General features: G+C 72.7%; 54 protein-coding genes (2 of these 54 running past the window's edge). 26 read left to right on the top strand and 28 right to left on the bottom strand.

What is annotated here, in order from left to right:
• The 6 genes from ACZ4FV_RS14370 to ACZ4FV_RS14345 form a co-directional block, all read left to right on the top strand.
• A protein-coding gene (locus tag ACZ4FV_RS14370; RefSeq protein ID WP_465322712.1) for a DEAD/DEAH box helicase crosses the window boundary here: on the top strand, positions 1-2241 show its 3' portion. 423 nt of this gene lie to the left of the window's left edge; only the last 2241 of its 2664 coding nucleotides appear in the window; its start codon lies off the left edge, out of view; its stop codon occupies positions 2239-2241.
• Positions 2238-3080 (top strand): SWIM zinc finger family protein, encoded by an 843-nt coding sequence (locus ACZ4FV_RS14365; protein WP_402230190.1) that lies wholly within the window; start codon positions 2238-2240, stop codon positions 3078-3080. The genes ACZ4FV_RS14370 and ACZ4FV_RS14365 overlap by 4 nt, the downstream gene beginning before the upstream one ends.
• 62 nt (positions 3081-3142) lie before the next feature.
• Complete coding sequence (locus tag ACZ4FV_RS14360) at positions 3143-3319, top strand: acyltransferase domain-containing protein (RefSeq protein WP_395868105.1); 177 nt, start codon at positions 3143-3145, stop codon at positions 3317-3319.
• A 34-nt stretch (positions 3320-3353) separates the two neighbouring features.
• Positions 3354-3587 carry a hypothetical protein gene (locus ACZ4FV_RS14355; protein ID WP_465322711.1) on the top strand — a complete coding sequence of 78 codons (234 nt, stop codon included), beginning with the start codon at positions 3354-3356 and terminating at the stop codon, positions 3585-3587.
• 45 nt (positions 3588-3632) lie between these two features.
• Positions 3633-4337, top strand: coding sequence for an HAD family hydrolase (locus ACZ4FV_RS14350; RefSeq protein WP_395868109.1), 705 nt, complete (start codon positions 3633-3635; stop codon positions 4335-4337).
• Complete coding sequence (locus ACZ4FV_RS14345; protein WP_395868111.1) at positions 4337-4777, top strand: NUDIX domain-containing protein; 441 nt, start codon at positions 4337-4339, stop codon at positions 4775-4777. The genes ACZ4FV_RS14350 and ACZ4FV_RS14345 overlap by 1 nt, the downstream gene beginning before the upstream one ends.
• Positions 4778-4908: 131 nt before the next feature.
• On the opposite strand, the gene ACZ4FV_RS14340 is transcribed toward ACZ4FV_RS14345, so the two are convergent.
• Positions 4909-5835 carry a galactosyltransferase-related protein gene (locus tag ACZ4FV_RS14340; RefSeq protein ID WP_465322710.1) on the bottom strand — a complete coding sequence of 309 codons (927 nt, stop codon included), beginning with the start codon at positions 5833-5835 and terminating at the stop codon, positions 4909-4911.
• Between the two features lie 371 nt (positions 5836-6206).
• Positions 6207-6785: a TetR/AcrR family transcriptional regulator gene (locus tag ACZ4FV_RS14335; protein WP_402230180.1), complete on the bottom strand. Its 579-nt coding sequence runs from the start codon at positions 6783-6785 to the stop codon at positions 6207-6209.
• Positions 6786-6980: 195 nt separating this feature from the next.
• Here ACZ4FV_RS14335 and ACZ4FV_RS14330 point away from each other — a divergent pair, with 195 nt between their 5' ends.
• Positions 6981-7877 carry an SCO6745 family protein gene (locus tag ACZ4FV_RS14330; protein WP_395868117.1) on the top strand — a complete coding sequence of 299 codons (897 nt, stop codon included), beginning with the start codon at positions 6981-6983 and terminating at the stop codon, positions 7875-7877.
• 697 nt (positions 7878-8574) lie between these two features.
• Here ACZ4FV_RS14330 and ACZ4FV_RS14325 read toward each other — a convergent pair.
• A complete protein-coding gene (locus ACZ4FV_RS14325) occupies positions 8575-9144 on the bottom strand; it encodes an urease subunit beta (RefSeq protein WP_465322709.1) in 570 nt (189 codons plus the stop codon).
• Positions 9145-9157: 13 nt separating this feature from the next.
• Positions 9158-9937 (bottom strand): sirohydrochlorin chelatase, encoded by a 780-nt coding sequence (locus tag ACZ4FV_RS14320; RefSeq protein WP_402230175.1) that lies wholly within the window; start codon positions 9935-9937, stop codon positions 9158-9160.
• Between the two features lie 405 nt (positions 9938-10342).
• On the opposite strand from ACZ4FV_RS14320, the gene ACZ4FV_RS14315 reads away from it, so the two are divergent.
• The gene (locus ACZ4FV_RS14315) at positions 10343-10771 is read left to right on the top strand and encodes a type II toxin-antitoxin system PemK/MazF family toxin (protein WP_395868123.1); all 429 of its coding nucleotides are present in this window, start codon (positions 10343-10345) and stop codon (positions 10769-10771) included.
• A 100-nt stretch (positions 10772-10871) separates the two neighbouring features.
• Here the strand turns inward: ACZ4FV_RS14315 and ACZ4FV_RS14310 are convergent, their stop codons facing one another.
• The 8 genes from ACZ4FV_RS14310 to ACZ4FV_RS14275 form a co-directional block, all read right to left on the bottom strand.
• Positions 10872-11222, bottom strand: coding sequence for a cation:proton antiporter (locus tag ACZ4FV_RS14310; protein ID WP_395868125.1), 351 nt, complete (start codon positions 11220-11222; stop codon positions 10872-10874).
• A 1-nt stretch (position 11223) separates the two neighbouring features.
• Positions 11224-11487, bottom strand: coding sequence for an MrpF/PhaF family protein (locus ACZ4FV_RS14305; protein ID WP_395868127.1), 264 nt, complete (start codon positions 11485-11487; stop codon positions 11224-11226).
• Positions 11484-12053, bottom strand: a complete 570-nt coding sequence (locus tag ACZ4FV_RS14300) for a Na+/H+ antiporter subunit E (protein ID WP_402230170.1) — start codon at positions 12051-12053, stop codon at positions 11484-11486. The genes ACZ4FV_RS14305 and ACZ4FV_RS14300 overlap by 4 nt, the downstream gene beginning before the upstream one ends.
• Positions 12050-13621: a Na+/H+ antiporter subunit D gene (locus ACZ4FV_RS14295; protein ID WP_465322708.1), complete on the bottom strand. Its 1572-nt coding sequence runs from the start codon at positions 13619-13621 to the stop codon at positions 12050-12052. The genes ACZ4FV_RS14300 and ACZ4FV_RS14295 overlap by 4 nt, the downstream gene beginning before the upstream one ends.
• Positions 13618-14412 carry a Na(+)/H(+) antiporter subunit C gene (locus ACZ4FV_RS14290; RefSeq protein ID WP_402230168.1) on the bottom strand — a complete coding sequence of 265 codons (795 nt, stop codon included), beginning with the start codon at positions 14410-14412 and terminating at the stop codon, positions 13618-13620. Before ACZ4FV_RS14290 ends, ACZ4FV_RS14295 begins: the two co-directional genes overlap by 4 nt.
• On the bottom strand, positions 14409-17285 hold the full coding sequence (locus tag ACZ4FV_RS14285) for a Na+/H+ antiporter subunit A (protein ID WP_402230166.1): 2877 nt from the start codon (positions 17283-17285) through the stop codon (positions 14409-14411). The genes ACZ4FV_RS14290 and ACZ4FV_RS14285 overlap by 4 nt, the downstream gene beginning before the upstream one ends.
• Positions 17286-17566: 281 nt before the next feature.
• Positions 17567-17923 carry an arsenate reductase family protein gene (locus tag ACZ4FV_RS14280; RefSeq protein WP_395868132.1) on the bottom strand — a complete coding sequence of 119 codons (357 nt, stop codon included), beginning with the start codon at positions 17921-17923 and terminating at the stop codon, positions 17567-17569.
• A gap of 494 nt (positions 17924-18417) precedes the next feature.
• Positions 18418-21735, bottom strand: a complete 3318-nt coding sequence (locus tag ACZ4FV_RS14275) for an AfsR/SARP family transcriptional regulator (RefSeq protein ID WP_465322707.1) — start codon at positions 21733-21735, stop codon at positions 18418-18420.
• 184 nt (positions 21736-21919) lie between these two features.
• On the opposite strand from ACZ4FV_RS14275, the gene ACZ4FV_RS14270 reads away from it, so the two are divergent.
• Positions 21920-23005 (top strand): NADP-dependent oxidoreductase, encoded by a 1086-nt coding sequence (locus tag ACZ4FV_RS14270; RefSeq protein ID WP_395868136.1) that lies wholly within the window; start codon positions 21920-21922, stop codon positions 23003-23005.
• Between the two features lie 48 nt (positions 23006-23053).
• On the top strand, positions 23054-23644 hold the full coding sequence (locus ACZ4FV_RS14265) for an NAD(P)H oxidoreductase (RefSeq protein WP_395868137.1): 591 nt from the start codon (positions 23054-23056) through the stop codon (positions 23642-23644).
• A 245-nt stretch (positions 23645-23889) separates the two neighbouring features.
• Here the strand turns inward: ACZ4FV_RS14265 and ACZ4FV_RS14260 are convergent, their stop codons facing one another.
• The 5 genes from ACZ4FV_RS14260 to ACZ4FV_RS14240 form a co-directional block, all read right to left on the bottom strand.
• On the bottom strand, positions 23890-26415 hold the full coding sequence (locus ACZ4FV_RS14260; RefSeq protein WP_465322706.1) for an FtsX-like permease family protein: 2526 nt from the start codon (positions 26413-26415) through the stop codon (positions 23890-23892).
• 14 nt (positions 26416-26429) lie between these two features.
• Positions 26430-27179, bottom strand: a complete 750-nt coding sequence (locus ACZ4FV_RS14255) for an ABC transporter ATP-binding protein (RefSeq protein ID WP_465322705.1) — start codon at positions 27177-27179, stop codon at positions 26430-26432.
• A gap of 256 nt (positions 27180-27435) precedes the next feature.
• On the bottom strand, positions 27436-28077 hold the full coding sequence (locus tag ACZ4FV_RS14250) for an ArsR/SmtB family transcription factor (RefSeq protein WP_402230153.1): 642 nt from the start codon (positions 28075-28077) through the stop codon (positions 27436-27438).
• A gap of 110 nt (positions 28078-28187) precedes the next feature.
• Positions 28188-28715, bottom strand: a complete 528-nt coding sequence (locus ACZ4FV_RS14245) for a DUF1697 domain-containing protein (RefSeq protein WP_465322704.1) — start codon at positions 28713-28715, stop codon at positions 28188-28190.
• 197 nt (positions 28716-28912) lie between these two features.
• On the bottom strand, positions 28913-29479 hold the full coding sequence (locus ACZ4FV_RS14240; RefSeq protein WP_395868163.1) for a TetR/AcrR family transcriptional regulator: 567 nt from the start codon (positions 29477-29479) through the stop codon (positions 28913-28915).
• Positions 29480-29590: 111 nt separating this feature from the next.
• Between ACZ4FV_RS14240 and ACZ4FV_RS14235 the strand changes: the two genes are divergently transcribed.
• Together ACZ4FV_RS14235 and ACZ4FV_RS14230 are read left to right on the top strand one after the other, a co-directional pair.
• The gene (locus ACZ4FV_RS14235) at positions 29591-30085 is read left to right on the top strand and encodes an FBP domain-containing protein (protein ID WP_395868165.1); all 495 of its coding nucleotides are present in this window, start codon (positions 29591-29593) and stop codon (positions 30083-30085) included.
• Positions 30086-30210: 125 nt separating this feature from the next.
• Positions 30211-31050: an NAD(P)H-binding protein gene (locus ACZ4FV_RS14230; RefSeq protein WP_395868167.1), complete on the top strand. Its 840-nt coding sequence runs from the start codon at positions 30211-30213 to the stop codon at positions 31048-31050.
• Between the two features lie 144 nt (positions 31051-31194).
• On the opposite strand, the gene ACZ4FV_RS14225 is transcribed toward ACZ4FV_RS14230, so the two are convergent.
• A complete protein-coding gene (locus ACZ4FV_RS14225) occupies positions 31195-32346 on the bottom strand; it encodes a serine hydrolase domain-containing protein (RefSeq protein WP_465322703.1) in 1152 nt (383 codons plus the stop codon).
• 174 nt (positions 32347-32520) lie between these two features.
• On the opposite strand from ACZ4FV_RS14225, the gene ACZ4FV_RS14220 reads away from it, so the two are divergent.
• The 4 genes from ACZ4FV_RS14220 to ACZ4FV_RS14205 all read left to right on the top strand — a co-directional run bounded on the left by ACZ4FV_RS14220 (position 32521) and on the right by ACZ4FV_RS14205 (position 36092).
• Positions 32521-33222, top strand: a complete 702-nt coding sequence (locus tag ACZ4FV_RS14220) for a PadR family transcriptional regulator (RefSeq protein WP_465322702.1) — start codon at positions 32521-32523, stop codon at positions 33220-33222.
• A gap of 367 nt (positions 33223-33589) precedes the next feature.
• Positions 33590-34696 carry an ATP-binding cassette domain-containing protein gene (locus ACZ4FV_RS14215; RefSeq protein ID WP_465322701.1) on the top strand — a complete coding sequence of 369 codons (1107 nt, stop codon included), beginning with the start codon at positions 33590-33592 and terminating at the stop codon, positions 34694-34696.
• On the top strand, positions 34693-35511 hold the full coding sequence (locus ACZ4FV_RS14210) for an ABC transporter permease (protein WP_465322700.1): 819 nt from the start codon (positions 34693-34695) through the stop codon (positions 35509-35511). The genes ACZ4FV_RS14215 and ACZ4FV_RS14210 overlap by 4 nt, the downstream gene beginning before the upstream one ends.
• 179 nt (positions 35512-35690) lie before the next feature.
• On the top strand, positions 35691-36092 hold the full coding sequence (locus tag ACZ4FV_RS14205) for a VOC family protein (RefSeq protein WP_395868175.1): 402 nt from the start codon (positions 35691-35693) through the stop codon (positions 36090-36092).
• 25 nt (positions 36093-36117) lie between these two features.
• Here ACZ4FV_RS14205 and ACZ4FV_RS14200 read toward each other — a convergent pair whose 3' ends face one another.
• From ACZ4FV_RS14200 to ACZ4FV_RS14185, 4 genes are all read right to left on the bottom strand, one after another.
• Complete coding sequence (locus tag ACZ4FV_RS14200) at positions 36118-36936, bottom strand: glutamate racemase (RefSeq protein ID WP_395868177.1); 819 nt, start codon at positions 36934-36936, stop codon at positions 36118-36120.
• Positions 36937-37103: 167 nt separating this feature from the next.
• A complete protein-coding gene (locus ACZ4FV_RS14195) occupies positions 37104-37880 on the bottom strand; it encodes an SIR2 family NAD-dependent protein deacylase (RefSeq protein WP_465322699.1) in 777 nt (258 codons plus the stop codon).
• 235 nt (positions 37881-38115) lie between these two features.
• A complete protein-coding gene (locus ACZ4FV_RS14190; RefSeq protein WP_402230136.1) occupies positions 38116-39993 on the bottom strand; it encodes a vWA domain-containing protein in 1878 nt (625 codons plus the stop codon).
• A 12-nt stretch (positions 39994-40005) separates the two neighbouring features.
• Entirely contained in the window at positions 40006-41067 is a 1062-nt protein-coding gene (locus tag ACZ4FV_RS14185) for an ATP-binding protein (protein WP_465322698.1), read from the bottom strand.
• A 300-nt stretch (positions 41068-41367) separates the two neighbouring features.
• Here ACZ4FV_RS14185 and ACZ4FV_RS14180 point away from each other — a divergent pair, with 300 nt between their 5' ends.
• Entirely contained in the window at positions 41368-42174 is an 807-nt protein-coding gene (locus tag ACZ4FV_RS14180; RefSeq protein ID WP_395868185.1) for an arylamine N-acetyltransferase, read from the top strand.
• 39 nt (positions 42175-42213) lie between these two features.
• Here the strand turns inward: ACZ4FV_RS14180 and ACZ4FV_RS14175 are convergent, their stop codons facing one another.
• Together ACZ4FV_RS14175 and ACZ4FV_RS14170 are read right to left on the bottom strand one after the other, a co-directional pair.
• Positions 42214-43110, bottom strand: coding sequence for an RNA polymerase sigma-70 factor (locus tag ACZ4FV_RS14175; protein ID WP_465322697.1), 897 nt, complete (start codon positions 43108-43110; stop codon positions 42214-42216).
• A gap of 173 nt (positions 43111-43283) precedes the next feature.
• Complete coding sequence (locus tag ACZ4FV_RS14170; RefSeq protein ID WP_402230131.1) at positions 43284-44489, bottom strand: NAD(P)/FAD-dependent oxidoreductase; 1206 nt, start codon at positions 44487-44489, stop codon at positions 43284-43286.
• 251 nt (positions 44490-44740) lie between these two features.
• Here ACZ4FV_RS14170 and ACZ4FV_RS14165 point away from each other — a divergent pair, with 251 nt between their 5' ends.
• Both ACZ4FV_RS14165 and ACZ4FV_RS14160 read left to right on the top strand, forming a co-directional pair.
• Positions 44741-45346 (top strand): hypothetical protein, encoded by a 606-nt coding sequence (locus ACZ4FV_RS14165; protein WP_395868190.1) that lies wholly within the window; start codon positions 44741-44743, stop codon positions 45344-45346.
• Positions 45333-45653 (top strand): winged helix-turn-helix domain-containing protein, encoded by a 321-nt coding sequence (locus ACZ4FV_RS14160; RefSeq protein WP_395868192.1) that lies wholly within the window; start codon positions 45333-45335, stop codon positions 45651-45653. Before ACZ4FV_RS14165 ends, ACZ4FV_RS14160 begins: the two co-directional genes overlap by 14 nt.
• A 138-nt stretch (positions 45654-45791) precedes the next feature.
• On the opposite strand, the gene ACZ4FV_RS14155 is transcribed toward ACZ4FV_RS14160, so the two are convergent.
• Both ACZ4FV_RS14155 and ACZ4FV_RS14150 read right to left on the bottom strand, forming a co-directional pair.
• Positions 45792-46169 (bottom strand): DUF952 domain-containing protein, encoded by a 378-nt coding sequence (locus ACZ4FV_RS14155; RefSeq protein ID WP_402230128.1) that lies wholly within the window; start codon positions 46167-46169, stop codon positions 45792-45794.
• Positions 46170-46268: 99 nt separating this feature from the next.
• Complete coding sequence (locus ACZ4FV_RS14150) at positions 46269-46697, bottom strand: DUF4440 domain-containing protein (protein WP_395868195.1); 429 nt, start codon at positions 46695-46697, stop codon at positions 46269-46271.
• 228 nt (positions 46698-46925) lie between these two features.
• Here ACZ4FV_RS14150 and ACZ4FV_RS14145 point away from each other — a divergent pair, with 228 nt between their 5' ends.
• Complete coding sequence (locus ACZ4FV_RS14145) at positions 46926-47813, top strand: class I SAM-dependent methyltransferase (RefSeq protein ID WP_402230126.1); 888 nt, start codon at positions 46926-46928, stop codon at positions 47811-47813.
• A 165-nt stretch (positions 47814-47978) separates the two neighbouring features.
• Here the strand turns inward: ACZ4FV_RS14145 and ACZ4FV_RS14140 are convergent, their stop codons facing one another.
• Positions 47979-49628, bottom strand: coding sequence for an MFS transporter (locus ACZ4FV_RS14140; RefSeq protein ID WP_465322696.1), 1650 nt, complete (start codon positions 49626-49628; stop codon positions 47979-47981).
• A gap of 213 nt (positions 49629-49841) precedes the next feature.
• On the opposite strand from ACZ4FV_RS14140, the gene ACZ4FV_RS14135 reads away from it, so the two are divergent.
• On the top strand, positions 49842-50840 hold the full coding sequence (locus tag ACZ4FV_RS14135; RefSeq protein ID WP_395868201.1) for a TetR/AcrR family transcriptional regulator C-terminal domain-containing protein: 999 nt from the start codon (positions 49842-49844) through the stop codon (positions 50838-50840).
• Positions 50841-50877: 37 nt separating this feature from the next.
• Here ACZ4FV_RS14135 and ACZ4FV_RS14130 read toward each other — a convergent pair whose 3' ends face one another.
• Complete coding sequence (locus tag ACZ4FV_RS14130) at positions 50878-51306, bottom strand: response regulator (protein WP_395868203.1); 429 nt, start codon at positions 51304-51306, stop codon at positions 50878-50880.
• Positions 51307-51478: 172 nt separating this feature from the next.
• Here ACZ4FV_RS14130 and ACZ4FV_RS14125 point away from each other — a divergent pair, with 172 nt between their 5' ends.
• The 5 genes from ACZ4FV_RS14125 to ACZ4FV_RS14105 all read left to right on the top strand — a co-directional run.
• A complete protein-coding gene (locus ACZ4FV_RS14125) occupies positions 51479-52135 on the top strand; it encodes a class I SAM-dependent methyltransferase (protein WP_395868205.1) in 657 nt (218 codons plus the stop codon).
• An 86-nt stretch (positions 52136-52221) separates the two neighbouring features.
• Complete coding sequence (locus tag ACZ4FV_RS14120) at positions 52222-52998, top strand: SGNH/GDSL hydrolase family protein (RefSeq protein WP_395868207.1); 777 nt, start codon at positions 52222-52224, stop codon at positions 52996-52998.
• Positions 52999-53136: 138 nt separating this feature from the next.
• Positions 53137-53982: a siderophore-interacting protein gene (locus ACZ4FV_RS14115; RefSeq protein WP_395868209.1), complete on the top strand. Its 846-nt coding sequence runs from the start codon at positions 53137-53139 to the stop codon at positions 53980-53982.
• A gap of 190 nt (positions 53983-54172) precedes the next feature.
• Positions 54173-55624 (top strand): M1 family metallopeptidase, encoded by a 1452-nt coding sequence (locus ACZ4FV_RS14110; RefSeq protein WP_402230122.1) that lies wholly within the window; start codon positions 54173-54175, stop codon positions 55622-55624.
• Positions 55625-55788: 164 nt separating this feature from the next.
• On the top strand, positions 55789-56233 hold the beginning of the coding sequence (locus tag ACZ4FV_RS14105; protein WP_395868212.1) for an MFS transporter. Its footprint extends 815 nt past the window's final position; the window shows 445 of its 1260 coding nt (coding positions 1-445); its start codon is at positions 55789-55791; its stop codon lies off the right edge, out of view.

The raw sequence follows: 56233 nt of genomic DNA, 5'->3' as shown, positions 1-56233 counted from the left end.
TCCGCGTTCGCCGCCGCCGCTCCGCGCCGGTTGCCCGAGTTGCGCCCGTGGTCGGACCGGGTCGCCGCCGGGATCGACACCGGCGTGCGGATCTCGCTGCGGCTGGAGACGTACGACGTCGAACACGCGCCGTTCCGGGCCGTGGTCCAGGTGCACTCGCTCGCCGACCCGACCGCGGTGATCGACGCGGACACCCTGTGGACCGGCACCGACCCGCGCTTCGGCGAACGCGCCCGGCTGGACGTACTGCTCGCGCTGCGCCGGGCCGCCCGGGTGTGGCCCGCCCTGGAACCACTGCTGAACGCCGGCGTGCCGGACCGCGTGGTGGTCGGCGACGACGACCTCGGCGCGCTGCTCGGCGCCGCGACCGCCCGGCTGGCCGCCGCCGGTGTCGAGGTGCACTGGCCGCGCGATCTCGTCCGCGACCTCACCGCCAAGGCCGTGGTCGGCGCCCGCGACCGGGCGCCCGGTGATCTGCGCGCCTTCCTCGGCGGCGACACCCCGCTCGGCTTCGACTGGCAACTCGCGCTCGGTGAGCACCCGTTGACCGCAGCCGAGATGGACGCGCTGGCCGAATCGCACCGACCCGTGGTCCGTCTGCGCGATCAGTGGGTGCTGGTCGACCCCGCCCTGGCCGCCAAGGCCCGCAACCGCTCGATCAAACCGCTCACCCCGATCGAGGCGCTGAACGCGGCCCTGACCGGCGGCACCGAGGTGGCCGGCAAGCGGATCGAGGTGGGCACCTCGGCGTGGCTGGACGACCTGCGCGCGCGGATCGCCGATCCGGACGCCGGCGGCGAGCCGATCGCCGCGCCCGAGGCGCTTGCCGCGACCCTGCGCGACTACCAACTGCGCGGCCTGCGCTGGCTGGATCGCATGACCTCGCTGGGCCTGGGCGGCTGCCTGGCCGACGACATGGGCCTGGGCAAGACCGTCACCCTGATCGCGCTGCACCTGCACCGCCGGACCGTGTGCAGCGACCCGGCCGAGGCCGCGCCGACCCTCGTGGTCTGCCCGGCCTCGCTGCTCGGCAACTGGGAGCGGGAGATCGAGCGCTTCGCGCCGGGTACCCCGGTGCGCCGCTTCCACGGCGCCACCCGCACCCTCGACGACCTCGGCGACGGCTTCGTGCTCACCACGTACGGCACGATGCGCCTGGATCGCGCCCGCCTGGCCGCCGTGCCGTGGGACCTGGTGGTCGCGGACGAGGCTCAGCACGTCAAGAACCACAGCTCCGGCACCGCCAAGGCGCTGCGCGCGATTCCGGCCCGGGCCAGGGTCGCGCTCACCGGCACCCCGGTGGAGAACCGGCTGTCCGAGCTGTGGGCCATCCTCGACTGGACCACCCCGGGCCTGCTCGGCAACCTCGCCGCGTTCCGCCGCCGTTGGGTCAAGCCGGTGGAGGCCGATCGGGACGGCCCCACGGCGGAGCGACTGGGCCGGCTGATCGCGCCGTTCCTGCTCCGCCGCCGCAAGTCCGATCCGGGCATCGCCCCGGAGCTGCCCGCCAAGACCGAGACCGATCAGCCCGTGTCGCTCACCCGCGAGCAGGCCGGGCTGTACGAGGCGGCGGTGCGCGAGGCGATGGCCGAGCTGCGGGACAGCAAGGGCATGGCCCGGCGCGGGCGGATCGTCGGCCTGCTCACCGGGCTCAAGCAGATCTGCAACCACCCCGCGCAGTACCTCAAGGAGAGCGCACCCCGCCTGGACGGTCGCTCCGGCAAGCTCGAACTGCTCGACGAACTCCTGGACACCATCCTCGCCGAGGACGGCGCGGTCCTGGTCTTCACCCAGTACGTCACCATGGCCAGACTGCTCGCCCGCCACCTCGACGCCCGGGGCATCGGCAACCAGCTTCTGCACGGCGGCACTTCGCCCGCCCGCCGGGACACCCTGGTCGCCCGCTTCCAGGACGGCGAGGTGCCCGTCTTCCTGCTCTCGCTCAAGGCGGCCGGCACCGGGCTCAACCTCACCCGCGCCGACCATGTCGTGCACTACGACCGCTGGTGGAACCCGGCCGTCGAGGAACAGGCCACCGACCGCGCGTACCGGATCGGCCAGACCCGGCCGGTCCAGGTGCACCGGTTCATCGCCGAGGGCACCATCGAGGACCGGATCGCCGAGATGTTGCGCGACAAGCGCGCGCTGGCCGAGTCGGTGCTCACCGGCGGCGAGGCGGCGCTGACCGAACTCTCCGACACCGAACTCGCGGACCTGGTCGAGCTGAGGAGCGCCCGATGACCGATGAGCGCCCGATGAGCGCCGAACCCGCCCGCGTCTTCCCCGCGTTCACCGCCCGCCGGTCGCGCGGCGCCAAGGGGCAGACCTGGTGGGGCCGCGCCTGGACCAACGCCCTGGAGGACTCGGCGCTTTCCGAGGAGCCGATGCGCAGGGGCCGGGCCTGCGCCAACTCGGGCCGGGTCGGCCCGATCACCGTCGGCCCGGGCCGGATCGCCGCGACCGTGCACGACGCGGACGGCACGCCGTACGAGACCGTGGTGCGGGTCGAACGGTTCACCGACGCGCAATGGGATCGCTTCCTCGACCAGGTGGCCGCCAAGGCCGGGCACCTGGCCGCGCTCGTGGAGCGGGACATGCCGCGCGATCTGGTGAGCGCCGCCGAGGACGCGGACGTCGTGCTGCTCCCCGGCATCGGCGATCTGGATCCGGAATGCGACTGTCCCGACTGGGAGTTGCCCTGCACGCACGCCGCCGCGTTGAGCTACCAGACGGCCTGGCTGCTGGACGCGGACCCGTTCGTGCTGCTGTTGATCCGCGGGCGGGGCGAACGCGTGTTCCTGGACCGGTTGCGCGAGCGGGACACGATCACCCGCGTTCGTGCCCCGGCGGCCGGGGTGCCCGGGGCCGGAACGACCGGGCCCGGGCTGCCCGGGTCCGGGGTGACCGCCCGGGAGGCGTACCGGCCGGCCGACCCGTTGCCCGCCGATCCGCCGCCGGTCCCGGACCCGGTCGCGCCGGCGCGCATCACGCCGCCGCCCGGGATCCCGGCGGGTGCGCTGGAGTCGCTCGTCGCCGAAGCCGCGCGCCGCGCCCGCGAGCTGCTCGCGGAGCAGTACTAGGGCGTGTCTTCAATCCCCCGTCGGGCTCCGCGTGTGAGCGCAGCGAGGAGCCCGACGGGCGGATGCCGTGCATCGGCGTGCCGGAGAAGCGCCCGCATCGTGGTTCGGTCTCCCTCGCCCGGCTGTGGCAGGACCACGGCGTGCGGCCGGCCGCCGTCCTGGGCCACTCCCCGGGGGAGATCGCCGCGGCATGTGTCGCCGGCGCGCTGACCTGGTGCGCTGGGGCACACGAAGAGTGAGATAGCCAAGCTGCTCTGCATCACGGTCAGCACGGTGGAGCAACACCTGACGCGGATGCACCGCAAGGTCGGGGTCAACGACCGGGCACAGTTGGCGTCGGCGCTGTTCACCGGTCCGCACAGGCAGGCGATCGGCGTGTGGCGCACAAGCGGCCGGCGCCCGGCCGGGCTGCCTCGTCGGGCTGCCCGGGTCGGGCGCCGGGCGTTGCGGGGCGGCGGCACGGCGTCGGTCGGAAAACACGATGATCATGCTGGGGGCCGGCTCTAGGATGATCGCCGCAGTGTCGCCGAGCGGACAGAGACGAATCGAACCATGCGCACACCGACGGGCCTCTCGCGTCAGGTCCTGATCTTCGACGCCGACGACACGTTGTGGGAGAACAACGTCCTGTTCGAGCGGGTCATCGAGGACTGGCTGGACTGGCTGGACCACCCCACCCTGGACCGGACCGAGATCCGCGCGATTCTCAACGACATCGAGGCCGCGAACGCGATCACGCACGGGTACGGGAGCAAGATGTTCCTGCGCAGCCTGGGCGAGGCGCTGGAGCGGCTGCACGCGCGGCCGGCCACCGCCGCGGAATTGCGGCACATCGAGCAACTCGCCGTCGCGCTGGTGGAGAACCGGGTGGAACTGGTCCCCGGGGTCGTCGAGACGCTCACCACCCTCGGCGCGCGCCACGACCTGATGCTGCTGACCAAGGGCGACACCGAGGAGCAGCAGCGCAAGATCGACGCGTCCGCGCTGGCCCACCACTTCAACAGCGTGCACATCGTGCCGGAGAAGGGTGTCGACGCCTACCTGGACCTCACCCGCACGCACGGGCTCGTGCCGGAGACGACCTGGATGATCGGAAATTCCCCCAAGTCCGACATTCTGCCCGCTCGGGGCGCGGGTCTGGGCGCGGTGTTCATCCCGAACGCGCATACCTGGGTCCTGGAGCAGAGCGAGCTGGATCCGAACGACAGCCGGGTGTTGACGCTGACCGCGTTCCCGCAGTTGCTGGAGCACTTCTGATGGCGGCGGACCGGCCCGCCGGCCCGTCCGTGTCCTGTGTCTTCGTGTGCCACGACGGCGCCGGGAGGGTGTTGTTGGCCCGCCGGTCGGCCGCGGCCCGGGACGAGGCGGGCACGTGGGACACCGGCGCGGGCGCGCTGGAGTGGGGCGAGACCTTCGAGCGCGCGGTGGCCAGAGAGGTACGCGAGGAGTACGCGACCGAGGCGTTGTCGATCGAGACCATCGGGGTGCGCAACGTGCTGCGCGGGGAGCCGGTGGAGACGCACTGGGTCGCGGTGGTGTTCGCGGTCGCGGTCGACCCGGAGCGGGTCGCGATCGGCGAGCCGCACAAGTTCGACGCGCTGGAGTGGTTCGCGCCCGACGCGCTGCCCACGCCGCTGCACTCGCAGTGCGCGGCGGGCCTCGGCCTGTTCCACGACTGGCTGAACCGGCCCCGGTAGCGCGACCGGGTCCGGTGGCCCGACCGGAACCCGGGAGCCCGGCGGGGCCGGTAGACCGACCGGGCGGTGGCCGAGGCCGCGCCGGCCGATCGTGCGGGCCGATCGGTCGCCCGCGCCCCGGCCGGCGAGGCTCAATGGCCGTACGGCGCGCCGCCCGGGTCCGCGTGCGCGGCCAGGTCCTGTTCGATCATCGCCTCCGGCCCCGCTGCGGTCCGCGCGGCCAACAGCCGCTCGTTGGCCGCCTGTTGCTCGCTCCCGTCGTAGGGCGTGCGGTGCTCGAAGTGCAGGCAGCTCCAGGACCGGTCGAGTTGCCGGCCCCGCCGCAACCGGGTGCGCGCGGCGACCTTCGCGAGCAGGTCGTCGTCCTCGCTGCCCCAGCCCACATAGCGCGGGCAATAGCCGCCGACGAGGTCGAACGTACGGCGGTCCACCAGCATCGCCCCCCACTGATACGGCGCGCGCCACAACCGGCTTCGGGGCCCGTACGGCGCCCGCGCCCGCGGCGGGGGCAACACGCGCGGGATCGCCTGCACATCCTCGGGCGCGCCGGGCGGTGGCGGATCCCACACCATGCGCTCGTCCGGGAAGCCGCGCAGCACACCGTCCGGATCCTCCCGTACGAAGCAGAACGGATCCCGGCCCACCGGGACCATGTCCACCGCGGCCCACCCGGACGGCAGTTCGGCGGCGCCGACGAGCCGGTACATCCACGGCTGGGCCAACGCCCCGCCGGCCGCCAACTCCAGCGCCCGCGCCACGAAGTCCCGCCCGAGCGGGGCCACGTCGGCGTCCGTCAGGTACAACACGGGTGCCCTGGCCCATTCCGCCGCCACGTTGCGCAGCAGCCCGGCGGCCAGGTTCGTGGCCGGGGCCCGGACCACTCGCACCCGCCGGCACGCGTCCAGGTCCGGCGGCACGGCCGGCGCCGGTTCCCCGGCCGTCGCCAGCACGACCTCGCAGCGCACGCTCTGCGCCAGCCAGGCCGCCGCGACCGACGCGAACACCGCGCGCGCCTCGTGGTCGCCGTACAGCGGAACCACCACGCTCACTTCCGGCATGCTCGGCCTCCCGTCACCGGGTCGCACCGCGCACCCTCGCGCTCGATGCCCGCGGTGGCGCGGTGAACCGCGGCTGGGCCTCGGTCGGCACCACGTGTGCGGGGCTCACGTGCGCGGGACGCCCGGTCGCGAACCACACCATCCACCGGGACGTGCCGTCGAAGCGCGGGAAGCCCCCGGCCCGACGAGGCGCGTTTCTCCAGAAGGTCGAGCGGGTCGTGCTCGACCCGACTGTCAGGTGTACCGGGCCCCCGACATCACGGTCAAGAGTCCTTCGGTCACACATGGTGCACACCGGCGCCCGGAATCATCGCTTCCGGGCGGCCGAGGCGGACGCCCGAGTCCGCCGGAGCGCGCGGCGCGGGTGTCCGTCACCCCTCGACGGGCCCGGCGAACAACATGCCGGCCATGGCCCGGAACGTGGCACCCGGGTCGGCGGCGGCGGGGATCCCCCCGGACAGGTGCAGGGCGGCGTATCCGTGCGCCAGCGACCACGCGGCGAGTACCGCCTGATCCGGATCGCCCCGGCGCTCGGCCGGCACGCCCGCGACCCCGCCGCGCAGCGACGCGCCGGCCCGGGCGCGCTGGCGCAGCAGTTCGGGATCGGTGCCGTCGATCGCGTGCGGGCGGTTCATCACCTCGAAGTGCGCGGGGTGCGCGAGCGCGAACAACACGTAGCACACGCCCAGTTCGCGCAGCGCGTCCAGGTCGCCGGGAACCACCTCGGCGAGCGCGTCGGCAAGCAGTCCGTAGCCCTCGGCCGCGATCGCGGTGAGCAGCCCGGTCTTGTCGCCGAAGTGGTGCGCGGGGGCGGCGTGCGACACGCCCGCGCGGCGGGCCAGGTCGCGCAGGCTGATCGCGCCGATCCCGTCCGAGGCCACCACGTCCAGCGCGGCGGCGAGCACGGCGCGGCGCAGATCGCCGTGGTGGTAAGGGCGTCCGGTGGTCATGGATCGATGCTACTCGGGATCTAGGCATTGACAAGTCTGGGCCAGAAGAGCAATCTTGTCATCGACAAGTTCGGGGTCCGGCTCGGTGATCCGACCGATGACCGCACCCGGCGGCGAAGTCCCGGGAAGACACGCCCCGGAAGACGCGTCTCGGAAAGCACATCCGCAAGACAAGTCCCAGGAAGAGGAACCGACATGAGCGCGACGAACGAAACCCTGAACCCCGGACTGGTCCGCCGGATGTGGCAGACCCTGGAGCCGTTGCACGCGCTGAACTACTACTCACCGGAGATGTTCAAGGAGGCCGAGGCCCTCGGGTACGCGGTGGACGAACGCTGGCCGGCCTACTTCGCGATGCGCGCGGCGGCGCTGGGCGCCGCCTCCGCCGAACTGGTCACCTCGACGTTCTACAGCTTCAGCCCGGCGATGGTCGCCCGGTACGTCCCCCGGGCCTGGGAGATCGCCGATCCGACCGCGGTGCTCGCGGCCCGGCTGCGCGCGGCCGACGCGACGCTGCGGGCGGCGCTCGGTGAGCGCGTACACGCCCCCGAGATCGCCGAGGCCGCCGCACTGACCAGGGAAGCGGCCGAGGCGGCCGACAACGTTGGCCGGCCACTGGCCGCCGCGCACGCCGCGCTGCCGTGGGCGAGCGAACCACACCTGGTGTTGTGGCAGGCGATCACCCGGCTGCGCGAGCACCGGGGCGACGGCCACATCGCGGCACTGGTGACCCACCGTCTGGACGGCGTCGAGGCGCTGGTCTCACACAGCGCCGCGGGCGCGGCGCCGGCCGAGATCTTCGCAAGCCGACAGTGGAGCACCGACGAGTGGGACGCGGCCCGTGAGCGCCTCGCCGCCCGGGGCTGGCTCACCGCCGACGGCACCGCGACCGAGGCGGGCCGGACCGGCCGCGACTCCGTCGAGGCCCTCACCGACGAACTCGCCGCCCAGCCCTGGCAGGCCATCGGCGCGACCCGCGCCGCGCACCTGGCCGACCTGATCCTGCCCGCGGTCATGGACACGATCGGCACGGGCCTGCTCCCGATGCAATCAACCCTCGGGATCGGAATGACCTACCCCCACCAGACCTGACCGAACGCCCCGGGCAAACCGGCCCGAGCCGCGCCCACTCGGCCCGAAACCGGTCCCGAGGTCGCACCCAGGGTCGGGGTCGGGGCCGGAAGAGGGTCGAGGGCGAAACAGGGTCGGTGGGGCGGCGTCGGGCGCCGGGTCGGGGCGAAGCACCGGCGGGGCCCGAACCGAGGCCCGAGTCGGGGCGAGGCCGGGGCAGGAACCCGGGCCCAGGCTGGAGCCCGGCCCGAATCGGGTCAGGTCGGGTCGGGGTCGGGGCTGAGCCACGGGCGGGGCAGGAGGCGGGTCGGAGCCGAAGTCGGGGCCCAGGCCGGAAACCGAGGCGGGGCCGGAGCCAAAGCCCGAGCCGGGCCCGGAGCCGGGCCGGGGCCAAGTCTGGGTACGGAGCCGGGTCGGGGCGGAGCAGGTCGGGGGCTGGTCGGGGTCAGAGCCGAAGTCGAGCCGAGCCGAGGCTGGAACCGAGGCCGGGGCTGGAACCAAACCCGGAGCCGGGCCGGGGCCAAGTCTGGGGAGGGAACCGGGTCGGGGGACGGAACCGGGTCGGGGACGGAGCAGGTCGGGGGCAGAGCCGAAGTCGAGCCGAGCCCAGGCCGGAAACCGAGGCCGGAACCCGGGCCGGAGCCGGAGCCGGAGCCACGGCGGAGCCAGAGCCGAGGCGGAGCCCGGGCCCGGGCCGACATTCGTCCCGGATTCGGCTTCAGCGGGTGCCTTTTCGGGTGGATCGCGTCGTGGGTGAGGGCTTTGCCGGGGGGCCGGCTCCCGGTTTGCGTGGGGCCGGCCGGTTGGGTGGTCTGCCGGCCCTGGCGGTGGCCGGTACCGAACCCGCAGGCCGCTCCGCCTCGGCGGGCTGCGGCGCGGTGGGGTCGGTGCCGCCAGTCTGCGCCCGCGCGTGCGCCTCGCGCAGGCCGTGTTCGATCGCCCGCAGCGTCGCCTTGAGCCGGGCCGGCCGCCCGGCGGCGGGGCCGTGTGCCAGGTCGGTGCAGCCCACCAGGCGGCCCGTACCCGCGAACGGGCGCAGTTCGACCTCGCGCGTGCCGCCCGGTTCGAACCGGATCGACGTACCCGCCGCGATGTTGGCTCGTATGCCGAAAGTCGCCGCGCGGTCGAACACGAGCGCCGGGTCGATCTCGGCGAAGTGGTAGTGCGATCCGACCCGGATCACACCGGCGCCGGAGTTGCGCACCGAGACCGTCAACACGGGCCGGTCAGGGGCCGGCGCGGCCGGGTCGTCGCGGTAGAGGTACCGCTGTGGTCGGGCCATGACCATGGGATCGACGCTCCTAGGCGACGGGGAAGGGGGACGCGTGCACGAACTCGCGTCCGTGCGCCCGGCCGAGCGGATGGGCGTGATCGAGCGCCGGCCGGTCCGAATGGGCGTGCACGGGCCAGTGCGCGCCGGTCGCCGCGAGGCCGTCGTCGCCGTGCACGCGGAAGCGCTCGACGGCCAGGCCGACCCGAGCGGCCAGCACCCCGGCCGCCGCCGGCCCGGACAGCAGCGGTGCCACGCCCGGAACGGGCGGCAGCACGAAGGACGCGGGCAGCGCGACGGTGCGCACCGCGCCCAACACCCGGCAGCGCTCCAGCGCCCGGCCCAGGTCCGGATCACCGCCGATCAGCGCGACCTCGACGATCCGATGCGTGCCGTGTTGCCACACCAGGCGCGCGATCCGGTACAACTCGGCGTCCTCGTGCGGCTCCCCCGCCGGCGCCGCGATCAGCAGTGCGGCCCGCGCCGGCACTCGCGCGGCGGCCGCGCGCAGCCACTCGGTGAGTTGCTCCGTACCGGCGAACGGCCGGCCCAGCAGCACCCGGGACCGCTCCGCCGCCGGCAGCGCGAGCAGGGTGCGCGCCGTGTCCGCGACCAGCGTCGCGTCCCGGCCCAACGTGATCGGCACCACGCACACTCGCTCCGCTCCGCCCCGCAGCAAGGCGCACACCGCCCGGTGCAGTTGCCGTCCGCACGCCACCGACGTCACCTCGGGCCCGAACAGCCCCGGCAGCGCCGCGCCGTTCGCACTCTCGTGGCCGCCGACCGCCACCACCGCCACCCGCTCCGACACGACTCAGCCGCCGATCGGGTCGACGCCGGACATCGCCCCGGCGCCGGCCGATGCCGAAGCCTTGGGCTCGTCGATCTCGCGGGGTTCCGGATTCATCGTGAATTCCTTTCTGCGGCGGGTACGACCGAGAGCCGGCTCGGCCCCGGGACGTGCGGTGGCCCCGAGCGGCCGGGCGCGGGCCCGACCGACCGGCGTGCGGGCACGCCGGTCGCGGGCCTCGGATGCGACTGCCCCGCGGACCCGTGACGTACGCGAGCCGCAGGCCCGGTGGCCTGGGTCGAGGGTTGTCTCGTCCCGACTATCCGCCGGGGCGACCCGCCAACCTCGCGCATCGGAGTGAAATATGACCATCCGGCGAGGGCCTCGGCCTCCCGGAGTCGGGCGCGGATCGGGTAGACAGGCATCATGAAGTTCCTCGTCCCGGCACTCGTGGTCGTCCTCCTCGCGGCCGCTCTCGTGTGGTTCGTGACCCGCCGGCCGCGCACCCCGCCGCCGCCGGTGCCGTCCGGCCGCTCGTCCCGCCCGGCCCCCGGTCAGATCTGGTGGGCCTCGGTGCCCTTCGACGAGGGCGACACCGCCAAGGACCGCCCGTGCCTGGTGGTCCGGGTGGGACCGCGCGGCGCCGACGTGCTCAAGATCACCAGCCGGGACCAGAGCACCCGCGACCGCTATGTGCGCATGCCCACCAAGACCTGGGATCCGGGCGCGGAGCGCCGCAGTTGGCTGGAGACCGGACCGCTGCGCACGATCGGCCACGACGCCTTCCGCCGCCCGGCGGGCGTCTGCGATCGACGCGTGTGGTCCCGGATCAGCCGCGCCCACCGGGTCCGCTGACAAGACGCCACGCCCTGCCACCGCGTGCGGCCCCGCCCGCCCCCCGCCCGCCCGCCCGCCTGCCCGCCTGCCCGCCTGCCCGCCTGCCCGCCGACGACCTTCAGCTCTTCGGGTCGACCCCGTCCGCGAGTTCGTCCACGGCCAGGTCCCCGGTCGGCAACTGCGGCAGCCGATAGACCGCGTGCCCCACCAGATGGGTCGCCACCGGAACGGTGGTGAGTTGGAAGAACCCCACCATCACCAGCATCCCGATGTCGATCCCGCTGCGCAGCCGCAGCCCCAGACCGAGCGTGACCAGCAGCAGGCCGAGCACCTGCGGCTTGGCCACCGTGTGCATCCTGGACAACGTGTCCGGGAAGCGCAGCAGCCCCACGCCCGCGACGAACGCGAGCGCGCAACCCGCGAGCAGGCACACCGCCGAGGCGCCGTCGGCGAATTCGCCGGCCCGCACGTCAGCCGTCCTCGCGGGCCGAGAAGCGCACGATCGACACCGAGCCCAGGAAGCCGACCAGGGCCAGCGCCAGCAGCACCGGCACGGTCGTGGTGTGTCGGTTCAAGGTGGCCTCCGCCGCGATCGCGGCCAACACCACCGCGAGCAGCATGTCCACCGCCACCGCCCGGTCCAGGGTCGACGGCCCGCGCACGAGCCGGATCAGGGCCGCCACCGCGGCCCCGCCGAGCAATACGATCACGGCACCGCCGACGAACGCGTTCATGAACCACCTCCGGGGTCTGCCGCGGACACGCCGCGTTCCGCACGGGTACCGAACGCGGCGACCACCCGGGCCTCCAGGCGCACCACCGCCCGCCGGGCCGCCGCCACCGAGGCCGGCGTATCGGCGCCCAGGGCATGGATGAACAGCGTGGTCGGCCGGCCCTGACGGATCTCGATCACGATGCTGCCGGGCATCACGTTCAGCGCGAGCACGGTGAGCGTGAGCAGCACGTCCGAGCGGGTGGCCGACTCGACCCCCACCACCGAACTGCGCGGCAACCTGCCCGGCCACAACGCCTGCCACGCCACCCGCAGCGAGGACATCACCAGGTCACCCACGAACATCGCCACGAACCGGGCCAGCCCCCACGGCCGGAACGCGAGCCTGCCCCGACCGGACGACAGCGGCAGCAGTCCCGACAGCAGCACCGCGACCACGATCCCGGTCAGCACGTTGGCGACGGTCAGCGTGCCCCACAGCGCCACCCACACGGCGGTCAACCACACCACCAACAGCGGCGAGATCCGCCCGCGCCGGGACACCGCCCGAATCCGGGTCGCGCTCATCGGCCCGCCCCGCGTTCGAACCCGCCCGGCAGCGGCACCGCGTCGACATAGCCGACCCGGCCCACCAGTTCCACACCCGTGCGATCGACCAGTGCGACCAGCGGACCGGCCAGCACCGTGAAGGCCAACCCCACCGCGACCAGGGCGCAGGTCGCGTACGTCATCGCGCGCGGCAATGCCCCGCCGGTGGCCGCGACATCACGCCCGCTCAGACTCGCGCCGGAGGAGTACGCGGTCGCACCCGAGGTGTCCGGCGAACTGCCGAACACCTGCCCCCACACCCGGGCCATCGCGTACAGCGTCAACAGGCTGGTCCCCACCGCCGCGCCGATCAGCACGTACGAGGCCGGCGTGCCGCTCTCCGCGCCCGCCTGCAACAGCAGCCACTTGCCCAGGAATCCGGACAGCGGCGGGATCCCGCCCAGGTTCATCGCCGGTACGAAGAACAACACCGCGAGCGCCGGCGACAGCCGCACCAGCCCGCCGAGCCGGCCCAGGTCGGTACTCCCGCCGCGCCGCTCGATCAGCCCGGTGACCAGGAACAGCGAGGTCTGCACGGTGATGTGGTGGATCGTGTAGAACACCGTGCCGGCCAGGGCCGCCGCGCTCGCGATCGCGATGCCGAACACCATGTAGCCGATGTGGCTGACCAGGGTGAAGGACAACAGTCGGTTCAGGTCGCTCTGCACGATCGCGCCCAGGATGCCGACGATCATCGTCGACGCGGCCACCACCAGGAGCAGTGCGCGCAGATGTCCGTCCGGGAAGAGCAACGTCTGCACCCGGATGATCGCGTACACACCGACCTTGGTCAGCAGTCCGGCGAACACCGCGGTCACCGGCGCGGGCGCGGTCGGGTACGAGTCGGGCAGCCACGCGGACAGCGGGAACACCGCCGCCTTGACCCCGAATCCGATCAGCAACATCGATTCCAGCACCAGTTGCACGCCGGGATCCACCTCGGGCAGCCGTACCGCGAGCTGGGCCAGGTTGACCGTGCCGGTCGCCGCGTAGACCATCGCGATCGCGGCGAGGAACACCATCGAGGACAGCAGGCCGACCACCACGTAGCCGGCGCCCGCGCGCACCCGGGCGGCGGTGCCGCCCACGGTCAACAACACGTAGCTGGCCGCGAGCAACACCTCGAAGCCCACGTACAGATTGAACAGGTCGCCCGCCAGGAACGCGTCCGCCACCCCCGCGACCAGGATCAGGTACGTGGGGTGGAACACCGACAGCGGCGTGGCCTCGTCCTCGTCCGCACGGCCCTGGCCGATCGAGTAGACCAGGACGCCGAGGGTGACCGCGCAGGAGACCACCAGCATCAGCGCGGACAGCCGATCCGCGACCAGCACGATCCCGGTCGGCGCGGGCCATCCGGCCAGCCTGGCCACCACCGGACCGTCCCGATCCGCGGCCACCAGGAGCGCGATCGCCACGCCGAGAACCGCGGTCAGCACCCCGATGCTGATCACCCGCTGGCCGCGCGGCAGTCGGGCGCCGATCGCCAGCTTGAGCCCGGCGCCGAACAGCGGCAACAAGACCGGCAGCGGCGCCAGATGATTCATCGGCGGGGCCTGTTCCGGCCCTGCTCGTCACGGACTCGGCCCGTTGGATCGACGCGGCGCGGGAACTCGGTGTCGGGCACCGCGTCCACCACGCTGTCCGCGCGGGCGACGGCAGCCCGTTCGGCCCGCGCCTGCCGATTGAGCTCGCGCCGCGCCCGCCGGAAACGGGCCCGCAGTTCGGCCTGCTGGATGCGGTGCTCGGACTTGATCCCGCGCAGCCGCAGTTTCAGCTCCTCGCGCCGCTCGCCCACGATCCGCTGCGCCTCGGGCCGGCCGCCCTGCCCTCGCTCGTCCACGCCCAGCCGTCGACACTCGTCGGCGTAGTTCGCCCGGGCCTCCACCGCCAGCCGCCGCACCACTGCCCGACGCTCCGCCGTCTGCCTGCGCAACTCGCGGCGCAGCCGCCGGTGTTCGGTGCGCAGGTTGCCCCGCTCGGCACGCCGCCCCACGCGCAGGTCCTCGGCGTCGTCCTGGATCTCGTCGGTCCCGGTGAGTTCCCAGTGCCGGTGCACCATCGACAACACGAACGCGGTCACCGCGAGCGTGATCACGATCGCGGTCAACACCATCGCCTGCGGCAGCGGATCGTTCATCGCGCTCGGCAAGGTCACCCCGAGCACGGGCGCGCCGCCCGCGCGACCACCGCCGGCGAGCACGATCAGGTTGGCCCCGTTGCCGATCAGCACCACGCCCAGCAGGACCCGGGTCAGGCTGCGTTCCAGCACCAGGTACACCCCGACGCCCACCAGGACGGCGGCGGTCAGTACCAGGATCATCGTCGGGCTCTTCATACGATCACCGTCCGTTCGGCGTCCCGGTCCCGGGTCTGTTCGATGCGTCGGTCCAGCTCCGCGCCGAGCGCGGTCAACACGTCCTGCACGAGGCCGATCACCAGCAGGTAGACGCCGATGTCGAAGAACACCGACGTCGCGATGTGCACGTCGCCGAACAGCGGCAGCGTGGCGTCTACCACCGTGCTGCGCAGCGCCGAGCCGCCCACGATCAGGCCGACCAGGCCGGCGCCCGCGCTGATCACCAGGCCCGCGCCGAGCAGCCGCCCGGCGGGCAACGGCGCGGCCTCGGCCAGTTCGTAACGCCCGCCCGCGAGGTAGCGCAGGAGCAGCGCGAGGCCGGCGGTGATCCCGCCGGCGAAGCCGCCGCCGGGTGTGGAGTGGCCGCTGAACAGGAAGTACAGCGACAACACCAGCACGGTCGGGAAGGCGACCCGCGCGACCGTCTCGAAGAGCACCGTGCGCCGCTCGGGGGCGAGCGTGCCGACCACGACCGGCCCGGGGATCGGCTCTGCCGCCGGGTCCGGCTCGCCCGGCGGGTGGGTCCCGCCGGGCGGCGTCGGCGGGTTCGGTGCCCCGTCGCCGGGTCGCGGCAGGCCGTGGGCCCGGCGCACGAAGATCAGGCTGGTCACGCCGATCGCGGCGACCGCGAGGACGGCGATCTCGCCCATCGTGTCCCAGGCCCGGATGTCCACGAGCAGGACGCTGACGATCTCCTTGCCGCCCGCCTCCTTCGCAGCGGCGGCGAACGCCTGGGACACCGGCGGGTGGGTGCGCGCGGCGAACGCGGAGATCGCGACGCCCCCGAGCACCACACCGGTGAGCACGCCCAAGCCGATGTGCACGGCCCGGCGCCCCGGCCGGGTGGTGTTCGCGAACCGGCGCGGGAGTCGGCGCAGCACCAGCAGGAACACCACCACGCTGACCGTCTCGACCAGTCCTTGGGTGAGCGCGAGATCGGGGGCACCCTGGAGGACGAACAGCGTCGCGCAGCCGTAGCCGGTGACGCCGACCAGGAGTACGGCGGGCAGCCGGTCCCGGGTGCCGGCGGCGATCAGCGCGGCGGCGGCGACCAGTACGCCGACCACGACCTGCGCGGCCGAGTCGGACCAGCGTGGCGGATGCGGAAAGGGCAGCGGGAGGTGGGCGAGCGCGATCGAGGCGGTGGTCGCGATCAGGCTGAGCAGGATCACCCCGACATAGACCGGCATCGAGCCGCGCTGCGTGGTGCCGGTCAGTTGCAGGGCGCCTCGGTCCACACCGCGCACCAGCGCGTCGTACAGCCGCGAGGGTTCGATCCGCGCGGTGGCCAGTTGCAGGCGCACCACCGGCTCGCGGGCCAGGAACAGCACGATGCCCACGCCGATCGCGGCGCAGGACAGGTACAGCGCGGTACCCGGGCCGTGCCACAGGGCCAGGTGATAGTCGGTCCCTTCGGCCGGGAACTCGTCGGCGTACGACGAGATCCAGTGGTCCAGCGACGCTGCCGCCGGGCCCAGCACCAGGCAGCCGGTGCCGAGCAGGAGCGCGGGGCCGAGCAGCAGTCCGCCGAACGGTTCGCAGCCGGTGGTGGGTACGCCGGGTTTGCGGGCGAAGGCGCCCCAGACGAAGCGCAGGCTGTACGCGGCGGTCAGCGCGGAGCCGGCGACCAGCACGCCCAGCACGATGGAGTCGGTGCGGCCCCGGTGCAGAAACGCCTCGTACACGGCCTCCTTGGCGACGAACCCGACCATCGGCGGCAGCCCGGCCATGGACAGCGCGGCCACCACCGCGACCACGCAGGTGATCGGTATGGCCTTGGCCAGGCCGGACAGTCGGCGCAGATCCCGGGTGCCGGCGGCGTGGTCGATGATGCCGACCACCAGGAACAGAGTGGCCTTGAACAGGGCGTGTGCGACGAGCATCGCGATGCCGGCGAGCGCCGCGTCCCGGTTGCCCGCGCCGGTGACCACGATCAGCAGGCCGAGTTGGCTGACGGTGCCGTAGGCGAGCACTCGTTTGAGGTCGTCCTCGCGCAGCGCCCGCCATCCGGCCAGGAGCAGCGTCGCGCAGCCGGCGATCAGCACGATCGGCCGCCAGGGCATGACCTGGGCGAAGCCGGGGGCCAGGCGGGCGACCAGGTACACGCCCGCCTTGACCATCGCGGCCGCGTGCAGGTACGCGCTGACCGGGGTGGGCGCCGCCATCGCGGCGGGCAGCCAGGAACCGAACGGCACGATCGCCGACTTGGACAGCGCGCCGACCAGGATCAGCACGATCGCGGTGGTCACCACGGTGCCGCCGGGCGGGTCGGCGAGGATCTCGGAGAGCCGGTAGGTATCCGCCCGCTCGCCGAGCAGGATCAGCCCGACCAGCATCGCCAGTCCGCCGAAGGTGGTCATGGTCAGTGCCTGCATCGCGGCCCGGCGCGAGCCCCGGTGCTCGCTGCGATGACCGATCAGCAGGTAGGAGAAGACCGTGGTCAGCTCCCAGAACACGTACAGCAGGATCAGGTCGTCGGTGGTGACCAGTCCGATCATCGCGCCGGCGAAGCCGACCAGGACTCCGGCGAACGCGCCGAGCCCGGGCTCGTCCGCGGCGAAGTAGCGCGCGCAGTACACCAGGACCAGAACACCCACGCCGGCCGCGAGGAACACCATCAGCAGCGCGAGCGCGTCGCATCGAAACGCGAGGGAGACGCCCTGCTCGGGGATCCACGGGCGCGATTCGACCACCGGCTCGCCGTCGAACACCGAGGCGGCCTGGGCCAGTGCCCACCCCGTGGTCGCCACCGGGAGCGCGGCGAGCACGAGAAAGGCGTTCCGCCCGAGGCGTCGAATCAGCCACGGAGCAATCGCCGCGACCACGAAGTACGAGGCCACCGAGAAGATCATGACGCTACGTTATGGTGCATTACGCCCAAATCAGCACTAATCGGGCATATGTCCCTCGTTTTTCCACCCGCACCGGCGATCGGCCCTACGGCGTGCCTTCCATCCCCCGTCGGACTCCGTGGCGTCCGGCACCGTGCGTCGGAGTGCCGGCGAAGCGCCCGCCCAGTGGTTCCACGTGGGCGTTTCGCCGGGGCGGCGAGCGCAGCGAGGAGCCCGAAAGAGGATGGAAAACACACCCCACCGCGGCGGCGCGCCGTCCCGAGGGGGAACGCGTCACCACCTCAGTCGAGCAGCGAGCGCACCGCCTCCGGCGTGCGCCCGACCACGGTGGCGCCGTCGTCGGCGGTGATGATCGGCCGCTGGATCAGAATCGGATGCTCCGCCAACGCGGCGATCCAGCGCCCGCGATCGCCGGTCGTACGCCCCCACGTCCCCATCCCCAACTCCCCCGCAACCGCCTCACCGGTACGCGTGATGTCCCACGGCTCCAACCCCAACCGCCCCAACACCGCCTCGAGCTCATCCACACTCGGCGGCTCCTCCAAATACCGCCGCACGGTGTACTCGACGCCCCCCTCATCCAACAACGACAACGCGGACCGACACTTCGAACACGCAGGATTAACCCAAATCTCCATACCCCCGGACGCTACTACCCCACCAAAACCCCACCCTCCCAACCACCCAGCACCCACGAACCCCACAGTCAGGCCGGTGCCCGAGAACCCGTTGGCCAACCCCCGACCATCCACGTTCGGTCTCCTCGGCAAGGCATCAGGCAACGTCGGCTTCGATCGAGCCGCCGAAACCCCTCAGCCGGGCCGGCGCTTGCGGCCAACCCAACCCAACCGACACCCAAGCCCCACCGAACCCCTCAACCCGGCCCGCGCTTGAAGCCAACCCAACACGCCCCACGACACCAGCTCGAAATCAGCCAACGACACTCAGCCCGGCCGGCGTTTGAGGCCAATCCAACCCGACCGACACCCAACGCCCGCCGAAACCCCTCAGCCCGGCCGGCGTTTGAGGCCAATCCAACCCGACCGACACCCAACGCCCGCCGAAACCCCTCAGCCCGGCCGGCGCTTGAAGCCAACCCAACCCAACCGACACCCAAGCCCCACCGAACCCCTCAACCCGGCCCGCGCTTGAGGCCCTCGTCGAAGGCCCGCGCATAGGCCGCAGGGCCGAGTGTCTTCCCGGCCGCCGCCGCGATCCGCGACACGTCGCCGCGTTCGCCGACAGGCAACGGCGCGCCGATGGAGGCCCGAAGCACCTCCGCGCGGCCCAGGAGCGTCGCCGCCTCCGCCGCTCGGCCCGAGATCGACTCGGCCCCGGCCAGCCCCTCCAGCGCCAGCGCGACCGCCCGAGGATCACCCGAGGACCGCGCCGCCGCCAACCCCTCCTCGTGCAGGTCCCGCGCACCGACCGCGTCCCCGCGCAGTTCCGCCACAAAGCCCAATTCGGCCAACAACAGCGTCACCCCGTAGAACGGCACGCCGTAGTCCTCGTGCAGTCGACGATTCCACTCCAGCGCACCGCGCAGGTGCCGCTCGGCCCCCGCCAGGTCCCCCGCACGTCGCGCGCCGAGCCCCAGCCCGACCGTCGCGAACTCCTCCGCGAACCGGTCCGACCGCTCGACCGCGAGCCGACGCGCCCGCTTGTGGAAATCCTCGGCCGACCCGAAGTCACCCCGCAACAACGCGATCCGACCCAGCCCGGACCACCGGTACGACACATCCGTCCACAGGCCCAACTCCTCGGCCCCGCGCAGCCCTTCGCGATGCAGCTCGGCGGCCCGGTCGTATTCGCCCGACACCTCGGCCACATAGGCGAGTTGATCCGACGCCTGGACGAGCCCCCAGCGCTCGCCCAACACCGCGAACCGCGCCGCGGCGTCCGCCGCCGCCTCGCCGGCCGCCACGTGGTCGCCGCGGAACATCACCGCCTTCGCCCGACCGGTCAACGCCGCCGCGATCCCCCACGCGTCGTCCGCCGCACGAAAACCCGCCAGGGCCCGATCGATCAGCTCGCCACCCGCGTCCGCGTCCCCCACGTGCAGGTGGGCCAGGCCCAGGAACCACTCGGCCCGCGCCCGCCCCTCCGTGATCCCGTCGTAGGCCGCCAGCGCGTCGCGGCTCTGCCGTACCAGATCGCTGCCGTCGCCGATCACCATCGCGAACCCGGCCCGCCAGGCTCCCGCCGACGCGCGCAACGCGGCCGGCGCGCGACCCTCGACCGCCAACGCCGCGTCCAACGCCCGCCACGCCTCACGGTGGCGCCCACGCAGGAACCGGTACCACGCCGCCCCACCCGCCAACCGCAACGCGAGCCCCGCGTCCCCGCGCCGGGCCGCGCCATCGGACGCGGCGCGCAGGTTCCCGCTCTCCGCGTCCAGCCGCGCGAGCCACTCGCACTGATCGCGGCCGTACAACCGCGGCCCGGCGCGCTCGACGAACTCGGCCAGATAGCCGTCGTGTCGAGCCTGCACCACGTCGAACTCGCCCACCGCGTGCAGGTGTTCCACGCAGTACGCGCCGACCGACTCCAGCAGCCGGTACCTGGGCCCGTACCGCCCCTCCACCACGACCACCAGCGAGCGGTCGACCAACCGACCGACCAGGTCGAGCACGTCCACCCGGGCCACGTCGTCGCCGGAGCAGATCGCCTCGGCGGCCTCGGGAGCACACCCGTCCGCGTGAATCGCCAACCGGCGCAGCACGATCCGTTCCGGTGCGCCGAGCAGTTCCCAGCTCCAGTCGATCATCGCGCGCAGCGTCTGCTGCCGGGCCGGCACCCCGCGCCGACCCACGCCTAGCACCCGGAACCGGTCGTCCAGCCGCGCCGCGAGACCGTGAACGCCGAGCCCGCGCACCCGGGTCGCGGCCAGTTCCAGGGCCAGCGGGATCCCGTCCAGACGCCGACAGATCGCCGCGATCGCGTCCGCCGTGTATGCGTCCAGTACGAAGCCGGGCGCCGCCGCGGCCGCTCGGGCCACGAACAGGCGTACCGCCGTGGACCCTTCCAACGCCGCCGGATCCGCCCCGGCGTCCGGCACCACCAGCGGCCCCACCACGCTCAGCGCCTCGCCGCCCACCGCGAGCGGTTCCTGACTCGTGGCCAGGATCCGCACGTCGGGCGCGGCCCGCAGCAACAGGTCCGCCAACTCGGCGATCGGCTCGATCACGTGCTCGCAGTTGTCCAGGACCAGCAGCAGCCGACGGCCACGCAGCGCGTCCGCCAACCGGGTCCGCGACTGGGCCGCGACATGTCCCGCGCCGGCCGCGACCTCGTCCCGGATGCCCAGCGCCGAGGCGATCGCATCGGCCAGGTCGTCGCCGCTCGGATCGCGCCGGCCGGCCAACTCGACCAGCCACACCCCGTCCGGGAACGGGAAGTCGTCCATCGCCCGGGCCGCGCACTCCAGCGCGAGCCGGGTCTTGCCCACCCCGCCGGGGCCGGTCAGGGTCACCAGCCGGGCGGCCCGGAGCAGCTTGCCGACCTCGGACACCGCGTCCTCCCGACCGACCAACTCGGTCAACGCGGCAGGCAGGTTGGACCGCGCACGCCCCGCCGCACCCGTCGAACCTCCCGCCGGGTCCGCCGACGAACCCACCGAGCCCGTCGCCGCGCCGACCCGTGCGGCCCCGGACGCGGCGCCGGGCACGGACCCCGCCGCCGAGCCGGCTGCGGAAACCGGCGCCAGCCCCGGATCCTGCGCCAGGATCGCCCGCTGCAACGCCGCCAGCTCCGGCCCCGGATCCAGGCCCAGTTCGTCCGCCAACCGCTCGCGCAGCTCGGCGTACCCCGCCAACGCCTCCTCCTGCCGCCCGGACCGGTACAGCGCGCGCAGATGCGCGGCACGCAGCCGCTCCCGAACCGGATGCAGCGCCACCAGCTCACCCAACTCGTCGGCGAGCAAGGTGTGTTCGCCCAGTTCCAGACGCGCCTCGGCATGGTCCTCCAGGGCGGTCAGCCGCTGTTCGTCCAGCCTGGTGATCGCCGCGCGGGTGAACTCCTCGTCCCGGAAGTCGGCGAACGCCGGCCCACGCCACAGCGCGAGCGCGTCCGCGAACAAGCCGGCCCGGGTCCGCGCGTCGGCGCTCGCCCGCGCCCGCGCGGTCAGCTCGGCGAACCGGTCCGCGTCCACCGCACCGGCCTCGACCCGCAGCTCGTAGCCGGGCGGGCGGTAGGCGACCAGTTCGCGCCCGCCGGGTTCGGCCGCCTCCAGGGCCCGGCGCAGTTGGGAGACCTTGGTCTGGAGCGTGTTCGCCGGATTGCCCGGCGGGTCCGCGCCCCACAGGTCCTCGACGAGCAGATCCGCCGAAACCGCCCGGCCCCGATGCACGAGCAGGTCCGCGAGCAGCGCGCGCACCTTCGACTCCGGGACGCGAACCGGCTGTCCGTCCGCGGTCCACACCGCCAGCGGACCCATCACCCCGAAGCGCATGCCGCCACGTTAGCGCAGGTCAACCGGCCTCTGACGGTGGACCGCCGGCGCCCGTGCGTAGACCCCCAGGATTCCGTGCGCGGCCGGCGGCACAGTCGTGTCATCGAGTTCGGGACGGCCCGAACAAGACACCCCGAGCAGCACACACCGCGGCCCGGGAAGCACCGAAACAGGGAGCCCCACCATGTCCGTCAACGCCAACGCCGACGCCGCCACCACCGGCACCGCCGCCGCTGCCCCTGCCGCCGCCGCCGGCAACCTTGTCACCACCGGCCGCGAGATCCGCCTGGCGGCCCGCCCGGTGGGCACCCCCACCGCCGCCGACTTCGAGCTGGTCACCGCCGCGATCCCGGCGCTGGGCGAGGGTCAGCTCCTGATCCGCAACACCTGGATGTCGGTCGACCCCTACATGCGCGGTCGGATGGACGACGTCGAGTCGTACATACCGCCGTTCGAGCTGGGCGCGGTCCTGGACGGCAGCGCGGTCGGCGAGGTGATCGCCTCCCGTGCCGACGCGGTCCCGGTCGGCGCGACCGTGTCGCACTTCGCCGGCTGGCGCGAGTACGCGGTCGTGGACGCGGCCGGCGCCGTCGTCCTGGACACCTCCGCCGTCCCCGCCCAGGCGTACCTGGGCGCGTTGGGCACCCCCGGCCTGACCGCGTACGCGGCGCTGACCGAAGTGTCCCCCGTCCGAGCGGGCGACACGGTGTTCGTCTCCGGCGCGGCGGGCGCGGTCGGCAGCGTGGCCGGCCAGATCGCCCGCAAGCTGGGGGCGGCCAGGGTGATCGGCTCGGCCGGCGGCCCGGCCAAGGCCGAGCGGCTGCGTACCGACTTCGGCTACGACGTCGCGCTCGACTACCGGGCCGGTGCGATCGGCGACCAACTCGCCCAGGCCGCGCCCGAGGGCATCGACGTCTACCTCGACCACGTCGGCGGCGACCACCTGGCGGCGGCCATCGCGAACGCCAAGGTCGGCGCCCGGTTCGCGCTGATCGGCGCGATCAGCGGCTACAACGCCACCGAGCCGGTGCCCGGCCCGAGCAACCTCTTCCAGGCGTACATCAAGCGGCTGAACCTGCGCGGCCTGTTGGTCACCGACCACTTCGCGCTGTTCCCCGAGTTCACCGAGCGCGCGATCGGTTGGCTGACCGAGGGTTCGCTGCGCACCGACGAGACCGTGTTCGAGGGCATCGAGCAGGCCCCCGCGGCTTTCCTCGGCGTACTCGGCGGCGCCAACACCGGCAAGATGCTCGTCCGCCTGGCCGACTGACCCGGCCCCACCGCTCCGACCGGTACCACCACCGAGGAAGGCCCCAATATGACCACCGACGCGCCGCACGCCCTCGTCGTCCTCGCCCACCCCCGGGCCGACTCGCTGACCGCCCGGGTCGCCGCGCGGGTCCGGGATCGGCTGCTGGCCGACGGCCACACCGTGGACGTACTCGACCTGCACGCCGAGGGCTTCGACCCGCGGATGACCGTCGAGGACGAACCCGACTGGGCCGACCGGGACAAGCACTACAGCCCGGAAGTACGCGCGCAGATGGCCCGGATCGAGGCCGCGGACACGATCGTCGTGGTCTTCCCCGTGTGGTGGTTCGGGCTGCCCGCGCTACTCCAGGGCTGGATCGACCGGGTATGGAACTACGGCTTTGCCTACGGCCGCAGCCGCCCACGCCTGGCCGGAAAACGAATGTTGTGGCTCGGCCTGGCCGGCTACTCCCACGAACACTTCACCAAGGGCGGCTGGGACGACCTCCTCGACCGCCGCCTCCGAATCGGCATCACCAACTTCAGCGGCATCGAAAACGCCCGAGTCCACCTCTTCTACGACACGGTAGCCACCGGCGCCCACGACACCACCCTCCTCACCGAAGCAGAACAAGTCCTCACCACCTTCACCCCCTGACCCCCAACCCAACAGCGCCGGCCGGGCCCCAAAGACCCGACCGGCGCTTCCACCCGAACCACCCAGCCCAGCCGACGCTTGAACCCAAGCAGCCCGTGCGGCGTCCGAGGCCACTCAGCCCGTGCGGCGCCTGAGCACAACCAGCCCGGCCGGCGCTTGAGGCCAAGTAGCCCGGCCGGCGCTTGAGGCCACCCAGCCCGTGCGGCGCTTGAGCACAACCAGCCCCGCCGGCGCATGAGGCCAACTCAGTCCCGCAACCCCATCGTGTCCGCAGGATTCCCCCGCAACGCTACGCGTCCCGGCACGACCGTGGCCACGAACGCCACCCCACCCGCAGCCACCAACACCGCCGCATAAGTCACCGGCGGCGCATAGGGAGACGCACTCCCGGTCATCCCGACGCTGTAAGCCGTCAACGTCGCATACGCGACCGCCGACCCGAGCACGGCCGCCAACAACACCACCGCCCCGGTCTCCCAGCGAAGCATCCGCAACACCTGCCGACGAGTCGTCCCCACCAGTTGCAGCAGCGCGAACTCCCGCCGCCGCGCCGAAGTCGCCATCACCAGCGTGTTGACCACCGCGATCCCGGTGAACGCGATGATCAGCCCCATCGCGACATAGTTGACCTGGGCCTGGGTGCCGGCCTGATCCCGGCGCGCCTGTTCGACCTCGCCCCGATCCAGCACCCGGACCCCGGGGAACTCGCCCATCGCCCGCTGCAACGGCGCCCGCGACACCGCGGTCGTACCGGAGATCAGCACCGCCTCCGCCGCCGGCCGGTCCACGTGCGCCGCCATCACCGCATGAGGCAGGGTCAGATCGCCGAAGCCCAGGCCGCGTTCGTACACCGCGATCACCTTCAGGGTGACCTGCACCCCGTCGCCCATGGTGATCCGCAGATCGTCGCCGACCCCGACCCCCTTGGTCTTGGCGGCCAGTTCGCTGACCGCGACCGTGGTTTCGGTCAGTGCTGCGAGCGAACCGGAGCGCGTCTTCAAGTCGAGCGCGCGCTCCACCCCGCGCGGCGTCACGCCCTGGGCCGGGAACTTGTCCTGCCCGGCCCGGACGAGCGAGTGCAGCACCTCGGTCACCACCTCGACCCCCGGCACCGCCCGCACCGCGTCGGCCGCCGCGGCCGGCACACCGGGGCCCGAGACCAGCGTGTACGAGGCCGATGTGCCCGCCTTCGCCTGCTCCCCCGCGGCATGACTCGCCGTGGTCTGGGTGAACAGGATCGTCGACGCCATCGCCACCGCCAGGCTCAGCGGCGTGACCACGGCGGCCACCCGTTCCGCGGCGGCCCGCGTGTTCCGCGCCGCCAGGAAGCCGCTGATCGGCGACAGGCGACCGACCACCGAGCCCAGGACGGCCACGCCCGCGCGAGCGAGCAGCGGACCGAGCAGCGCCGTCGCGACGGCGGCGAGGATCACCGTCAGGAAGGTGACCGGCGTGGACTTCGGTTCGGTGTCCAACGTCCGCAACACCAGCAGGAGTACGACGTACCCGAGGGCCGCGACCACACCGCCGATCGTGCGCGCGACGCCCAACCGCGGTCGTTCGATCGCCGCGTCCGCCAACGCCTCGGTCGGTCGTACCCGCGAGGCCCGACGCACCGACATGCGCGCCGCCGTCCAGGCCGCGAGCAGCGTCAGCAGTACCGCGCCGATCAGCGGGATCGGGCTCAGCCTCAGTTCCAGCGTGTCCGGCAGTGCGCCGAACGCGACGAACCGCCCGTGCAACCAACGCGCCAACCCCAACCCGGCGAACGCGCCGAGCGCGCCCGCGATCAGGCCCACCACGAGCGCCTCGCGGCCCACCATCCGGCGGATCTGCCGGGGCGTCGCACCGATCGCCCGCAACAGCGCGATCTCACGCCTGCGTTGCTGGATGGAGAGCGCGAACGTGCCCACCACGACCAGGATCGCCACCAGCAGCGAGGTACCGCCGAGCGCACCGCCCAGGCTGACCAGGGTCACCCGGGCCTTGGCCGCCGCCGGGAACTCGGCCGGTCCGCGATCGGTACCGGTACGCACCTGCGCGCCGGTGCCCGCCAGCGCGTCCCGCACCGCCGCGCGCACGGTGCCCGGGTTCGCGCCGGGCGCGGTGAACAGGCCCACCGAGGCGACCTGTCCGGGATGCCCGGCCAGTCGCCGGGCGTCCGCGTCGGCGAAGAACACGGTGGCCTGCCGGGCCAGCGCGTCCCGCCCGGGCGGCGCCGCGATGCCCACCACCCGGAAGGACCCCGGGGCCGCACCGGCCTGCACGGTGACCGTACCGCCGACCTCGACCGAGGCCCGGCGGGCGAGATCCGCGTCGAGCACGATCTCGCCGGCCGCCGTCGGCGCCCGACCCGCGCGCAGCGTGAACGGGGTCAGCCGGGCCGACTCCCACGCGTGGCCCCACGCGTTGTCGGCGGTGTCCAGGGCCCGGCCGCCGGCGGTGAGCACGTGGGCCGAGAAGGTCAGTTCCGGGACCACGGCCTCGAGGCCGGGTACCGCGCGCAGCTTGTCCACGGCGGCCGCGTCCAGCCAGGCCCGCTCGGTCAGCGGCTTCGACTTGACCTTGGTCTTGCCCTTCTTGTGCTTGGTCCAGTGCAGGTTCTGGTCGGCGGTGACCACGGTGTCGGTACCGGAGTAGCGCTCGATCCGGATGTCGCCGCGCAGGCCGGTCTCCAGCAGCGCGCCACAGGCCGTGACCAGGGCGGCCGCGCACACCAGCGCGACGAACGCGCCGATGAAGCCGCCCTTGCGGGCGCGCAGGGTACGCATGGCTAGGAAGAACATCAGGCCCACGCGCCCAGGTGGGTCATCCGGTCGGCGATGCGATCCGCGCCGGCTCCGGTGAGCGTGTCGGTGATTCGGCCGTCGGCGAGGAAGAGCACCTCGTCGGCGTAGGACGCGGCGACCGGGTCGTGGGTAACCATCACCACGGTCTGGCCCATCGCGTCGACGGTGTCGCGCAGCAGCGCGAGTACCTCCTTGGCCGTGACCGTGTCCAGCGCGCCGGTGGGTTCGTCGGCGAAGACCACCTCGGGCCGGGTGACCAACGCGCGGGCGATCGCGACGCGTTGCTGCTGGCCGCCGGACAGCTCGGCGGGCCGGTGTTCGGTGCGCCCGGTCAGACCCACCCGCTGGACGATCTCCGCCAACCAGGCCCGATCCGGCTTGCGACCGGCCAGGCGCAGCGGCAGCGTGATGTTCTCCAGCACGGTGAGCGAGGGCATCAGGTTGAACGCCTGGAAGACGAAGCCGATCCGCTCGCGACGCAGTTCGGTGAGACCGGTCTCGGAGAGCCCGGACAGGTCGGTGTCGCCGAGCCGCACGGTGCCGCTGGTCGGCCGGTCCAGGCCCGCCGCGCACTGCAGGAACGTGCTCTTGCCGGAGCCCGACGGCCCCATGACGGCGGTGAAGCTGCCGCGCCGGATGCCGACGGTGACGTCACTCAGGGCGGTGACGGCGGCGGTGCCCTTGCCGTGGATGCGTCCGACTCCGGTCAGGGACACGGCGTCGAATATCTGGTCGTGCGAACTCATGGTGCGGTGCCGCCCTTGTCTTTTTTCCGATGGGGTGCGTGTCCGGTCGCATGCGGTGCGCCGGGCCGGCCGACTCCGGAGTCACCGACGCGGGCGCCGGCGCGCGGCGCATCGGGAGCCCGGTCGTACCGGGGCTCCGCGAATCTGTGGCTCCGCGAATCTGTGGCTCCGCGAATCTGCGGCTCTGTGCCCTGCGGCTCTGTGCCGGGTCCGGGGTGTCCCCGCCGGTCACGCGCAGGCGTGCCCGGGCAGCCGTTCAAGGCCCGGTGGTGATACCCGGCTCCGTCGCCTCCGGCCCCGGCCCCGGTTCGGTCCCGGAATCGCCCTTGTCCCGCAGCCCGGGCGGGGTCGGGAACGCGAGGAATCGGGTCTGCATCGCGCGCGCGCCTGCGGGCAATGGGCCGGTGCGCTTGTACCGGTTGAGGAGGGCGATGTACTCCTCGAAGAACTCGGTCAGTTCGGCCGAGGTGACGTGAATGGTCCCGCGCGAGTACGGCACGTCCATTCCCCCCTCGGCCTCGGTCAGGTTCTGCGCGTCGCGGTACTCCTCCAAGTCGGCCGCGAAGGCCAGGCGGTTCAGCTCGTCGACGACCGGCCGGACCTCCTCGCTCTGCTCGCTGCGCGGCGGGAACCGCAGATCCCGCCGTACGGCGCGCCACCACCGTTCGCGCCCGTGTGCGTCGGGGTCCACGAAGTCCTCGACGAACCCGTGCCGGGCCAACTCCCGCAGGTGGTAGCTGGTCGCGCCGGTGTTCAACGCCAGCGCGCGGGCCAGTGACGCGGACGTCGCGGGCCCGCCCGCCTCCAGTTCCCGAAGGATCCGTTGCCGCCGGGGGTGCGCCAGGGCCTTCAGCGCTTCGAGTTCGCTGATGTCTCGGCGTTCCGGCGACCTGGTCACCTGTGCACAATAATCTGTGCACAAGAAATTGTGCAATGGTTTCGACGGCCGGCGGCAACCGGAGGCAGCCGACCGCCGGGCCCTTTCTCAGCCGTTCGTGCGGTCGCCCGTCACTCCACCATCGCGAGCAGCTTGGTCACCGTGTTCCAGTTGCGCACGGTGGCCGTGTCGCGGAGCTTGCGGGCCAGGATCGGCGTCAGCCGGGCCTTGCCCAGCCCGTCCGGGAAGTACATGTACAACTCGCGCTCGCCCACCCGCAGTTCGTCCGGGGCGTAGTCGTCCGGGTCGATCCCGGCGAGCACACCGAGGTCGGCCGCCGGGCTCAGGAACGCCACCGCGAACTTCGCCGGCTCGCGCACCTCCAGCGGATTGGCCGCGACCATCGCCCGCAGCTCCGCGCCGCTGCGCACCATCACGTCCACCGCGAACCCGAACTCGGCGGCCAGCCGTGCCTCGATCGCCGCGACCAGATCGGCGGTCGGCTGTTCCGCGGCCTCGAACACCACGTTTCCGCTCTGCAACAGCGTCCTGACCTCGGTGTATCCCGAATCCGTCAGCGTGCGGCGCAGGTCCGCCATCGGGACCCGGCGGTGTCCGCCCACATTCACGCCCCGCAACAGCGCCACATACTTCGTCACCACGCGCCTCCTTCGTCTCCGGGACCACCCGCTCGGACGCCGGTCCCCCACGCACCATGATCGAACCGAACACCACCACGGACACCGCACCGGGCCGAGGCGCACCGGAGCGAACCCGAACGGGACCCACGGAACCGAGCCGGAGCCGCCACGACCGGCGCCCGAGCCGAACCCGAACCCCGATCGACCCGACCGATTCACTCGGGCCAGTTCTCCAACGCCACGTGCAGCGCCTCGACCGCCCGGTCGAAGGATTCGCTCGGCCGGCGCACGTGGCCGAACCCGCCGTTGCCCTCCAGCACCGCGAAGCCGTGGAACACGCTGCGCAACAACCGTCCCGCGTCGGTCAGATCCGGCTCCTCCAGGCCGTACGCGCGCAACATCGCGTAGGTGCTCTCGACGTTGCGCCGGTAGCCGTCGGAGGTGGCCAGCAGGGCCGGATCGATCCGCGCCTGGGTGGCCGCGTAGCGCCCGGGACGCGCCAGGGCGAATTCCCGGTACGCCCGGGCGAAGGCGATCAGCGCGTCCTTGCCCGCCCGGCCCGCCACCGCCGAGCCGATGCGATCGGCCAACTCGTCGGCGGCCAGCATCGCGATCCCCAGGCGCAGCTCCTGGATGTTCTTGACGTGCGAGTACAGGCTCGCGTCCTTGACCCCGAAGCCTCGGGCCAGCGCGGTCAGGGTGATGTTCTCGAACCCCACCTCGTCCGCCAGGTCCGCCGCCGCGCGGGTCACCCGTTCCGCCGTCAGTCCCGCTCGAGCCACGCGCCACTCCTCCGTCGAGGCGCCGGTCGTCGCGCCCTCGGTACTTCCCAGAGCTTCCTAGAGCCTCTAGGTATTTGCCTAGGATACCTAGGCACTGTTAGTTTCCGCCGCATGAACCCACTGACCGAGCAGGCAATCCGTACGTCGTTCGTCAATTGTTCCAAGGGTGAGGCCCAGCGCCTGCCCGTACCCCGTGACCTGGCCGAACGCCCCTGGGCCGAGCTGGATTTCCTGGGTTGGGGCGATCCGGGGGCGCCCGATCGCACCTACCTGGTGACCGAATACCGGGGTGCGCCGGTCGGCGTGACCCTGCGCTTCCCCGCCCAGCGTCGCGGCTACCTGCACCGCAGCATGTGCTCGTTGTGCCTGACCACGCACCCGGGCGGCGGTGTCTCGCTGATGACGGCGCGCAAGACCGGCCGGGCCGGCCGGGACGGCAACTCGGTCGGCGTGTACATCTGCACCGACCTCGCGTGCTCGCTGTACGTGCGCGGCCTCAAGGCGCCGGCCCCCGGTGGGCGTTTCGAGGAGTCGCTGACCCTGGACGAGCAGGTCGAGCGCACCCGGGGCAACCTGTTCGCCTTCCTGGACAAGATCATCGAGTAGCCGACGGTCGCACCTCTCACGAGTCCGGACCGGCCCCGGCCGCCTTGACCTCAAGTGCGGTGGAGGTTGCAGGATCGTCGGCGACGAGGGTGGAACCACCACCCGCGAATCGCGAGGGACGGCACATGATTCTGGTGACCGGGGCGACCGGAAACGTCGGCCGTCGGGTGGTGGATCAACTGCTCGCCGCGGGGGTCGGGGTACGCGCCTTGGCACGCCGGCCCGAGGCGGCCGGCTTGCCGGCCGACGTCGAGGTGGTGCGCGGTGACCTGGCCGGACCGGACACCCTGGGGCCTGCCCTGACCGGGGTCGACGCGGTGTTCCTGATCTGGCCCTTCCTCACCGTCGAGGGCGCACCCGGCGTCCTGGACGTGGTGAAGGCGCACACCGATCGTGTCGTCTACCTCTCCTCCTCGCGGGTGCGCGACGACGTCGACCGGCAGGCCGATCCGATCAGCGCACTGCACGCCGGGATGGAGCGGGTGGTCACCGGGTCCGGCGCCGAACGCACGTTCCTGCGGGCGGACACGCTCGCGAGCAACACGCTGGGCTGGGCCGGCCAGATCCGCTCCACCGGCGTCGTACGCGGCCCCGACCTGCCCGCCAAGCCGATCGTCGACGAGCGCGACGTCGCCGCCTGCGCGGTCCGCGTCCTGACCGAGCCCGGCCACGCGGGCGCCACGTACGTCCTGACCGGCCCGCAGGTGCTCGGCCGCGCCGATCAGGTCCACCTGATCGGCGCGGCGATCGGCCGTGACCTACGGTTCGAGCCGGTTCCGACAGCCGACGCGCGGGCCCGAATGCTTGCCGACGGCCGCTCACCCGCCCTGGTCGACGCCCTCCTCGCCGGCGCCGACACACCCCCGGGGCCCGCACTCGTGACCACCACGATCGAAGCCCTGACCCAAACCCCACCCCGCACGTTCGAATCCTGGGCCCGCGACCACGCCCCCATCTTCACCTGACCGAACACCCCGGACCCCGGCGCAAGCGCCACACGACGTGCGATCGGGCCGAGTCGACTCGGGCCGCCTCGGGCCGACCGCTCGTCGCCGTTCGCGATCCCTCGCCGGCCGCGCCGATGTCCGCACCCGGCCCAACGGTTCCACTCAGCCGTTCGCCGCCCGGATCACCGCCCGCATCAGGCGGGTGTTTTCCGGGGCCGCGCCGCCCGGGTAGGCGAAGCGGCGGCGGGCGTAGCCGTACGCGATGCCCGAGTGCGGGGCGGCGAAGGCCAGGGAGCCGGCCGCGCCGCTGTGTCCGAACGCGTCGGCGCCCAGGAACGGGTACCGCACCCCCAGCGCCTCGAAGCCGAGCGCGAAGTGGTCGTGCTCGTCGGTGACCAGGTCGGTGCCGCGCCAGTGCACACGCGCGAACTCGGTGATCGTCTCGGGCTTGAGCAGCGCGGGCCGGCCGACCGACTCGGCGATCGCGGCCGCGTACATCCCGGCCAGGCCCCGCGCGTTGCCGACGCCGCCGGAGGAGGCCGGACCCAGCGCCCGCACATCGCGCGAGTTGGCGAACTCGACCAGGTCGGTGGGTTGTTCGGCGTTGAGGTTGAAGGCGACGCCGGTGCGGCCGAACCGGTCGGGCGCGTTGGCGCTCATCCGCGCCCGCTGCGCGGGAGTGGGCGCCATCGGCAACATGTCGAGCGTGCGGACCTGCGCCTCGGCGGGCAGGCCGAGGTACATGTCCAGGTCGTAGGGCGCCCGCACGTGCTCCTCGTAGACCTCCTGGATCGAGCGCCCCGTGGCCCGCCGCACCACCTCACCGGTGAGCGCGCCGATCACGAAGGCGTGGTAGCCGTACGCCGTGCCCGGCTTCCAGAACGGCCGGTGTCCGGCCAGCCGTTCGGCCGACAGCCGGTCGTCGGCCAGTTCCGCGCGGGTGAAGCCGCCGTCCACGCCGATCGCACCGGAACGGTGTGCGAGCAGCTCGCGCAGGGTGAGTTCGCCCTTGCCTTGCGCGGCGAACTCCGGCCAGTAGTGCGCGACGGTGCGGTTGAGGTCCAGCGCGCCGTCCTGGACGAGCAGCGCCATCACCAGGTGTGCGGCGCCCTTGGTCGCCGAGTAGACCGGGGTCAGCGTGTCCCCGGTGACCTGGTCCCCCGCCCACAGGTCGACCACCCGACGGCCCTCCCGGTACACCGCGAGCTGGGCCCCCGGCTCGTCCGGCAGCTCGGCCAGGACGGCGGCGAACTCCGCCCGGACCTCCTCGAACCCCGCCGCGACGCTCCCCGACACCACGATCCCGCTCGACATGTTTCCCCCTCGATCTTGAACCTCACCGAACGCCAACCCCGGGCAACGACGCGGAAATTCCGGCGATCCCGGGCACGGGCGAATCCGTTGCCGCCAACTGTGCGGGAGCCCTGGACGCGTACTACTCGCAGTCATATATTCGATGACGAGTAATCGAGGCCCCGGAGGCGGTCCATGGCGAGGCGCAAGGTCGACAGCACGCTGGCACTCGCCGTGCTGGTGTTGGTCGCCGAGCAGCCGCGCCATCCGTACGAGATCGCGCAGGTGCTGCGCAGTCGGGGCAAGGACAACAGCATCAAGATCAATTACGGATCGTTGTACACCGTGGTCCGCAACCTGGAGAAGCACGGCCTGATCGCCGCCACCGGGGTCGAACGCGAGGGCCGCCGGCCCGAGCGCACCACCTACGCGGTGACCGAGACCGGCGACGCCGAGATGCGCGAATGGCTCGGCGAACTACTCTCGGTCCGGGTACACGAGTTCCCGCGCTTCGAGGGCGCCCTGTCCCTGATGGGCGTGCTCTCTCCCGACGAGGTGACCGACCTGCTCCGGCGACGCGTCGAGGCCATCGACGCGCACATCGCGCACGGTCGCGCCGAGGTGGACAAGCTCGCGAGCTACCTGCCGGCGGTGTTCCTGGTCGAGAACGAGTACGAACTGGCCATGGCCGAGGCGGAAGGCCGGTGGGTGCGCGGCCTGCTCGCCGCGATCGCGGACGGCTCGTTGTCCGGCGTGGCCGAGTGGCGCCGATTCCACGCCACCGGCGAGACCCCGGCCGGCTGGGCCGAACTGGACGGCGCGAGTCCGGAGCACGCCCCCGCCGAACGCGCCGCGAACCACCGGGAGACCGCCGTCGACGACGACCCCACCCGGTAATCCGACCACGTCGGACCGGGACGACCGGACCCGAAGCAGCCGGCCCCGAAACTGCCGGCCCCGAAACTGCCGAATCCGATCCGAACCGCCCCGAGAGAAATCCCCCCGAGAATCGAGCCCGAGAGCGCCGAACCCGAAGCCGGTGATGCCGGCATATCCGATACCGCAACAACCCAGGAAGAGGCCCCCGGACGGTGCTCGAACACCGCTTCCGGGGGCCGGGAACCTCGAACCGAAACCCTGCGGCAACAGGGACCGGCACGTACGAGGTGCACCGAACTCATCGTATCCCCGGTCCTCTTGTCGCAGGTCGGCGAGCCATCCGGCTCCGCCGCACCGAATGTCGACCGGAGGGATCCACTCCGTCATGGAGCACACCGCACGGACGGCGGCAACCGTCCACGGCGGTCGCGCGCCCGGCCACACCGGCGTCGCCGGCACCGGCGCGCCCGCGATCGAGGCGCACGACCTCGTCAAGACCTATCCCCTCAAGGGCCGCCCCGAGGGCGTGCCGGCGTTGGCCGGACTGAGCCTGAGCGTCGCTCCCGGCACCGTCTTCGGCCTGCTCGGGCCCAACGGCGCGGGCAAGTCCACCACCGTCAAGATCCTCACCACTCTGGCGACCGCCGACTCCGGCTCGGCCCGGGTGGCCGGACACGACGTGGTCCGCGATTCGGCCCGGGTCCGCCGGGCCATCGGCGTGGTCGCCCAGCGCTCGGGGGCCGACCCTGCCGCCACCGGCCGGGAGAACCTGATCCTGACCGGGCGCCTGTTCGGCATGAGCGGTCGCGACCCCGGCCGGCGCGCCGACCACCTGCTCGACCGCTTCGGCCTGACCGAGGCCGCACGTCGCCCGGTCCGCACCTACTCCGGCGGCATGCTGCGCCGGCTGGACGTGGCGCTGGGCCTGGTGCACCACCCCGAGGTGCTCTTCCTGGACGAGCCCACCACCGGACTCGACCCCGAGGCCCGCGCCGACATGTGGGACGAGATCGGCGGGCTGGCCGGCGAGGGCCTGAGCATCCTGCTCACCACGCACTACCTCGACGAGGCCGATCGGCTGGCCGCGCGGCTGGCCATCGTCGACCGCGGCCGGGTGGTCGCCGAGGGCACTCCCGAACGGCTCAAGTCCGAACTGCGCGGCGACGCGGTGCACGTGGACCTGCTCGATCCGGCCGGGCCGGCGGTGCGGGACGTGTTGGCCCGGGTGCCGGGCGTCCGGGAGATCACCGTCGACGCCCGTGTGGTGCACGCCCGCGCGGACGACGGGGCCGCCGCCGTACCCGAGGTGTTGGCCGCGCTGGACCGGGCCGGCGCCCGGGTCGGGGCGGTCACCGTGGCCCGTCCCTCGCTCGACGACGTCTACCTGCGCCACGCCGGCCGCCGCTTCGGCGCGACCGGCGCCGGCACCACCAACGTCACCAGCACCGCCGGAATCGGCGACACCGCGGACAGCGAGGGAGAAGCGCGATGACGACGACCACCGCGCCGAACCCCGCACGCGGTCTCGGCCTGCGCGAGGTGATCACCCACACCTGGTACATGACCGACCGCCAGTTCCGGGTCTTCGCCCGCCAACCGGCCTACCTGCTCATCACCCTGATCCAGCCGGTGATCTGGCTCTTCCTCTTCGGCCAACTCTTCCGCGACATCGTCGACCTGCCCGGCTTCGGCACCGGGTCCTACCTCGACTACCTCGTCCCGGGGGTGGTGGTGATGAACGCGGTCTCGGCCAACATGTGGGCCGGCATGGGCATGCTGGAGGAGATCGAGCGGGGCACGCTCGACCGCTTCCTGGTCACCCCGCTCCGGCGCGGCGCGCTGATCAACGCGAACATCGTGGCGCAGGGCTGTTCGACCGCGTTCCAGTCGTTGGTGATGATCGGCCTCGGTCGGCTCGCCGGCGCGCACTATCCGGGTGGCCTCACCGGGATCCTGGTGCTGATCGTGGGGTCCTCGGTGCTGGGCACCGTCTTCGGCGCCTTCTCCAACGCCCTGGGCATGGTCGCCCGGCAACGCGAGACGGTGATCGCGCTGAACACGTTTTTGCTGTTGCCGTTGACGTTCCTGTCCTCGGCGTTCATGCCCGCGTCCCGGATGCCGTGCTGGATGCGCGAGGCCGCCCGGTTCAATCCGCTGAACTGGGCGTTGGAGGCGGCCCGGTCGGCGATGCGCGCGGACCCCGACTGGGCCATGGTCGCCGAGCGCGGCGCGGCCCTGATCGCACTGGCGGCCTTCGCGGTCTGGCTGTCGGCGCGCGCGTTCCGCGGGTATCGAAACTCGGTCTAGCGCGTAGGTAGGCACGCGGGTGTCGCACCCCGGCTCGGCTCGCCCGATCCATGCGTTCCGTCCGGTCGCCGGACGCCGGCGGACGGTTGACGGACGGCCGACGGACGGCCGACGGACGGCCGAGCCGGGGTAGACACACCCTGTCCGAGGGCGGGGACCCGCCCGCTAACCTCACCCACATGATCAGCACCGACACACACGTACGAATCGCCCGTCCCTCGCGGGACTTGGCCGCCGCCGAGCGGTTCTACGTCGAGGGCCTGGGCCTGGAAGTCCTGTGGCGCACCACCGAGCGCGTCTCCGGCGAATGGGACCTGGTCATGGTCGGCCTCCCGGGCGGTGGCTGGCACTTCGAGCTCACCATCGACCCGGAGAACCCGCTGCCGCCCACACCCACGGCCGAGGACCTGTTCGTGCTCTATCTGGGCGAGCCGATCGACCCGGCTCTGATCGACCGCCTCGTCGCCGCCGGCGGCACCCGGACCGTCGCGCACAACCCCTACTGGGACAAGTACGGCGTCACCGTCGTCGACCCCGACGGCTACCACCTGGTGCTCAGCACCCGGACCTGGAACGCGTAGGGCGCGAGGCCGCGGCCCCGTCGGCTCAGGCAGGCTGCGTGCGCGCCGCCGGGCCGACCGGGGTCGACCCCTGCGGCGCCGGCCGGCTGCCCTCGGCGAGCGCGCGGCCGAGCGGGTAGGCCAGCGCGTTCGGCGGCAGCGTGCCGGGGCGTCCGCTGAGCGTGACCTCGATCGTGCCCGGCACCGCGTCCGGATCCTCGGTCAGGCCCAGCCGGCGCAGCGTCTGCCGGGCGACCGCCTCGGCACTGTCGTACAACCCCACCCCGGCGGGCAGCGCGGCCAGGATCCGGTCGGTGACCAGCGGATAGTGTGTACAGCCGAGCACCACGCCCGCGCAGTCCGCGGGAGTGCGGCGCGCGGCGTCGGCGATGGCGGCCTCGACGGCCGGCCGGTCGGCCCGGTCGATCGCCTCGGCGAGGCCGGGGCAGGCCACCCGCACCACGGTGCGGCCCGCGGCGAACTCCTCGATCAGCCGGGCCTGGTACGCACTCGCGGTGGTCGCGACCGTGGCCCACACCGCGAACGGGGCGCCGGACGCGGCGGCGGGCTTGATCGCCGGTACGGTGCCCACCACCGGCACGGCCGGTTCGCAGCGCGCGCGCAGCGTATCCAGCGCGGTGACGGTGGCGGTGTTGCACGGCACCACGATGCCGTCGGCGCCGCGCTCGGCGGCCAGCTCCGCTGCGGCCAGCACCCGTCGGGTGATCGTCGCCTCACTCCGGTCGCCCCACGGCATGTGATCGGGGTCCGTACACAACAACAGGTCGAGATCGGGCCGCAACCGCCGCAGCCATCCCGCCGTCGGCAACAGCCCCATCCCGGAATCGATCAACGCCACAAGCATGCCGCCCAACCTAGCCGCCCGTGCTCCCCCAACCCCACAAGGGTCATCACCCTCGGCGTGGTGCACCCCCGCCACCCCACCCCGACCGGCCCCGACCGGCCCCGACCACGACGACACCCGCCGAACCCACCGACACCACCCACCCCCAAAGCAACCGGTACGCCCACTCACGCCACCGACAGCCCACCCGCCACCAGCGCCCCCACAATCCGCGGCACAACCACCTCGATATCACCCCGCAAGACGACGCTTGCGACGTCGTCGTACGGCGTGGGTTCGGCGTTGACGATCACCAGCGTGGCCCCGCATTCGATCGCGACGGAACACAGCGAGGCGGCCGGCTCCACGCCCAACGACGTCCCGATCACCAACAACAGTTCCGCCGCACGCACGGCGTTCGCGGCCCGCCCGTACACGTCCCGATTCGGGTGCTCGCCGAACAGGACCACGTCCGGCCGCAACGTCCCCACCCCGCACCGGGGACACGGGGGTTCGGCGGCGCCCGCCCGGATCGCCCGCAGCGCGTCGTCCGTCGGCGCGGCGCGCCGACACCTCCCGCAGCGGGCCCGGGCCAGGCTGCCGTGCAGTTCGTACACCCGATCGGCGGGACTACCCGCCGCCTGGTGCAGCCCGTCCACGTTCTGCGTGGCGATGCTCGCCCGGACCCGCGCGAGCGCTCGGTGCGCCGCACCGGGACGCGCGGCCGTCACCGCCGACGCGGTCAAATCCCGCCACAGGCGAGCCCGGGCAGCCGGGTCGCTCGCGTGGCGCTTGCGATGGGTGTCCTGCTCGCGCTGCGGGTCGCGAGTCCACACTCCATGCGGGCCGCGGAAGTCCGGAATGCCGGACGCGGTGGAGATGCCCGCCCCGGTCAGCACCGCGAGCCGCCGCACGCCGTCGGTCCAGGAGCCGAGTCCGTCGGCCCGGGGCGAGGCCGCGTTCACGGGCGGGGCCTGCTCTCCTCGGTGAACCGGGCGAAGCGGGTGTCCGGGTCCGAAAGGGACCACACGATCTCCAGCGTGTCGGGCATGTCGAACGACGTCCTTCCGAGTTTCGATATCGCGTGCCGGCGGGCGACCGGATCCGACTCTGTTCGTCGGAACCCTGCCGGTCGGACCGGTCCGAGCGCATCCGGATTCCCCGAGCCCCACCCCGCTCGCGGCGGGTGGGTCGATTGTCTTATCGGACGTGGAACACCGGGCCGCGGGGCGTGAAGGGCAGGCGGGCGCCCGCGGGGGTCAGGAAGGCGTGTTCGCGGCGGATCCGGAGGGCGTCGCAGTGGCCGTCGGTGATCACCAGGATGGGGCCGTCGGCCGGAAAGTCGTCGGCGCTCTCCAGCAGGCGGATCCCCGGTTGCAGCACCGTGCCGCCGCGTCCGCGCACCCGCGCCTTGTGCGCGATGTCCTCCACCGGCAGGTACCCGGCGTCGTAGGCGGCGGCGTCGCAGTAGACCACGCGCGCGGCCGGTACGTCCCGCGCGGTCGCGTAGGAGGCGATCGCGCCCAGCGCCTTGCCCAGCAGCGACGGGTCCATCGATCCGGAGGTGTCCAGCACCACGCCGAACGTACACAGCCGGTCGACGTCCTGCGGCCGGATCCGCCCGGGACGCGCGATGTCCGGCGTGGAAGCCTGCCGGCGGCTCGCCCGCGCGTAGCTGCGCACCGGTTCCGGCCGACGCACGTGCTCGTCGAACCACCGGGCCAGCCGAACATCCCACGCGGGCGGCGGCTGTTCCAGCGTGCGGATCTCCTCGATCAGACCGGCGGGCAGCAGCCCTCGGCCCGGGTCGTGGTAGGCGAGCCCGGCGCTGAGCGCGCGTCGATAGAACGCGTCCAGGTCGACGAACGAACCGCCGCTCCCGCGCTCCCACGGCATCGGTCCCGCGGACCCGCGGCGGCTGGACCGCCGCGCCGCCGCGGCCGGTTCGGAGAGCCACTCGCCCAGCACGTCGCCGTGTTCGCGCGAGCCGGGGGTGCGCAGTTTGCGGGCCCGGCGCAGGTCGGTGGTGAGCGTGTCGTACACCGATTCCGCGGACAGTCCGGCCAGCCGCGGGTCGTACAGCAGCCCGTCCGGCAGCACCCCGACGCCCATCTCCACCAGCCACCCGTTGATCACGTAGTCGCACGCCACGTTGAACAGGTGCGCGTCGCGGTGCTCGCGCCGGCGGTCGTGGCGCAGCGCGGCGTGCAACATCTCGTGCGCGAGCACGAATCGCCATTCCTCGGTGCTCAGGCCGGCGTGCGGGTTGACGTAGATCTCGCCGTGCTCGGGGCTGACCGCGGCGATGGTGATGTCCCAGGAGCGGGCCAGTTCGAGGTCGGCGACGATCGTGAGGCCGGCGGCGAGGGCGCCCAGGAGCGGGTACGAGGAGACGAACCAGGACAGCGCCCGGTCCCAGGGGCCTTCGGCGCGGGCGGTTCGACCGGCGCGGTCGCCGGCGGCGGTGTCGAGCGAGGAGGCGACCATCTCGACGAGGCCGCGGGCCAGCACGGCGGGCCAGTCCCGGGGCGCCGGGTCGGTGGGGGCGGACGGCGGTTCGCGGCGCATGCAGGGCGAGGTGCCGTTGGCGCCGATCCGGCGCAGCGCCTCGGGGACGCCGTCGCGGCGCCAGCGCTCGGTGAGTTCGCGCTCGTCGCCGGCGGGCAGGTCGGGCAGTTCGTCCAGTGGTGTGCCGACGCCCAGGCCGGCGGCGAAGCGGTGGACCGCGACGCAGCACGCGGTGTTGTACGCGGCGTCGATCTCGGCGGCCGGATCGCCCAGACCGACCTCGGCCAGGGTGTGTGCGTCGAGGTGGCCCAGGGCCAGGTGCAGCAACAGGTGGGTGTACGCGCGGCGCCAGAGCGCGGGCGGCACGTAACGGTGCCGGTCGACGACCAGAATGCCGTCGTCCGTGATGTGGCCCAATTCGCCTGGGCCGTGCGGGGCGTAGGTGTGCGTGATCAAGCGTCCGACGTGGTCCAGGGGCGGGACGCAGGCCAGCTTCCAGCCGGCGTTGCGGGCCTTCAGGACCCGCTCGGCGTGGTCGGCGGCGGGGTTTCGGGCCCGGCGCGCGGACATCGGCGCGGCTCGTCAGCGCCGCGCGCCGACCAGGCGCGGCAGGTCGCGGGCGGTCTCGACGAGGAACCACGCGGGCAGCGGGGCGGCGCCGGTGTCGTCCTCGGCGATCACGAGTTGGGCCATCTCCAGGGATATCTCCGCGAGTTCGACCAGGAGGGCCTTGGCCCGGTAGGCGAACTCGCGCAGTGCGGGCGAGACGTGTCGACGATCCGCCGGCAGGTCCTTGGCCAGGCGCGCGCGAAAGCTCTCCACCAGGAAGAACAGCAGGTCGCGGTCGGCGGGCGCGGCCGGCCAGCGGGCGTCGCCCTTGACGATGGCGTCCAAACCGTAGGCGTTGCGCACGGTTTTGAGGTAGCCCAGGAACGCGGCGGCGTGGGTGGGGGTGAGCGTGCCGTGTGCCAGCATCCGCACGTGCTCGTCGACGACGTCGGCGCCGAACGAGTACAGCCCGTCGGAGAGCATGTGCCACGCGCGCGGCGTGGAGAACGGCTCCTCGGTCTTGGGCGGCGCGCTCCACAGGTGGTCCGGGCGGGCCCGCACGTGGTCCAGCACCCAGGGGTGGATGCCGTGCGCGGCGGCCCAGTCCAGCCAGTCGCCGGCCGAGGCGCGCAGGTGTACGTGCACCAGGCGGTTGATCAGGGCCGAGGACATCGGCCGGGCCAGCGCGTTGTCGCTCGCCCGGTTGCCCGCGCCGATCACCACGGAGCCGGCCGGCAGCGTGTACGAGCCGATCCGGCGGTCCAGGATCAGCGAGTAGAACGCCTTTTGCACATCCGGCGAGGCGGCGTTGAGTTCGTCCAGAAACAGGCAGTACGGCTCGTCTCGGGCAATCTGCTCGGGCGGGCAGAACCGACTGCGCCCGGCCACGATCTGCGGTACGCCGATCAGGTCCTCGGGAGCGAGCTGGGTGCCGAGCAACGATACGCATTCCAGTCCGAGCGATCGGGCGAAGTCCCGTACCAGCGAGGATTTCCCGATGCCGGGCGCACCCCACACGAACACCGGCCGCACCAGCGCGGTATGCAACAGGACGTCGGGCAACGCGGCGGGGGTGATCGCATGTACGGCCTGCACGACAACCTTTCGGGAACCAACGTCACGACCGGGCCGGCACCCGCGAGGGGTCGCGACGACCACTCCCGCATGATGTCCCCACATCCCGAACCGTGTCGCCCAATTTTCCCGCCCTCGAGGGCCGCCCACCTGCCCCGACGGACGACGAACCACACCCGGCGCACCGGGATTCGGGGGCGCGGGTGCTCGGGATCGCCGCTGGGGTGTCGTCGGGGGCTCCCCGCGCGACGCGTAGCGGCGTCGGCATGACGGGCGCCGGCCGGCATGATCGGCCGCACGCACTCACAGCACGGAGACCCGATGGACCGCGATCGCGCCGACGCCTATCTGGCCCTTCTCGACGCCGCCCGTCCGGCGCGCCCCGACGCGGCGGCCCTGGCCGACCTCCAGTGGCGGCATCTGCTCGCGGTGCCCTTCGAGAACCTCGACATCCACCTCGGTCGGCCCGTCGAGCTCACCGAGGAGGCGATCCTGGCCAAGTTCCTGGACCGGCGGCGCGGCGGCTTCTGCTATGAACTCGGCGGCGGATTCGCCGCCCTCCTGCGCGCGCTCGGCTACCGCGTCACCCTGCTCGCCGCGCGCACGTACGGCGACGAGGGTCGCGTCGGGATCCCGTTCGACCATCTGGCGCTGCGCGTCGACCTGGACGAACCGTGGCTCGTCGACGTCGGCTTCGGCCGGTTCACCCACCATCCGTTGCGTCTGGACGTGCGCACCGATCAGGGGGACCCGGGAGGGGTGTTCCGCATCCTCGACCACGAGAACGGCGAACACGGCGATCTGGACGTGCTCCACGACGGCGTGCTCCAGTACCGCCTGGAAGCCCGCCCGCGCGAACTCCGCGACTTCGTGACCGGCTGCTGGTGGCACCAGACCGCGCCCACATCGCACTTCACCCGCGCCCCGCTGTGTTCGCGCCCGACATCGGACGGCCGGATCACCATCTCCGACCGCACCGTCGTCCGCACCACCGGATCCGAACGCCACAAGGAACCCCTCGCCGACGACGCCGCCCTCCTGGCCGCCTACCGCGACCTCTTCGGCATCACCCTCGACCACGCCCCGGCCCGCCCGAACCCCGCCCCCATCCCCTCCGCGACACCGTAGCCGTGGCCGTGGCCCTTCCCCCGCCTCCGCTCCCGCTCCTCAGCGCAGGGTGAGCGGGGTCTCGGAGGCGACGCGCTTCAGCTTCTCCGGGTTGCGGACGTAGTAGAGGCCGATGATGCGGGAGTCCTCGACCCGCAGCGCCAGGACGCCGTCGACGACGCCGTCGAAGCGCACGACGAGTGCCGGGTTGCCGTTGACCACGGTGGGTTCACAGGTGAGCGTGCCGTCGAGCTTGCCGGAGCCGCCGATGTAGAAGCGGGCCACCTTGTCGGCGCCGAGCATCGGGTGCAGCGCGGCCCGCTTGACTCCGCCGCCGTCGCTCACCAGGACGACCTCGGGGGCGAGCACGTCGAGGAGGCCCTGCATGTCCCTGGTCTCCAGCGCGCGCTGGAACGCCGCCACGACCGCACGGGCCGCGCTCGGGGAGACCGACTGGCGGGGGCGGCGGGCGTCGACGTGCCGGCGGGCCCGGTGCGCGATCTGGCGCACCGCCTCGGGGCTCTTGTCCACGGCGGCCGCGATCTCGTCGTAGCCGACGTCGAAGACCTCGCGCAGCACGAAGACGGCGCGCTCGGTCGGCGACAACGTCTCCATGACGAGCATCATCGCCATCGACACGCTCTCGGCGAGTTCGACGTCCTCGGCCACGTCCGGCGCGGTCAGCAGCGGTTCGGGCAGCCACTGGCCGACGTACGCCTCCCGGCGGCGTTTCATGGTGCGCAGCCGGTTGAGCGCCTGCCGGGTCGTGATCCGGACCAGGTAGGAGCGCAGGTCGCGCACGTGCTCCAGGTCGACCTCGACCCATCGCAACCAGGTCTCCTGGAGCACGTCCTCGGCGTCGGCCGCCGATCCGAGCATCTCGTAGGCGACGGTGAAGAGCAGGTTGCGGTGCGCGACGAAGGTCTCCGTCGCCTGGTCACCGGCGTGCTCGCTCATGTCTGGCTCCCTCTCCTTCGCCTGTGCGGCGCCAGGTCGGCGACGGTCCGCTACCCGCGGGACCGCCGATGATCGCATCCCGTGCGGCGAGGCCCCGCGACGAGGGTGTCGCCGCACGGGATGCGCTGTGGCGGCGTCGTGGTCGGACGGATCGACCACGAGTGCCCGATCGATCAGGCTGCCTGTTCGACGGTGGTCGGCGCCTCGTCGCGCCGCGCCTGCAGCAGTTCCCGGCGCTTGGCACCTCCCGAGACCCGGTGCAGGCCGTACGAACCGGGCTTGCCCGCCTCGCCGGCCAGGTGCTTGACGGTGCCGTCGCACACGATGGCCTTGAGCCTGGCTCCGGGGCGACCGCCGATGTGGAACCACAGCGCGACGTCGTACCGGTGCGCGAACTGGAAGATGCCGGCGCGGCGGCCCAGGCTGATGCACTGGCCGGCGAACACCTGGTTGAGGACCGCGGGTTGCTCACCCGCGATCCGGCTGAGCACGGTGTCGGCGGCCCGCGCGCCCAGCGGCATCGCGGCCTGGCAGCTCATCCGCAGCGGCAGGTCCGACGGCGCCGCCGAGTCCCCGGCCGCGACGATGCGCGCGTCGTCCACGCTCGTCAACGTCTCGTCCGTGAGCAGCCGGCCCAGGGCGTCGGTGCGCAGCCCGCTGCGCGCGGCCAGGTCCGGCACGCCGAACCCGGCGGTCCAGATGGTCACCTCGCTCGGCACCTCGCGGCCGTCGCCCAGTTCCACGGCGTCGCGCGTCACCGCCGTCACCTGCGTGTCGGGGCCGTCGAGCACGGTCACCCCGAGTGCGGCCAGCCGCCGGGCGACCGAGCGGCGCCCCCGCGGGTGCAGGTACGGGCCGAGCACCCCGCCGCAGACCAGGGTCACCGCGCGACCGCCCTCCGCCAGCTCGGCGGCCGTCTCGATGCCGGTCGGACCGGCCCCGACCACGGTCACCGCGGCCGTCGCAGGCGCGGCGTCGACGATCGACCGCAGCCGCCGCGCGTCCTCCAGGCCGGCGATCGGGTGGGCGAACTCGGCCGCTCCGGGCACGCGCGGGTCGGCGCTGCCACTGCCCACCGCGTAGATCAGGTAGTCGTACCCGAGGGTGCCGCCGGTCGCCAGGCGCACGCCGCGCTCGGCCGGGTCGATCCGGGTCACGCTGTCGACCACCAGGCGCACGCCCTCGCCCAGGACCTCCCGGTAGTCGACGACCGCGTCGTGCGACCCGGCCACGAGTTGGTGCAGCCGGATCCGCTCGACGAAGTTCGGGCGCGGGTTGATCAGCGTCACCGTCACGTCGTCACGCTGGGTCAGGCGGTTGGCCGCCATGACACCCGCGTATCCGCCGCCGATCACGATCACATCGGTGTTGCCGCTCATGGTGTCTCCTCCGGTGTTCAGGTGTTCGGCCTCAAGACACCTCCCGATCGAGTGTTGTGACAGGTTGTGAGCCAGGTCACTGCGCACGGGCACATCTCCCGCCGCGTGCGCGCGACCACGCCCCTCGGACAGCCGGGCACCCCACCCCGCCGCTTCCTCGACCGACACCTCAGGTTTGCGTCGCAAACCTGTTTGCAACATGCCCGGCAAGCCGTAGAGTCTGTGACACAAACCAGTTTGGGAGGGGCGCGATGGATCGTGCGAGTCTCGAGTCCGCGGCGGCGAACTACTCCTACCTGAGGGGACTGCTCTCGATTCCGACCGGTGTGTTGTTCGTCGTCGCCGGGCTTTCCAACACGAGGTGGGGGCCGTTGGATCACGCCTGGGTCACCTGGGCGGTCGGCGGCCTGATGGTCGTGGCCGGGGCGGCCTACCTGTGGATCAACCGCTACTACACGGAGACCTTCGGGCGGATCACCCCTTCGGGCCGCGACCGCACGCGGGCCGCGGTCACCGCCGCCGTCGGCGCGGCCCTGGTCGCGGGCGCGGTGAGCCTGGACTGGAACGTCGACCTGCCACTCACCGCGACCACCGCCGTGTTCGCGGTGGTCATGTTCGCGTCCTACGCCGTCGCCATGCGGCCGAGGCCGCACCACGTGGCCGTCTGGGGCACGCTCGTGGTGGTCGCCCTACTGCCGATCTGGGGCTATGTGGGGCCGACGGCCAGGATCAACGTGGGACTTATGCTCGTCGGCGTGGCAACCATGGTGACGGGAGTCCTCGATCATGCCGCGCTCGAACGCGCCTTCGCACCCGACCGGGCACCGGACCTCGGCGACGGCGATGTCGACGTCTAGCGACGGGCCGATCGTCGATCGGCTGATCCACGAGCCGGGCCGGTTGGCCCTCATGACGGTGCTGTCCACGGTGGAATCCGCCGACTTCGTCTTCCTCCAGCGCGTGACGGGGCTGACCAAGGGCAACCTCTCCAGCCACCTGACCAAGCTGGCCGAGGCCGAACTGATCACCATCGAGAAGCGGTTCGTTCACCGCAAGCCCAACACCAACGTCGCGCTGACCCCGGAGGGCCGCGAGCGCATCGCCCGGCACTGGGAGCAACTCGACAACCTGCGCAACCTCTCGGGGCAATCCCTCCCCGAATAACGCGACTTCGACGCGCCCCGACGCCGGCCCACCCGCACGCGCCACCTACCCCGGGCGAGCGCCCGGGCGGCCGGCGCCCGGGTGTGCCCGCCCCGTGCGATCACCGAACACCGATCTCCCGGCCCGACCGCCCGCCGATCAGCCGCCGCGCGCCCGCAACACCGCCAGGACCGCCTCGGCGACCGTGTCGCCGTCCGGCGTCGCGGGCAGGTCCAGCGGCGCGGTCCACACCACCGCGGCCGGCTCCACGGCGCCGTACACGTGCGGGAACAATTCCCCGCCCCGCGAGGGCTCCCAGCGCAGCGTCGAGCCGAGCGCGGCCGGATCCACCGCGACCAGGGTCAGCGCGTCGCGGCCGGCGAAGTGGCGCCGCGCCGTTTCGGCCACCTGCGCACCGGTGGACAGGTGCACGTACCCGTCCACCAGGTCGACCCCGGCTCCCTCGAACACCCCGCGCCGCAGCGCGGCCGTCCATTCCGCGGTGCCCACCAGCTTGTAGACGATCTCGTCACTCATGCCCCGACCCTAGGGTCTGTCTTCGATCCCGCGCCGCCGGCCCGACGCGAGCGCATTCGATGCCCACCGCCGGCCCGACGCGATCTCAACGGCTCCGGTTCAGGTGCGCTCGACCCAGGTCTCGTGCAGATGCCGCCAGCGCAGGCCGTGCTCCGTGGACGCGTCGCGTTCGAACACCACCGTCGCGGCCCGCGTGTCGCCGCCGCCGTCCGCGCGCACCTGCACCTCGCGGTACGCCGCCACCACGAACTCGCCCGTCGAGGCCACCACGCGCACGTCCTCGATGGTGATCCGCAACCCCGGCACCGCGCCTCGCGCGCCGTCGACCATCGCGAGTACCTCCGGCCGGGTCAGCGTGCCACCGCCGGGCTCGACCAGCGTGAAACCCGGGGCGTGCGCGAGCGCGAATCCGCCCGAATCCCGGTTCGCGCCGGTGAGCAGACCCTCGATCAGCTCATGCAACCGGACGATCTCCGCCCGGCACACGACCGCGTCGTCCACCGTCCGCCTCGACTCCGACACCGACATCCCGCGCTCCCCACAGTCGTCTGCCGCACCACGCGTGCAACGCGCCGAACGACGTATCCGTCCTGCTCGGCAACGTACCGGAACCGCCACCGCCACCGACCACGTCGCGGCCGACCGTTCCCGCCGACGTGGATTACCGCGCCCATGTGCCGACGTTGTCTCCCGCAACACGGACGATCGACCCGGCCGCCCACGGCAATGAGCGCCCCGACCTCGGGAGAACCAGCGATGACCACCCACCCCGACCCCGACGGCCCGTATCGGGACGCGGACGCTCGATACCTCGAACGCGAAGCCGAACTGCACGCCCCGTTCCTGGAACAGGCCGCCGCGCGTCTGCGCGACCTCGCGCTGTACGGCGACCACACGCTGGCCCGGGTGGACCGCATCCTCGACCTCGGCGGCGGCCCCGGCGTCGCCTCCTGCCTGCTGGCCCGCTACTTCCCCAACGCCGAGGTGGTCGCCGGTGCACCCAGCACGGCCCTGCGGGTACGCACCGGCGTCCGCGCCCGGCGCGAGGGGCTGGGCCACCGGGTCCGCACCCACCGCGTCGACCTGCCCGCCGACCTGGGCGCCCTGGGCAGCGCCGACCTGGTCTGGGCCGGCGATGTCGTACACCACCTCGGCGACCAACAGGCCGCCCTGGACTCGCTGGCCCGGGTACTCCGCCCGGGCGGCGTGATCGCGGTCGTCGAACGCGGCCTGTCCCCGCGCTTCCTGCCCCGCGACATCGGCATCGGCCGACCCGGCCTCCAGGCCCGCCTGGACGCCGCGCACGAGGACTGGTTCGCCGAACTGCGCGCGACACTGCCCGGCACCCGCGCCGCGGTGGAGGACTGGCCGGCCATGCTGGCCCGGGCGGGCCTGGTCCCCACCGGTTCGCATTCGTTCCTGATCGACCTGCCGTCGCCTCTGGACGCCGCGCCCCGCGAACACCTGCACGCCGAACTGACGCAGCGCCGGGCCCTGTTGGCCGACCGCCTGGACGCGCAGGACCGCGCCACGCTGGACGCGCTGCTGGACACCGACGCCGACACCGGCATCCTGTGGCGCCCGGACGCCTTCTACCTGGCCGCGACGACCGTGCACACCGCCCGCGCCTGCACCCGGAGATGACCCGCGACAACCATCGCGGCCGAACCTTCCGGCGGCACCCGACGGCCGACTCGGCACGCGGGGCGGCAGGTGCACGGCGGCGGGAGCGAAAACGCGGCCGGCACCGAGCCGACCACATTCTCGCCCCCGCCGCCCCCGTTCACCGCCGGCCGTCCAACCCGCCGTTCACGCGCGTCCGTTCGCTGCCCGCACGTCCACCGCGTCCACCGCCTCCCCGACCCCGGCCTCTGCCTTCTCCCGCTCCGCGACCGAAGCCGCCACCGGCGTCGAAGTCCCCTCCTCCGCACCGGCGTTCGCCACCGGCACGCCCCGCAGGAAGCGCGCGCAATACGCCGCCGCGACCACCATCACCACGGCCGCCCCGATCGCCGCCGCGTTCATCCCGTCGCAGAACGCGTCCCGCGCCGAGTCCACCAGCGCTCGCCCGGAGTTCCCCGGCAGGTCCGCCGCGACCGCCTGGGCCCCGCCGAGCGTCTCCCGGGCCGGGCCGCTCGGCGCCGTGTCGGCCATCGCCCGGTGGTAGACCGCGTCGCCGATCGTGCCGAGCAACGCCATGCCCAACGCGCCGCCGAGCTCGCTCCCCGACTCCAGCACCGCGGAGGCGGACGCGGCGCGGTCGGCCGGCGCGACGCCCATCGCCATCTCGGTCACCTGCGTCATCACCGCGACCACGCCCGCCGCGTACACCGCGGACCCACCCAGCAACAGCCCCAACGAGGAGTCCGACCGGGCCCCGGCCAGCACCGTGAAGCCGCCCGCGGCCAGCACGAACCCGCCGCACATCACCCACACCCGATCCATCCGTCGAGCCAGCACGGTGGCCACCGGAGTGGCCACGGCCACCGCTCCCGACGGCACCAGGCTCCACAGCGCGGCCCGCAGCGGGCTCATCCCGAGCACCGACTGGAGGTACTGCGTGGTGAAGATGGCGAAGCCGACGATCGCGAACATCGACAGCACGTTGGCCACCACCGACCCGCCGAACGCCCGCATACGCAGCAGTTCCAGGTCCAACAGCGGGTGGGCGGCGGTGAGTTGACGGCGCACGAACAGCGTGCCGACGATCAGCCCGAACCCGATGCTCAACACCGGCAACGTGGCCGCGCCGGAGCGGGCGATCTCCTTGATGCCGTAGACCACCGGCAACAGCGTGCCCAGCGACAACACCGCGCCGATCAGGTCGAACGGCCCCTGCGCCAAGCCCCGATGGCGCGGAACGAACACCGGGACCAGGAACAGCAGGATCGCCATCGCCGGCACATTGATCAGGAAGATCGAGCCCCACCAGAAGTGTTCGACGAGCAGGCCGGACAGGATCGGCCCGAGCGAGATCCCGCCGGTCATCACGGCGGTCCACAGCGCGATCGCGGTCCCGCGCTGCTTGGGATCGACGAACATGGTGCGGATCAACGCGAGGGTGGACGGCATCAACGCCGCGCCGCCCACGCCCAGCAGCGCCCGGGCCGCGATCAGCGTCTCCGCGTTGTGCGCGTACGCCGCGGCCAGTGACGCGCCGCCGAACAGCGCCGCGCCCACCAGCAGCAGTCGGCGCCGGCCGATCCGGTCGCCGAGCGCGCCCATCACGATCAACAGGCCGGAGAGCACGAAGCCGTACATGTCCAGGATCCACAACTGCTGTGTACCGGTGGGCTCCAGCGCGCGGCCGATGAACGGCACCGCGAAGTAGAGCACCGACACGTCCATGCTCACCAGCAGCAACGGCAGCAGCAGGACGGCCAGCCCGAGCCACTCCCGCCGCCCCGCCAACGGTCCGGACCCGGCCCCGGACTGCTCGGATGTCTCGATGGTTGTCACTGGAACTCTCCCCCACTGATGCACCTATACGGCGTACGCTGCGACGCGTACAGAGTAAGCACCTCGGACGGACCAGTGCAACGAAGCCAAGTCCTCCACAAATAAAGACTTCTCCAAGTAGTGCACTCAAGCTTGTGCACTACCTCGGCGGCAAACGTGCCCTATAGTGCACTGACCGCCGCCCCCATGCACCGACAAGCCCCGGGAGCCCCGATGGCACGCCCCACCACGCCGGCCTCCGCCACGAATCCCGCGCCCCCCGCCACCCCTTCGCTCCGGATCGCCGCCGAGTTGCGCCGCCGGATCGAGACCGGCGAGTTGCGGCCCGGCGACCGGGTCCCCTCCACCCGGGCGATCACCGCCGAATGGGGCGTGGCGATGGCCACCGCCACCAAGGCCCTGACCGCACTGCGCGAGGCCGGACTGGTGCGCGCCGTACGCGGCGTCGGCACCGTGGTCGCCGAGCACCCCGACCGGGCGGCCCGCGCCGATCGGCCGGATCGCCCGCGCGCCGCGGTCATCGCCGTACCCTCGGTGCACCCCCCGCGCACCGAGGCCGAACTCACCCGTGAGCGAGTCGTCTCGGCGGCCGTGGCGATCGCCGACGAACGCGGCCTGGCGGCGGTGTCGATGCGGCAGATCGCCGCCGAACTGGGGGTGGCCGCGATGACCCTGTACCGGCACGTGCCCGGCAAGGAGGATCTGCTCGCGGCGATGGCCGACAGCGTGTTCGGCGAAATGCCCCTGCCGTCCCACGAACGGGTGGGCTGGCGGGCCCGCCTGGAGACCTCGTGCCGGCTGCAATGGCGGATGTACCGCGAGCACCCGTGGCTGGCCCACGTCATGTCGATGACCCGCCCGCTGCCCACCCCGCGCGGCATGGCGCATGTGGAGTGGGCGATGGCCGAGTTCCAGGGGCTGCCGCCGCAGGTGGTGATGCACATCGCGGTGACGATGCTGAACTACGTACGCGGCACCGCGGTCAACATCGCGGCCGAGTTCGAGGCCGAGCGCGCCACCGGCATCTCCAGCGAGGAATGGATGCAGGCGCAGGACGAGGCGATGGACCTGATCCTGCGCGGCGGTCACTTCCCGATGTACGCCGCCGCGCTGAGCGATCCGGGCGTGGAACTGGATCTGGACTCGCTGTTCGGCTTCGGACTCGACCGCCTGCTGGACGGCATCGCCCTGCTGGTCCCCCCGACCGGGTGACCGGGGCGCGCCCGAATGGCCGGTCGTCGGCCGCGGTTCACCCGCGCGGCAGGGTCACCAGACCCAGGAAGAACTCGTCGATCCCGCGCACCGCCTCCAGGAACGACTCGAGTTCGACCGGCTTGGTCACGAAGGCGTTGGCGTGCAGGTCGTAGCTGTGCCGCACGTCGTCGGGTGCGGCCGAGGTGGTCAGCACCACCACCGGGATGGTCCGCCAGCGCGCGTCGGCCTTCATCGCCGAAAGCACCTCGCGACCGTCCATCCGAGGCATGTTCAAGTCCAGGATCACCAGGTCCGGTCGAGGACTCGCGCGCAGCCACTCCAGCGCCTCCATGCCATCCGCGACCCGACACAACGTGTGACCGCCATCGCGATCGAGCAACGCCTCCTCGATCATCAACGCGTCGCCGGGATCGTCCTCCACCAGCAACACCGTCAGCGTTCGTGTCATCGCGGTCTGGCTCATCGCACCACCTTCGGCTCACGGTCCCGACCGACCCGCGACCCGGACCGGCACCCATCCGGCGAACTCGGCGCGCTCACACCACCGACCCACCCCCCGAAGGCTAACGCCTCCGGCCCGCCGGGCAGCAGGGCCCGCCCGGCTCGCCGCGTTCGTCCTTGACGCCGTCCACGACATGGCCCATCGTGGAGCGTCGATCACGCTCGGCAACCAGGGGGAGTGCGCCATGCGGATGAACACGGTCGAGAAGATCGTCGTCGCCAGTCCCCTCCGGCGGGCCCCGCAGATCTGGTACGAGACGCCGCTGCTGCTGCGCCTGGGCGGCCGGCTCGCCCCCGGCGCGCACGCGCTGGAGATCGGCTGCGGCACCGGCAGGGGCATCGAGCTGATCCTGAACCGCTTCGGCGCCGCCCGGGTGGACGGCATCGACCTCGACCACGCGTCGCTGGCCAAGGCCCGCCGGCGCTGGCACGGCAACAGCCGGGTGGCGCTGGTCGAGGGCTCGGCCACCGATCTGCGCGGCACCATCGGCGCGGCGGACGCGAGCTACGACGCCGTGTTCGACTTCGCGATCGTGCACCACATCACCGACTGGCGCGCGTGCCTGGCCGAGGTCGGCCGGGTGCTGCGTCCCGGCGGCCGGTTCTACTTCTCCGAGATGACCGCCCGCGCACTCGCCCGACCCACCCTCGCGTTCCTGTTCGACCACCCCATCGAGGACCGCTTCGACGATCGGGACTTCCTCGCCGAACTCCCTCGGCACGGGCTCGACGTGCTCGGCAGCAAGTCGCTCCTCGGCGACTACTTCTTCGGCGTGGCCCGCCGCCGCTGAGCGGTCGGCGCCCCACCCGCCGAATGGTCGGCACCGGAGCCCTCCTCCCGTGCATCGGCGCGCGCGGCGGCTAGGCTTTTCCGGCCATGCACACACCACACCCCACCTTCACGAACTTCGTCGCGGTCGGTGACTCGTTCACCGAGGGCATGTCCGATCTCGGTCCCGACGGCAGCTACCGCGGCTGGGCCGATCTGCTCGCGGATCGGCTGGCCCTGGACACACCCACGCTGCGCTACGCCAACCTCGCCGTACGCGGAAAGCTGATCCGCCAGATCGCCGACGAGCAGGTGGACGCCGCCGTCGCGCTCGGCGGCGATCTGATCACCCTCGCCGGCGGTCTCAACGACGTGCTGCGCCCGCGCTGCGACGTCGGCGCGGTGTGCGCGGTGTTCGAACAGGCCGCCGCCAAGCTCGCCGCCGGCGGCGCGCACCTGGTGCTGTTCCGCAGTACCGACCCCACCCGCCGGCTGCGCTCGTCGGCGCGACTGATGCCGCGGATCGAGCAGTTGGTGGCCTTCGTGGACACCGTCGCCGCCCGGCACGACGCCACCGTGGTCGACCTGTTCACCGCCCGCGTCTTCGACGATCCCCGGATGTGGGCCGACGATCGCCTGCACCTGTCCACCGAGGGACACCGACGCGTCGCCGAGGCCACCGCGCAGGCGATGGGCCTGCCCGCCGAATTCGACTGGCGCGCGCCGCTGCCCGCCGCCGCGCCGCGGGCCTGGACCGATCGCCGGCGCGCCGACGTGCGCTGGGCCCGGACCCACCTGGGACCCTGGCTCGCCCGCCGCGCCACCGGTCGCTCCTCCGGCGACGGACGCCCGCCCAAGCGCGCCGACCTGACCCTGTGGCGATGAGCGACCACGCGGCACCGGGCGCGGGCCCGGTCGGGCACCCGACGGGACCGGGGTGCCCCCCGGGGAACGATTCGAGGTGCAATCAGGTTAGGTTTACCTAAGTCGCACAGCGCAGGTGACACGGCGAGGAGAACCTCCATGGCGGAACGCCCGGTACGCAAGACCCGCAAACTGATCGAACTCCAGGTACGCAGCACCGAACGGGTCGGCCCCCACCTGATCCGGATCGTCGCCGGCGGCGACGGTTACCGACACTTCACCGACAACGGCTACACCGACGCCTACGTCAAGGTGCTCTTCCCGCAGCCCGGGGTGAACTACCCCGAGCCGTTCGACATGGAGACCATCCGCGCCGAACTCCCGCGCGAGGACTGGCCGCGCACCCGCACCTACACGGTGCGCGCGAACAACCCGAACACCGGCGAGTTGACCATCGACTTCGTGCACCACGGCGACGAGGGCCTGGCCGGCCCGTGGGCGGCCCGTGCCCGGGTCGGCGACACGGTGCGGCTGCTCGGTCCCGGCGGCGCCTACGCCCCCGACCCCGAGGCGGACTGGCACCTGTTCGTCGGCGACGAGAGCGCCTACCCCGCGATCAGCGCCTCGCTGGAGCGGCTGCCCGCCGCGGCCAAGGCGATCGCGCTCCTCGAGGTGGGCACGTCCGACGAGGCACCCACCGGCACCGTGCCGGCCACCCACCCCGACCTCGATCTCGACATCACCTGGATCACCCGAGACGCCGGTCCCGATCTGCTCGACGCGCTGCGCGCGCTCGACTTCCCCACCGGCCGGGTGCACGCGTTCGTGCACGGCGAGGCCGGTGTGGTCAAGGAGTTGCGCCGACACCTGGTCGACGAGCGCGGCGTGGAGCGCACCGACATCTCCTTCTCCGGCTACTGGCGCAAGGGCCGCGACGAGGACGGCTTCCAGGCGGACAAGGCCGCCGAGAAGGCCGCCGAACGCGAGGCCGAACAGCGCGCCTGACCCGCACCCCACCCGTACGTGGGTCCGGGATCCGTCACCGAGTCCCGGGCCCTCGCACGGTGGTGCGGAACCGTTTCCCTCGTGCGATCAGCGAGAATCCGGGCAAACTCCCCGAACCGACCACGCCACCCGAGTGAAAGCACGCGTCGGGCACTACCGCGAGCGACGAAGCCGGCACAGGGTGGGGCGCATGAGACGTCCATCACACGCCCTCGTGGCCATCGCGACCGCCCTCACCCTCACTGCGGCCGGCGCAGCCGGCGCGCACGCGAGCGACGCTCGGCCCACTCCCGGCGCGCCCGGGATCGGCGATCCGCTGCTGCCGCTGAGCGGCAACGGCGGCTACCGCGTCGACCACTACACACTGGACTTCGACTGGCGGGCGCCCGGCGCGGCGTTCCCGGCGACCACCACCGTCAAGGCCACCGCCACCCAGGCGCTGTCCCGGTTCGACCTCGACTTCGCGGGCAACACGCTCGGCCGGGTCACGGTCGACGGCACGACCGCGACCGCCACCCGCGAGGGTGACGAGTTGGTGATCACCCCGACCCGCCCGCTGCGCAAGGGCCGCGCGTTCACGGTCCGGGTCGAGTACACCGCCGACCCCACCCAGCAGCGGCACCGCGACGACGCGATCGAGACGTTCGGCTGGATTCCCACGCCCGACGGCACGGTGATCTACCCGCAGCCCGACGGCGCCAAGATGATCTTCCCGAGCAACGACCACCCCAGTCTGCGGGCCCGGACCACGGTCAACATCACCGCCGCCGACGACCTCACCGCATTGTCCAACGGCACCCTCACGCACAAGCGCCGGGTAGCACCCGGCCGCACCCGCTGGACCTACGACAGCCGGCAGCCGGTGGCGGGCCAACTCTTCCAACTCGCCATCGGCAAGTACACGCTGATCGACGGCCCGACCACCAACGGCACCCGGCTGCGCGACGCGGTTCCGCCGGACCTGGTCGACCGGGTCGAGCAGTACCGTTCGCTGACGCCCCGTCATCTGGCCTGGGTGGAGAGCAGGCTGGGTCCCTATCCGTTCGACAGCTACGGGCTGCTCGTGGCGGACACCGACCTCGGCGTCGCGCTGGAGACCCAGTCGTTGTCCCTGATCCCCAAGGCCGACCTGCTCGGCGACAAGATCAACGCCGAACGCAACATGGTGCACGAACTCGTGCACCAGTGGACCGGCGACAGCGTGGCCATGGAGCGCTGGTCCGACCTGTGGCTGAGCGAGGGGCACGCACGCTACTACGAGCGCGTCTACAGCGAGGAGAACGGCGGCGCCAACCTGGAGGCGCTGATGCGCGACACCTACCGGCAACACGACATCTGGCGCCGGGACACCGGCGCGCCGGCCGAGCCCACCGAGCCCAACCTGTTCAAGCGCATGCGCTACGACGGTTCGGCGCTGGTCTTCTACGCGCTGCGCATCGAGGTCGGCGCGGACACCTTCGCCCACATCGAACGTGCCTGGACCAGCCGCTTCCGCGGCCGCGCCGCGAGCACGGCGGACTACGTCCAACTCGCCTCCGAGGTGGCCCGACGCGACCTCGCGCCGTTCCTGAACCCGTGGCTGTACGGCGCGAAGACGCCGCCGATGCCCGGACACCCGGACTGGACCGTCGACCCGGCCTGAGCCACCGCGGCACCCCATGACGCGGCGGTCGGCCCCGGCCCGACCGCCGCGTCCGCACGTCCGGCCCATCCGACGCCGGCGCGAAGCGACTTGGCGGACCGCACGCCCCGTGATAGAAACTGGAACGAACGTCCCACTTTATTTTCCTATCGACGGGAACTCCCGTGCGTAACCCCTACCGAGAAATCTTCACCGCGCCCGGTGCCAAGGGATTCTCGGCAGCCGGCTTCATCGCCCGCATGCCCATCTCGATGACCGGCATCGGCATCGTCACCATGCTCTCCGAACTGCGCGGCGAGTACGGCCTCGCGGGCGCCGTGGCCGCCACCTTCGCACTGTCCACCGCGCTGATCGCGCCGCAGATCTCCCGCGTCGTGGACCGCTACGGGCAGAGCCGCGTGCTCGTCCCGGCCACCGCCGTCAGCGTCATCACGCTGGGCGTGCTCCTGCTCTGCGCGCGCTACGACGCCCCCGCCTGGACCCTGTTCGTGTGCGCGATACCCGCCGGCTGCATGCCCAGCATGGGCGCCATGGTCCGCTCCCGCTGGCTGGTCCTGTACCGCGGCTCGCCGCACCTGCACACCGCGTTCTCCTTCGAGTCCGTGGTCG

The sequence above is a fragment of the Embleya sp. NPDC025285 genome (genome assembly GCF_055558835.1).
This window is presented reverse-complemented; position numbering and strand designations above follow the sequence as displayed.

Coding starts and splice junctions, on each gene's coding strand:
- ACZ4FV_RS14365 (WP_402230190.1), top strand. CDS start 2,238: ATGACCGATGAGCGCCCGATGAGCGCCGAACCCGCCCGCGTCTTCCCC.
- ACZ4FV_RS14360 (WP_395868105.1), top strand. CDS start 3,143: ATGCCGTGCATCGGCGTGCCGGAGAAGCGCCCGCATCGTGGTTCGGTC.
- ACZ4FV_RS14350 (WP_395868109.1), top strand. CDS start 3,633: ATGCGCACACCGACGGGCCTCTCGCGTCAGGTCCTGATCTTCGACGCC.
- ACZ4FV_RS14345 (WP_395868111.1), top strand. CDS start 4,337: ATGGCGGCGGACCGGCCCGCCGGCCCGTCCGTGTCCTGTGTCTTCGTG.
- ACZ4FV_RS14340 (WP_465322710.1), bottom strand. CDS start 5,835: ATGCCGGAAGTGAGCGTGGTGGTTCCGCTGTACGGCGACCACGAGGCG.
- ACZ4FV_RS14335 (WP_402230180.1), bottom strand. CDS start 6,785: ATGACCACCGGACGCCCTTACCACCACGGCGATCTGCGCCGCGCCGTG.
- ACZ4FV_RS14330 (WP_395868117.1), top strand. CDS start 6,981: ATGAGCGCGACGAACGAAACCCTGAACCCCGGACTGGTCCGCCGGATG.
- ACZ4FV_RS14325 (WP_465322709.1), bottom strand. CDS start 9,144: ATGGTCATGGCCCGACCACAGCGGTACCTCTACCGCGACGACCCGGCC.
- ACZ4FV_RS14315 (WP_395868123.1), top strand. CDS start 10,343: ATGAAGTTCCTCGTCCCGGCACTCGTGGTCGTCCTCCTCGCGGCCGCT.
- ACZ4FV_RS14305 (WP_395868127.1), bottom strand. CDS start 11,487: ATGAACGCGTTCGTCGGCGGTGCCGTGATCGTATTGCTCGGCGGGGCC.
- ACZ4FV_RS14300 (WP_402230170.1), bottom strand. CDS start 12,053: ATGAGCGCGACCCGGATTCGGGCGGTGTCCCGGCGCGGGCGGATCTCG.
- ACZ4FV_RS14295 (WP_465322708.1), bottom strand. CDS start 13,621: ATGAATCATCTGGCGCCGCTGCCGGTCTTGTTGCCGCTGTTCGGCGCC.
- ACZ4FV_RS14290 (WP_402230168.1), bottom strand. CDS start 14,412: ATGAAGAGCCCGACGATGATCCTGGTACTGACCGCCGCCGTCCTGGTG.
- ACZ4FV_RS14285 (WP_402230166.1), bottom strand. CDS start 17,285: ATGATCTTCTCGGTGGCCTCGTACTTCGTGGTCGCGGCGATTGCTCCG.
- ACZ4FV_RS14280 (WP_395868132.1), bottom strand. CDS start 17,923: ATGGAGATTTGGGTTAATCCTGCGTGTTCGAAGTGTCGGTCCGCGTTG.
- ACZ4FV_RS14275 (WP_465322707.1), bottom strand. CDS start 21,735: ATGCGCTTCGGGGTGATGGGTCCGCTGGCGGTGTGGACCGCGGACGGA.
- ACZ4FV_RS14270 (WP_395868136.1), top strand. CDS start 21,920: ATGTCCGTCAACGCCAACGCCGACGCCGCCACCACCGGCACCGCCGCC.
- ACZ4FV_RS14265 (WP_395868137.1), top strand. CDS start 23,054: ATGACCACCGACGCGCCGCACGCCCTCGTCGTCCTCGCCCACCCCCGG.
- ACZ4FV_RS14260 (WP_465322706.1), bottom strand. CDS start 26,415: ATGCGTACCCTGCGCGCCCGCAAGGGCGGCTTCATCGGCGCGTTCGTC.
- ACZ4FV_RS14255 (WP_465322705.1), bottom strand. CDS start 27,179: ATGAGTTCGCACGACCAGATATTCGACGCCGTGTCCCTGACCGGAGTC.
- ACZ4FV_RS14235 (WP_395868165.1), top strand. CDS start 29,591: ATGAACCCACTGACCGAGCAGGCAATCCGTACGTCGTTCGTCAATTGT.
- ACZ4FV_RS14230 (WP_395868167.1), top strand. CDS start 30,211: ATGATTCTGGTGACCGGGGCGACCGGAAACGTCGGCCGTCGGGTGGTG.
- ACZ4FV_RS14225 (WP_465322703.1), bottom strand. CDS start 32,346: ATGTCGAGCGGGATCGTGGTGTCGGGGAGCGTCGCGGCGGGGTTCGAG.
- ACZ4FV_RS14220 (WP_465322702.1), top strand. CDS start 32,521: ATGGCGAGGCGCAAGGTCGACAGCACGCTGGCACTCGCCGTGCTGGTG.
- ACZ4FV_RS14215 (WP_465322701.1), top strand. CDS start 33,590: ATGGAGCACACCGCACGGACGGCGGCAACCGTCCACGGCGGTCGCGCG.
- ACZ4FV_RS14210 (WP_465322700.1), top strand. CDS start 34,693: ATGACGACGACCACCGCGCCGAACCCCGCACGCGGTCTCGGCCTGCGC.
- ACZ4FV_RS14205 (WP_395868175.1), top strand. CDS start 35,691: ATGATCAGCACCGACACACACGTACGAATCGCCCGTCCCTCGCGGGAC.
- ACZ4FV_RS14200 (WP_395868177.1), bottom strand. CDS start 36,936: ATGCTTGTGGCGTTGATCGATTCCGGGATGGGGCTGTTGCCGACGGCG.
- ACZ4FV_RS14190 (WP_402230136.1), bottom strand. CDS start 39,993: ATGTCCGCGCGCCGGGCCCGAAACCCCGCCGCCGACCACGCCGAGCGG.
- ACZ4FV_RS14180 (WP_395868185.1), top strand. CDS start 41,368: ATGGACCGCGATCGCGCCGACGCCTATCTGGCCCTTCTCGACGCCGCC.
- ACZ4FV_RS14175 (WP_465322697.1), bottom strand. CDS start 43,110: ATGAGCGAGCACGCCGGTGACCAGGCGACGGAGACCTTCGTCGCGCAC.
- ACZ4FV_RS14170 (WP_402230131.1), bottom strand. CDS start 44,489: ATGAGCGGCAACACCGATGTGATCGTGATCGGCGGCGGATACGCGGGT.
- ACZ4FV_RS14165 (WP_395868190.1), top strand. CDS start 44,741: ATGGATCGTGCGAGTCTCGAGTCCGCGGCGGCGAACTACTCCTACCTG.
- ACZ4FV_RS14160 (WP_395868192.1), top strand. CDS start 45,333: ATGTCGACGTCTAGCGACGGGCCGATCGTCGATCGGCTGATCCACGAG.
- ACZ4FV_RS14155 (WP_402230128.1), bottom strand. CDS start 46,169: ATGAGTGACGAGATCGTCTACAAGCTGGTGGGCACCGCGGAATGGACG.
- ACZ4FV_RS14150 (WP_395868195.1), bottom strand. CDS start 46,697: ATGTCGGTGTCGGAGTCGAGGCGGACGGTGGACGACGCGGTCGTGTGC.
- ACZ4FV_RS14145 (WP_402230126.1), top strand. CDS start 46,926: ATGACCACCCACCCCGACCCCGACGGCCCGTATCGGGACGCGGACGCT.
- ACZ4FV_RS14135 (WP_395868201.1), top strand. CDS start 49,842: ATGGCACGCCCCACCACGCCGGCCTCCGCCACGAATCCCGCGCCCCCC.
- ACZ4FV_RS14130 (WP_395868203.1), bottom strand. CDS start 51,306: ATGAGCCAGACCGCGATGACACGAACGCTGACGGTGTTGCTGGTGGAG.
- ACZ4FV_RS14125 (WP_395868205.1), top strand. CDS start 51,479: ATGGCCCATCGTGGAGCGTCGATCACGCTCGGCAACCAGGGGGAGTGC.
- ACZ4FV_RS14120 (WP_395868207.1), top strand. CDS start 52,222: ATGCACACACCACACCCCACCTTCACGAACTTCGTCGCGGTCGGTGAC.
- ACZ4FV_RS14115 (WP_395868209.1), top strand. CDS start 53,137: ATGGCGGAACGCCCGGTACGCAAGACCCGCAAACTGATCGAACTCCAG.
- ACZ4FV_RS14110 (WP_402230122.1), top strand. CDS start 54,173: ATGAGACGTCCATCACACGCCCTCGTGGCCATCGCGACCGCCCTCACC.